The organism is Pseudomonas sp. FP2309 (assembly GCF_030687575.1).
GTDB lineage: Bacteria > Pseudomonadota > Gammaproteobacteria > Pseudomonadales > Pseudomonadaceae > Aquipseudomonas.
The window spans coordinates 5578415-5634623 of the sequence record NZ_CP117439.1 but is presented as its reverse complement, the minus strand read 5'-3'; the positions used below and the strand labels follow the sequence as shown (position 1 = coordinate 5634623).

The 56209-nt window shown below is 62.3% G+C and carries 53 protein-coding genes (2 of these 53 cut by a window edge); 23 read left to right on the top strand and 30 right to left on the bottom strand.

Translation table 11 applies throughout. The features are described 5' to 3' along the window. The 8 genes from PSH59_RS26060 to PSH59_RS26025 all read right to left on the bottom strand — a co-directional run. A protein-coding gene (locus tag PSH59_RS26060; RefSeq protein ID WP_305394000.1) for an alpha-2-macroglobulin crosses the window boundary here: on the bottom strand, positions 1–463 show its start. Its footprint begins 5345 nt before the window's first position; only the first 463 of its 5808 coding nucleotides appear in the window; the start codon lies at positions 461–463; its stop codon lies off the left edge, out of view. Positions 464–556: 93 nt separating this feature from the next. Beyond that, positions 557–757: a DUF3077 domain-containing protein gene (locus tag PSH59_RS26055; protein ID WP_248082021.1), complete on the bottom strand. Its 201-nt coding sequence runs from the start codon at positions 755–757 to the stop codon at positions 557–559. 405 nt (positions 758–1162) lie between these two features. Next, positions 1163–2095, bottom strand: coding sequence for a phosphatidate cytidylyltransferase (locus PSH59_RS26050; protein ID WP_248082019.1), 933 nt, complete (start codon positions 2093–2095; stop codon positions 1163–1165). A 1-nt stretch (position 2096) separates the two neighbouring features. Further along, on the bottom strand, positions 2097–2717 hold the full coding sequence (locus PSH59_RS26045; RefSeq protein WP_248082017.1) for a 1-acyl-sn-glycerol-3-phosphate acyltransferase: 621 nt from the start codon (positions 2715–2717) through the stop codon (positions 2097–2099). 9 nt (positions 2718–2726) lie between these two features. Beyond that, positions 2727–3170, bottom strand: a complete 444-nt coding sequence (locus tag PSH59_RS26040; protein WP_305393999.1) for a hypothetical protein — start codon at positions 3168–3170, stop codon at positions 2727–2729. Then, positions 3160–4458: a phosphatase PAP2/dual specificity phosphatase family protein gene (locus tag PSH59_RS26035; RefSeq protein WP_305393998.1), complete on the bottom strand. Its 1299-nt coding sequence runs from the start codon at positions 4456–4458 to the stop codon at positions 3160–3162. The genes PSH59_RS26040 and PSH59_RS26035 overlap by 11 nt, the downstream gene beginning before the upstream one ends. A gap of 2 nt (positions 4459–4460) precedes the next feature. After that, entirely contained in the window at positions 4461–6215 is a 1755-nt protein-coding gene (locus PSH59_RS26030) for a bifunctional alpha/beta hydrolase/class I SAM-dependent methyltransferase (RefSeq protein ID WP_305393997.1), read from the bottom strand. A gap of 10 nt (positions 6216–6225) precedes the next feature. Beyond that, positions 6226–6843 (bottom strand): CDP-alcohol phosphatidyltransferase family protein, encoded by a 618-nt coding sequence (locus PSH59_RS26025; RefSeq protein ID WP_305393996.1) that lies wholly within the window; start codon positions 6841–6843, stop codon positions 6226–6228. Between the two features lie 185 nt (positions 6844–7028). Here PSH59_RS26025 and hflK (PSH59_RS26020) point away from each other — a divergent pair, with 185 nt between their 5' ends. The 8 genes from hflK (PSH59_RS26020) (at position 7029) to cfaB (ending at position 16197) form a co-directional block, all read left to right on the top strand. Next, positions 7029–8954, top strand: a complete 1926-nt coding sequence (gene hflK / locus PSH59_RS26020; protein WP_305393995.1) for a protease modulator HflK — start codon at positions 7029–7031, stop codon at positions 8952–8954. A 9-nt stretch (positions 8955–8963) separates the two neighbouring features. Continuing rightward, on the top strand, positions 8964–9953 hold the full coding sequence (gene hflC, locus PSH59_RS26015) for a protease modulator HflC (RefSeq protein WP_248082106.1): 990 nt from the start codon (positions 8964–8966) through the stop codon (positions 9951–9953). Further along, positions 9950–10984 carry a protease modulator HflK gene (hflK, locus tag PSH59_RS26010; RefSeq protein WP_305393994.1) on the top strand — a complete coding sequence of 345 codons (1035 nt, stop codon included), beginning with the start codon at positions 9950–9952 and terminating at the stop codon, positions 10982–10984. Before hflC ends, hflK (PSH59_RS26010) begins: the two co-directional genes overlap by 4 nt. Next, positions 10981–12867 carry a cation-translocating P-type ATPase gene (locus PSH59_RS26005; protein WP_305393993.1) on the top strand — a complete coding sequence of 629 codons (1887 nt, stop codon included), beginning with the start codon at positions 10981–10983 and terminating at the stop codon, positions 12865–12867. The genes hflK (PSH59_RS26010) and PSH59_RS26005 overlap by 4 nt, the downstream gene beginning before the upstream one ends. Before the next feature lie 117 nt (positions 12868–12984). Then, a complete protein-coding gene (locus tag PSH59_RS26000) occupies positions 12985–13236 on the top strand; it encodes a hypothetical protein (RefSeq protein WP_248082002.1) in 252 nt (83 codons plus the stop codon). A 64-nt stretch (positions 13237–13300) separates the two neighbouring features. Then, entirely contained in the window at positions 13301–14146 is an 846-nt protein-coding gene (locus PSH59_RS25995; RefSeq protein ID WP_305393992.1) for a DUF692 domain-containing protein, read from the top strand. Continuing rightward, positions 14137–14925 carry a DNA-binding domain-containing protein gene (locus PSH59_RS25990; RefSeq protein WP_248081999.1) on the top strand — a complete coding sequence of 263 codons (789 nt, stop codon included), beginning with the start codon at positions 14137–14139 and terminating at the stop codon, positions 14923–14925. The genes PSH59_RS25995 and PSH59_RS25990 overlap by 10 nt, the downstream gene beginning before the upstream one ends. A gap of 87 nt (positions 14926–15012) precedes the next feature. Next, positions 15013–16197, top strand: a complete 1185-nt coding sequence (gene cfaB, locus PSH59_RS25985) for a C17 cyclopropane fatty acid synthase CfaB (protein WP_305393991.1) — start codon at positions 15013–15015, stop codon at positions 16195–16197. A gap of 60 nt (positions 16198–16257) precedes the next feature. Here cfaB and cls read toward each other — a convergent pair whose 3' ends face one another. Further along, positions 16258–17697 (bottom strand): cardiolipin synthase, encoded by a 1440-nt coding sequence (gene cls / locus PSH59_RS25980; protein ID WP_305393990.1) that lies wholly within the window; start codon positions 17695–17697, stop codon positions 16258–16260. 130 nt (positions 17698–17827) lie between these two features. Between cls and PSH59_RS25975 the strand changes: the two genes are divergently transcribed. Next, positions 17828–18349 carry a DUF3617 domain-containing protein gene (locus tag PSH59_RS25975; protein WP_065886672.1) on the top strand — a complete coding sequence of 174 codons (522 nt, stop codon included), beginning with the start codon at positions 17828–17830 and terminating at the stop codon, positions 18347–18349. On the opposite strand, the gene PSH59_RS25970 is transcribed toward PSH59_RS25975, so the two are convergent. From PSH59_RS25970 to folE2, 7 genes are read right to left on the bottom strand one after another with little or no spacing between them, the layout of a single operon-like run. Next, a complete protein-coding gene (locus tag PSH59_RS25970) occupies positions 18346–19683 on the bottom strand; it encodes a dihydroorotase (RefSeq protein ID WP_305393989.1) in 1338 nt (445 codons plus the stop codon). The genes PSH59_RS25975 and PSH59_RS25970 overlap by 4 nt on opposite strands. Before the next feature lie 3 nt (positions 19684–19686). Then, positions 19687–20247, bottom strand: a complete 561-nt coding sequence (locus tag PSH59_RS25965; RefSeq protein WP_305393988.1) for a carbonate dehydratase — start codon at positions 20245–20247, stop codon at positions 19687–19689. Next, positions 20244–20657, bottom strand: coding sequence for a phosphoribosyl-AMP cyclohydrolase (gene hisI / locus PSH59_RS25960; RefSeq protein WP_305393987.1), 414 nt, complete (start codon positions 20655–20657; stop codon positions 20244–20246). Before hisI ends, PSH59_RS25965 begins: the two co-directional genes overlap by 4 nt. Next, positions 20654–21532 carry a metal ABC transporter substrate-binding protein gene (locus tag PSH59_RS25955; RefSeq protein ID WP_305393986.1) on the bottom strand — a complete coding sequence of 293 codons (879 nt, stop codon included), beginning with the start codon at positions 21530–21532 and terminating at the stop codon, positions 20654–20656. The genes hisI and PSH59_RS25955 overlap by 4 nt, the downstream gene beginning before the upstream one ends. 11 nt (positions 21533–21543) lie before the next feature. Continuing rightward, complete coding sequence (locus PSH59_RS25950; RefSeq protein WP_305393985.1) at positions 21544–22410, bottom strand: metal ABC transporter permease; 867 nt, start codon at positions 22408–22410, stop codon at positions 21544–21546. Further along, positions 22410–23078 (bottom strand): metal ABC transporter ATP-binding protein, encoded by a 669-nt coding sequence (locus PSH59_RS25945; RefSeq protein ID WP_305393984.1) that lies wholly within the window; start codon positions 23076–23078, stop codon positions 22410–22412. The genes PSH59_RS25950 and PSH59_RS25945 overlap by 1 nt, the downstream gene beginning before the upstream one ends. Continuing rightward, positions 23075–23965 carry a GTP cyclohydrolase FolE2 gene (gene folE2 / locus PSH59_RS25940; protein ID WP_248081979.1) on the bottom strand — a complete coding sequence of 297 codons (891 nt, stop codon included), beginning with the start codon at positions 23963–23965 and terminating at the stop codon, positions 23075–23077. The genes PSH59_RS25945 and folE2 overlap by 4 nt, the downstream gene beginning before the upstream one ends. A gap of 129 nt (positions 23966–24094) precedes the next feature. On the opposite strand from folE2, the gene PSH59_RS25935 reads away from it, so the two are divergent. Further along, the gene (locus PSH59_RS25935; protein ID WP_248081977.1) at positions 24095–25306 is read left to right on the top strand and encodes an N-acetylmuramoyl-L-alanine amidase; all 1212 of its coding nucleotides are present in this window, start codon (positions 24095–24097) and stop codon (positions 25304–25306) included. Here the strand turns inward: PSH59_RS25935 and PSH59_RS25930 are convergent. Beyond that, the gene (locus tag PSH59_RS25930) at positions 25303–25671 is read right to left on the bottom strand and encodes a glutamine synthetase (protein ID WP_248081976.1); all 369 of its coding nucleotides are present in this window, start codon (positions 25669–25671) and stop codon (positions 25303–25305) included. The two genes, PSH59_RS25935 and PSH59_RS25930, sit on opposite strands and share 4 nt — an antisense overlap. A 126-nt stretch (positions 25672–25797) precedes the next feature. On the opposite strand from PSH59_RS25930, the gene dksA reads away from it, so the two are divergent. The 4 genes from dksA to PSH59_RS25910 are packed head-to-tail and all read left to right on the top strand — an operon-like array spanning position 25798 to position 29086. Then, the gene (gene dksA, locus PSH59_RS25925) at positions 25798–26202 is read left to right on the top strand and encodes an RNA polymerase-binding protein DksA (RefSeq protein WP_305393983.1); all 405 of its coding nucleotides are present in this window, start codon (positions 25798–25800) and stop codon (positions 26200–26202) included. 27 nt (positions 26203–26229) lie between these two features. Further along, positions 26230–27435, top strand: a complete 1206-nt coding sequence (gene zigA, locus PSH59_RS25920; RefSeq protein WP_248081972.1) for a zinc metallochaperone GTPase ZigA — start codon at positions 26230–26232, stop codon at positions 27433–27435. Beyond that, positions 27435–28079: a DUF1826 domain-containing protein gene (locus tag PSH59_RS25915; RefSeq protein WP_305393982.1), complete on the top strand. Its 645-nt coding sequence runs from the start codon at positions 27435–27437 to the stop codon at positions 28077–28079. The genes zigA and PSH59_RS25915 overlap by 1 nt, the downstream gene beginning before the upstream one ends. Before the next feature lie 44 nt (positions 28080–28123). Beyond that, positions 28124–29086: a GTP-binding protein gene (locus PSH59_RS25910; RefSeq protein ID WP_305393981.1), complete on the top strand. Its 963-nt coding sequence runs from the start codon at positions 28124–28126 to the stop codon at positions 29084–29086. On the opposite strand, the gene PSH59_RS25905 is transcribed toward PSH59_RS25910, so the two are convergent. Further along, positions 29080–29475: a DUF3301 domain-containing protein gene (locus tag PSH59_RS25905; protein WP_248081966.1), complete on the bottom strand. Its 396-nt coding sequence runs from the start codon at positions 29473–29475 to the stop codon at positions 29080–29082. The two genes, PSH59_RS25910 and PSH59_RS25905, sit on opposite strands and share 7 nt — an antisense overlap. Positions 29476–29592: 117 nt before the next feature. Here PSH59_RS25905 and pdxY point away from each other — a divergent pair, with 117 nt between their 5' ends. Then, the gene (gene pdxY, locus PSH59_RS25900) at positions 29593–30465 is read left to right on the top strand and encodes a pyridoxal kinase PdxY (RefSeq protein ID WP_248081964.1); all 873 of its coding nucleotides are present in this window, start codon (positions 29593–29595) and stop codon (positions 30463–30465) included. Between the two features lie 36 nt (positions 30466–30501). Here pdxY and PSH59_RS25895 read toward each other — a convergent pair whose 3' ends face one another. Beyond that, entirely contained in the window at positions 30502–30987 is a 486-nt protein-coding gene (locus PSH59_RS25895; RefSeq protein ID WP_248081962.1) for an acyl-CoA thioesterase, read from the bottom strand. A gap of 290 nt (positions 30988–31277) precedes the next feature. Here PSH59_RS25895 and PSH59_RS25890 point away from each other — a divergent pair, with 290 nt between their 5' ends. Continuing rightward, positions 31278–33041, top strand: a complete 1764-nt coding sequence (locus PSH59_RS25890; RefSeq protein ID WP_305393980.1) for a cation:proton antiporter — start codon at positions 31278–31280, stop codon at positions 33039–33041. Positions 33042–33059: 18 nt separating this feature from the next. Here the strand turns inward: PSH59_RS25890 and PSH59_RS25885 are convergent, their stop codons facing one another. The 3 genes from PSH59_RS25885 to uvrD form a co-directional block, all read right to left on the bottom strand. After that, complete coding sequence (locus PSH59_RS25885) at positions 33060–33467, bottom strand: SMI1/KNR4 family protein (protein ID WP_305393979.1); 408 nt, start codon at positions 33465–33467, stop codon at positions 33060–33062. A gap of 135 nt (positions 33468–33602) precedes the next feature. Further along, positions 33603–34472 carry a Tim44 domain-containing protein gene (locus tag PSH59_RS25880; protein WP_248081956.1) on the bottom strand — a complete coding sequence of 290 codons (870 nt, stop codon included), beginning with the start codon at positions 34470–34472 and terminating at the stop codon, positions 33603–33605. A 189-nt stretch (positions 34473–34661) separates the two neighbouring features. Continuing rightward, on the bottom strand, positions 34662–36845 hold the full coding sequence (uvrD, locus tag PSH59_RS25875) for a DNA helicase II (protein ID WP_305393978.1): 2184 nt from the start codon (positions 36843–36845) through the stop codon (positions 34662–34664). 277 nt (positions 36846–37122) lie between these two features. Between uvrD and PSH59_RS25870 the strand changes: the two genes are divergently transcribed. The 3 genes from PSH59_RS25870 (at position 37123) to PSH59_RS25860 (ending at position 41355) form a co-directional block, all read left to right on the top strand. Then, positions 37123–39996 (top strand): GGDEF domain-containing phosphodiesterase, encoded by a 2874-nt coding sequence (locus PSH59_RS25870; protein ID WP_305393977.1) that lies wholly within the window; start codon positions 37123–37125, stop codon positions 39994–39996. Positions 39997–40158: 162 nt separating this feature from the next. After that, complete coding sequence (hexR, locus tag PSH59_RS25865; RefSeq protein ID WP_003177007.1) at positions 40159–41025, top strand: transcriptional regulator HexR; 867 nt, start codon at positions 40159–40161, stop codon at positions 41023–41025. A 132-nt stretch (positions 41026–41157) separates the two neighbouring features. Continuing rightward, positions 41158–41355: a PA3496 family putative envelope integrity protein gene (locus PSH59_RS25860; RefSeq protein ID WP_305393976.1), complete on the top strand. Its 198-nt coding sequence runs from the start codon at positions 41158–41160 to the stop codon at positions 41353–41355. On the opposite strand, the gene PSH59_RS25855 is transcribed toward PSH59_RS25860, so the two are convergent. Then, positions 41285–42259 carry a LysR family transcriptional regulator gene (locus tag PSH59_RS25855; protein ID WP_305393975.1) on the bottom strand — a complete coding sequence of 325 codons (975 nt, stop codon included), beginning with the start codon at positions 42257–42259 and terminating at the stop codon, positions 41285–41287. The genes PSH59_RS25860 and PSH59_RS25855 overlap by 71 nt on opposite strands. Positions 42260–42455: 196 nt before the next feature. On the opposite strand from PSH59_RS25855, the gene PSH59_RS25850 reads away from it, so the two are divergent. Then, positions 42456–43871 (top strand): acetyl-CoA carboxylase biotin carboxylase subunit, encoded by a 1416-nt coding sequence (locus PSH59_RS25850; RefSeq protein ID WP_010565910.1) that lies wholly within the window; start codon positions 42456–42458, stop codon positions 43869–43871. Positions 43872–43882: 11 nt separating this feature from the next. Further along, entirely contained in the window at positions 43883–45691 is a 1809-nt protein-coding gene (gene oadA, locus PSH59_RS25845) for a sodium-extruding oxaloacetate decarboxylase subunit alpha (RefSeq protein WP_248081937.1), read from the top strand. Positions 45692–45771: 80 nt separating this feature from the next. Here the strand turns inward: oadA and PSH59_RS25840 are convergent, their stop codons facing one another. The 3 genes from PSH59_RS25840 to PSH59_RS25830 form a co-directional block, all read right to left on the bottom strand. Continuing rightward, complete coding sequence (locus tag PSH59_RS25840) at positions 45772–47082, bottom strand: autotransporter domain-containing protein (protein ID WP_305393974.1); 1311 nt, start codon at positions 47080–47082, stop codon at positions 45772–45774. 159 nt (positions 47083–47241) lie between these two features. After that, positions 47242–48012, bottom strand: coding sequence for an amino acid ABC transporter permease (locus PSH59_RS25835; protein WP_248082104.1), 771 nt, complete (start codon positions 48010–48012; stop codon positions 47242–47244). A 32-nt stretch (positions 48013–48044) separates the two neighbouring features. Beyond that, positions 48045–48866 (bottom strand): ABC transporter substrate-binding protein, encoded by an 822-nt coding sequence (locus tag PSH59_RS25830; protein WP_305393973.1) that lies wholly within the window; start codon positions 48864–48866, stop codon positions 48045–48047. Positions 48867–48978: 112 nt separating this feature from the next. Between PSH59_RS25830 and PSH59_RS25825 the strand changes: the two genes are divergently transcribed. Beyond that, a complete protein-coding gene (locus PSH59_RS25825; RefSeq protein ID WP_248081934.1) occupies positions 48979–49875 on the top strand; it encodes a homocysteine S-methyltransferase family protein in 897 nt (298 codons plus the stop codon). A gap of 3 nt (positions 49876–49878) precedes the next feature. Here PSH59_RS25825 and PSH59_RS25820 read toward each other — a convergent pair whose 3' ends face one another. The 3 genes from PSH59_RS25820 to PSH59_RS25810 are packed head-to-tail and all read right to left on the bottom strand — an operon-like array spanning position 49879 to position 51648. Beyond that, entirely contained in the window at positions 49879–50556 is a 678-nt protein-coding gene (locus tag PSH59_RS25820) for a GNAT family N-acetyltransferase (protein WP_248081933.1), read from the bottom strand. 10 nt (positions 50557–50566) lie between these two features. Beyond that, the gene (locus tag PSH59_RS25815; protein WP_305393972.1) at positions 50567–51013 is read right to left on the bottom strand and encodes a GNAT family N-acetyltransferase; all 447 of its coding nucleotides are present in this window, start codon (positions 51011–51013) and stop codon (positions 50567–50569) included. Beyond that, a complete protein-coding gene (locus PSH59_RS25810) occupies positions 51010–51648 on the bottom strand; it encodes an FMN-binding negative transcriptional regulator (RefSeq protein WP_305393971.1) in 639 nt (212 codons plus the stop codon). The genes PSH59_RS25815 and PSH59_RS25810 overlap by 4 nt, the downstream gene beginning before the upstream one ends. A gap of 90 nt (positions 51649–51738) precedes the next feature. Here PSH59_RS25810 and PSH59_RS25805 point away from each other — a divergent pair, with 90 nt between their 5' ends. Further along, positions 51739–53289, top strand: a complete 1551-nt coding sequence (locus tag PSH59_RS25805; RefSeq protein ID WP_305393970.1) for a PLP-dependent aminotransferase family protein — start codon at positions 51739–51741, stop codon at positions 53287–53289. Positions 53290–53304: 15 nt separating this feature from the next. Here PSH59_RS25805 and PSH59_RS25800 read toward each other — a convergent pair whose 3' ends face one another. Beyond that, positions 53305–56209 carry the 3' portion of a hypothetical protein gene (locus PSH59_RS25800; RefSeq protein WP_305393969.1) on the bottom strand. Its footprint extends 1628 nt past the window's final position, so the window shows 2905 of its 4533 coding nt (coding positions 1629–4533); its start codon lies off the right edge, out of view — the gene reads right to left on this strand; it ends in the stop codon at positions 53305–53307.

Below are 56209 nucleotides of genomic sequence, written 5' to 3'. Positions count from 1 at the left end.
GCCAGTCTTTGTCCGGCACGAACAGCAGGCTGCGGTCATCCGCCCAGCGCCAGGTGCCTGCAACCTCGGGTTTGAGAGTGATGCCCTCGGTTACCGGTTTACCGATGGCCGCCAGTGGCGCCACGGATTCGCTGAAACGCACCTGCACGTTATCCACAACCGGCGTTGGCTGGCTGTAGTCGGTCAGGTTGGGTTTATGCAGGGAGTAGCTCGCGGTATGCGGCTGCGGCAGGTTGGAATACCAGTGCCAGCCGTAGACACCCGCACCGGCCAGCAGCGCGAGGCCGAGCACACCGGCTCCGGTCTGACGCGGATAAGCGCGTGCTTTACCCCCCAGGTTCGCCACGCCACGGCCAACGGCACGCAGCCATGACGGCGGCTGCCATTGGCCGAAAACGGCGCCCACCACGGTCAGAAACACGCCGGCAACACGACGGCTGATGGCTTTGAGCGAATCGAACATGGTGAGCATCCCTGGCTAAGTGCGGCGTATCTTACACGCGTCTTTGCTACAAAAGATGTCGTCGATACGCCGCACCGTGGGAGGTTGGCGGGGTTAGTGAGCGCCCATGCATTCCAGTGAACGATCCACCATCACTTTGGCCATTTCCATGAGGTGTCCGGCGGCCTTGGGTGAGTCGCGCAACTGTTCGGCACAGTGGAGCAGGTCTGAGGCGTAGACCAGTGCGTCTTCGAAGCTGATGTCGGGGTGGGGGATGAAAAAGGGCTGGGGTGGACCGGGTTTCACTTTGCTCATTGCGGTAACTCCAATGTCGGTAATTGGAGCTGACAGCCATCGCTGCTAAACAATGGGTGGCAGCTGTACGCAGGTTAGCAGGCCGGAACATTGGGAATCCGGCGCACCCGAAGGTGCCCTGCGCACAGCCACCATAAAGCGTTGGCGAAAAAAAACGCCAGGCTTGCGATGGCGCTTGTGCGCCCAATGTTCAACGTTCGAGCTGCTAAACCCGGTCACTGAATTGGCAGTGACGAACGCAGACTAGCCATCGAAAAGGCAGGGCACAAGCGGCTGGGATTCTCTCGGAAATGTCCTGCGAAAGAAAGGGACGCGGGATGTAGGAGCGGTAGTTTCAGACTTTGCCTCAGCACCAAGGCATCGGCTGTTACTGACTCGCTTCATTGGGTTTTGGGGCGGTGTGGGTCAGGTCCACCAGTACCGCACCAGATGAAAGAAAATCGGTGCCGCAAAACACACCGAATCCAGCCGATCCAGCATGCCGCCGTGCCCTTCGATCATGTGCCCCCAGTCCTTCACGCCCCGGTCGCGCTTGATCGCCGACATCACAATCCCACCGGCAAACCCCAGCAGGTTGATCAACAGCGCAATCAAAAACGACTGCCACGGGTTGAACGGTGTGGTCCACCACAGCGCCGCGCCGATCAACGATGACAGCAAGATCCCGCCGACAAAGCCTTCCACGGTTTTCGACGGCGACAGGTTGGGCGCGATCTTGTGTTTGCCGAACAGTTTGCCGCACACGTACTGCAACACGTCCGACAGCTGCACCACGATCACCAGGTAGGCGATGAGCAGCAGGTTGCGGCCTTCGTAGCCGGGGATGTCCAGGGTCAGCAGCGCGGGGACGAACGACACGCAGAACACCGCGATCATCAAGCCCCATTGCACCTTGGAAGCGCGCTCGAGGAAGTGCGTACTGTCGCCGCCCAGTGAGGCGAGGATCGGCAGCAGCAGGAACACGTACACCGGGATAAAGATCGAGAACAGCCCGTACCAGTCGGCATAGATCAGCACGTATTGCAGCGGCAAGGCCAGGTAGAACGCGGCCACCAGCGCCGGGTAGTCGCTGCGGCGGGTTGGCGTGAGGGTGAGAAATTCACGCAGGGCGTAGAACGACACCGCGTAGAACAGCAGGATCACCGCACCGGTGCCGAGCCAGAACGCAATGCCGATCACCACCACCATGACCCACCAGGCGTTGATGCGCGCGTTGAGGTTGTCGATCACCGCATTCGGCGTGCCACGGGTGCGCAGTTTGAGGATCAGGCCGATCAGCGAGGCCAGTACCAGGATCGCGCCGATCCCGCCGAACAACATCAGGGTTTGGCTATCCATGTCAGAAATGCTCCGGGGCGAGGGCGAGCAGGGCGTCGCGGGTACGGGCGAGGAACAGCGCCTTGTCTTCACCTTCTTCCAACTGCAGCGGTGCGCCGAAGCTGGTGGTGCATAACAAGGGCAACGGCAATACGCGGCCCTTGGGCATCACACGGTTGAGGTTGGCGATCCACACGGGGATCAACTCGGCCTGTGGGTAACTTTTTGCCAAGTGATACAGCCCGCTTTTGAACGGCAGCAAGCCGTCTTCCAGATTGCGCGTGCCTTCGGGGAAGATGATCAGCGAATCGCCACCCTCCAACGCCGCGAGCATGGGCTGCAACGGGTTATCCACAGGCTCTTTGCGTTCGCGGTCGATCAGTACGCCGTTGAACACCCGGTTGATGATGTAGCGGCGCAGCGCACTTTTGTTCCAGTAATCGCTGCCGGCCACCGGGCGCGTGAACTTGCGCAGGTTTTGCGGCAGCGATGCCCACAGCAGGACGAAGTCGCCGTGACTGCTGTGGTTGGCAAAGTAGATGCGTTGCACCGGCACCGGCGCGCACCCCAGCCACAGGCTGCGGGCGCCGGTGACAGTGCGGGCCATGGAGGTAATCAGCGTGGCAACCACGGGTTCGAACATGGGGATTCCTTATCCGGCGAAAGGCAGCCAAGGGCTGGCGAGGATCACGCCCAGGGTCAGCAGCGCTTGCGCGCCCAGCAGCAGGGCTTGTTTGCGCAGCAGTTTAAGAGCGCCGCGACGGCGTTCGGTCCAGGGCCGGCCCGCGCGTTTGGGCGATTGCAGGCCGAGGGACTGCAGGGCCTGGTCCAGGTCTGCGGTGCGCTCGATGTCGCGGGCCAATAAGGCGAACAGGTCGGCGTCGAAGGCCACCCGCAGCGCCCAGTACTTTTGCAGCAGCCCGAGGATAATCATCCACAGGCTGAGCAGCAGGCAGATCGGCGCAATGCTCGGCATCAACAACTGCGCGAGGCCGAACAACACGCCGAGTAACGTCAGGCCTGTGGATAACTGATCCAGCGAGCGACCACGGCGCAGCAGGCTGGCGACCACCTGAAGTTCCATATCAGCGGGCATGGGGCAAACCCTCCAGCGCTTCACAATGAGCAGGATGCAGGACCACATCGGCCCGCGCTGTACGAATAATAGCCAGCGCCTCGTCCACCGTCGCCGCGCGCCCGCTGTGCAACAGCCAGGCGGCCACGGCGGTGGCGCTGCGCGAGTAGCCGAGGGCGCAGCACACCAGCAGTGGACCGTTGGCGCGCAGGCGCTCAATGGCCTCAGCGGCGTGCAGGCATTCGGCGGGCGTGGGGGAGATCAGGTCCAGCACCGGCACGCAGCAATATTTGCGGCCCTGTGGATTAATCGGCAGTTCGGCACACAGATCGACAATGCCCTTGAAGGCACTCTGCTCGCTCGTGGTGGGAAGCCGCCCGAGCCAAACGTTATCCACAATCCGATCCGGCTGGGGATGCGTGCGTGTCCACAACCGCGAATTGACCCATGCCCCCGCCAGATAAGGCGCATACAGCCAGCGTGCGGCGGGCGTCAGCCGGCCATCTGCACGCTTCTGAAAGCCCGCCGCACCGAGTGCGATGTAATTGGCCATGATCAAGCCCAGGGACACCGCCGGCCACAGCAGCCATAACCACCCGCCGCCCAAGCTCAACGCCAGCAGGGCCAGCGCCAGCGCGCCGACGCCGTAGCGCACACCCAACCGCCAGCGCTTGGCGTCTCGTGTAAACCTTGCGCTGAGCAGCGGGCTCGGGTGTTCCAACGGCCACAACCACACGCACAGCCAGCCAGCGAGGGCACCTGTGGGTAAGTCGACAAAGTGATGTTGATAAGTGGTCAGCACCGAAACGCCGATCAACGCGAACCAGCCATGCACCAGCCATCGCCATACGCCCCTGGTATGCCGTTGGTACATGACCCACAGGATCACCAGCAGTGCGATATGCAGCGACGGCGCCTGGTTGAAGGGCTTGTCGAAGCCCGCCAGCACCGCAAACAACCAGCCGAACACGCCATCGAGCTCCGGCCGCTCGAAGGTGAACCGCAGCGGCCAGATCAGAAAGCAGCTCACGGCGATCAACTGGGCGCTCAGCAGGCGCAGCGCATGGCGCTTGAGTTCATGCCGGGTGCCGGGCAGCAACAGCGAGAACCCATAGAGCAGGTCGATGGACCAGTAGGGCACGATGGTCCAGGCCAGGAACGGTATGTGGGTTTCCCAGCCGAACACCAGGGTGCCGACATCGCTGCGCTGACTGGTGACCCAGGTGGCGAAGCCGTAGGTGCCGAAAAACAACGGCGCCAACAGCAGCAGCCACAGCACGGCGGGCTTCAATAAACCGGGTTCGCGCATGGTCAGATCTTCTGCGCCAGGGACACGGTGAAGATGCCCCACTCATCCACACGCTGGGTGATCTTGCGGAAACCCGCGGCTTCCACCAGTTGATCCATTTCCGCCTGGCTGCGACGGCGCATCACCCAGGCTTGGCCCTGGCGATGGCTGGTGAGGGCACGGGCGATCAGCTCCAACTGGGGGTGCCACGGCTGGCCGGTATACACCAGGTACCCGCCGGGTTCGACGGCTTCGGCCAGGCCCGCCAGCGAACCGCCGACCATGCCGTTATCGGCAAACAACTCATACAGCCCCGACACCACCGCCAGCGTCGGCTTGGGCGCGAGCGCGGCCAGGTCGGCGCGGTCAAACGCGTCGGCTTTGACGAATTGCGCAATGTCCCCCAGGCCTTTCTCGCGGATCAGCGCACTGCCGTCGCGCACGTTGATGTCGCTGTAGTCGCGCAGCAGGATCGACTCCGGCAGCGGCGTCACGCCCTGCAAGGCTTCCAGGATGTAACGCCCGTGGCCGGCGGCAATGTCGACGATGCGCACTTCACGCGCATCCGCACGTAACTGGGCCATGGCCAGGCGCAGCAGTTCTTCGACGTTCAGCTTGCGTTGGCGGATGCCGCGCCAGCCGATGGAGTTGAGGTAGTTGGTGTCGATCATCCGGCCCAGCGCGCCTTTGCCGGTCGGGGTGTTGCGGTACACGTAGTCCAGGGTGCTGCCGGAGTCGAAGCCGGTGTCGAAACCCAGTTTCACGCCGGCCGACAGGCTCTTGCCCAGGCCCATGCTGGCGCGGGTCATGCGCCAGTACAGGTCGCGCAGGGAATTGTGCGGCAGCGGCGCGGCAAGGGACTCGGACTCGGCGCAGGTGGCGCCCAGTTTGTCGGCGTCCAGCAAGGAGGCGCGGTCCAGCGGGTGCGCAAAGTTTTGCAGGATAAAGCGCCGGGCGCTGTTCACGGCCACCGCACGGTCGCGCTCGCCAAGGGTGTCGTGGAAGAAGCCGGGAAGAACGTGCAGTTCTTTTTTCAGGCTGCCGAGGCGGTCAAAAAATTGCTGCTGGGGTTTGCGGTGCACCACGAAATCGGAGCCTGAGATCAACAGTTGCGTCGGCACCTGGATCGCCTGGGCATCGGCGACCACGCGGTCGGCGGCTTCGTACAGGCCCAGCAGCACATTCACCGAGATCGCCTTGGTGATCAACGGGTCGCTGTCGTAGGAGGCCACGCGCTCCGGGTCATGGCTGAGGAACTTGGCCTTGACGTAGCTGTTGACGAAAAAATTGCCGCGAAACTTGCGCATCAGCGCCAGGCCGGGGCGGGCGAACGGCACGTACAGCTTGACCTTGAAGGCCGGCGAGGCGAGCACCAGCGCGCGGATTTTCGGCGCGTAATCGTGTACCCAGGTGGCGGCGATCACCGCACCGACGCTTTGGGCGATGACGGCCAGGTTCTGTTCTTCGATGCCGTAGGCGGCGCCGATGTGGTCGCAGAAAGTCTGCACATCGCGGGCGCTGGTGGCGAAGCTTGGGCTGTCACCGCGCGCGCCGGGGGACTGGCCGTGGCCACGGGCGTCCCAAGCGAAAAAGTCGAACTGCGGCAGGTTCAGCTCATCGACCAGGTGGGCGATGCGCCCGGAATGCTCGTGGCCGCGATGGAACAGCACGATGGCTTGGCGCGCTTCGTCGTTCGCCGAGACGGTGGCCGGCCAATGTCGGTAAAAAAGCTCGACGCCGTCATGCGTACTGAAGGTGTGTGCTTGCTGTTCGCGCATCGCAAAATCCTTATGCAGAAGGGGAGGTGGTTTCGTTCAGGCCTTGGCGAACGCGGTTGACCAGGGTGTAAGCGAGCAGGGCGGCGACCAGCCACATTATCGTGTCGACCCAGGCGGCGCCGAGCCAGCCCAGCGCTACGCCGGTGGCCAGCACGCCAAGCACGAAGGCGCGATCACTCTTGCCCATCGGCCCGTCGTAGCGCCGCGAAGCGCCGACCATGGGGCCGAGCACACCGGCGTATTCGCTGAACACCGCGAGCAAGGCCACCAACAGCACCGGCGCCAGGCTGACGCCGGGAATCAGCGCAAACGGCAGGATCAGCGCGCTGTCGGCGATCACGTCGCACAGTTCATTGAGGTAGGCGCCCAGGCGTGACTGCTGGCCGAACTCCCGGGCGAGCATGCCGTCGATGGCGTTGAGGGCCATGCGCACGATCATCCACAGCGGGATCAGCGCAAACACCCACAGGTGTTGGGCAAAGCTGGCGATCAACAGGCCCACCAGCAGGGAAATCATCCCCGCCAGCACGGTGATTTGGTTGGCGGTGGTGCCATTGTCGTAGAGGCGCTGCACGAGGGGGCGCAGCAGGTTTTGAAAACGCGGCTTGAGCTGATAGATCGAAATCATGGGGGTGACGCTTCCTTGTCCGTGAGCCCGCGAAAAACTGCTCTGGAGTGTGCCGATTAATCACGGCCTGCACCAGTGATGGCGCGTGTTTATGGGGGTTTTGTCACGGTGTGGTGCTCTGCGAACAAAAATTTCACGCCGTGTGTTATATCGTAACTAATTGTGTGTGCGCAGGCGTTGAGTCGATGCAAGTGGATCTGGAAGCTGACGGCGCTTCGGTTGAAGGCCTTCCGCGTTTTCAACAGGGTGTGTTCCATGCCCGTCGGCTGCGTCAGGCCGGTATCGGCCTGACGGTGCTGGGTGTGGGCGGTTGGGTGTTGGCGCTGTTTGTCGCTTTGTTTGCGCCGTTGTCGATCTGGCCGGTGGTGTTGATCAACTGCGCGTCGGCATTGCTGGTGCTGGTGGCCGGTCTGCAATCGGCGTGGTGGGTGGCCGATTGGCGTGCCCAGGCGTTGGAAGCGCCGACGGTTGAGTTGCTTGCGCCGCGGGTTGAAGCCACTGGCTGGTATGCGCGCCTGGTCGGGCGGGTGGGCAGCGGCGTGTTGGCGCAGATTGGCACGCCGGTGCTGTGGCTCGCAGGTTGGTCGCTGCTGGCGTTGTTCAGCATTATCGAATTCTGGAACCTGAGGTTGCCGGCTGCGCCTGTAGGCCAATCCGCCAGTATCGGTGCAGCGCTGGCCTTGGCACTGGCCTTTGGTGTCCTGGTGCTCGAACGCCGCCTGGCCCAGGAAACCACTGCACAGTGGCCGGAAGCCTCGCCGTTGGCGCAGTTGAGCCGGGTGGCGATTGCTTGCTTGCTGGTCAGCGCCATTTGCCTGCTGTTTGCCGGCGCCGAATCGGTGTGGCCATTGCGTGTGGCGGTGCTGATGGGCGTGCTGCCGGCCCTGGTGGCGGTGGAGTTTCTGCTCAGGGCCGCGCTGTCGCTGTTCAGCCCCCGCCAGCCGCGGCTCGAACCGCGCCTGATGGCGCAGAGTTTCATCGCCGGGCTGCTGCGTTGGCCGCCACAACCCTTGTTGGCGTTGCAGCACGAATTGCATAACCGCTTCGGCATCGACCTGCGTCAGATCTGGGCATTTACCTACATGCGCCGCGCGTTTTTGCCGGTGCTGCTGGTGGTATTGGCGGTCGGCTGGGCGCTGACCGGCGTGCACGAAGTGCCCCTGCAAGGCCGTGGGATTTATGAGCGCTTTGGCAAACCGGTGCAGGTGTTCGGGCCGGGCCTGCACGCCGGGCTGCCGTGGCCGCTGGGCCGTGTGATCAAGGTGGAAAATGGCGTGGTGCATGAACTTGCCACCAGCGTCAGTGAAGCCGCCACCCTGCAATTGGCCCCCGCCGAAGGCCCGCCGCCCGCCATCGCCAACCGCTTGTGGGACGCCAGCCATGTGAATGACAAGTCGCAGGTGATCGCCAGCAGCAGCGGCGACAAACAGGGCTTCCAAATCGTCAATATGGACGTGCGCTTCGTCTACCGCATCGGCCTGACCGACCACGCCGCGCTGGCCGCCACCTATCACAGTGCGGACGTGCCGAGCCTGATCCGCAGCACCGCCAGCCGTGTCCTGGTGCACGACTTCGCCTCGCGCACCCTCGACGAACTGCTCGGCGAACAACGCACCAGCCTGGCTGACGAGATTGGTCGCAGGGTGCAAGCCGACCTGCACACACTCGACAGTGGCGTGGAGATTCTTGCCACCGTGGTAGAAGCCATCCACCCACCGGCCGGCGCCGCCAATGCCTACCACGGCGTACAAGCCGCACAGATCGGCGCCCAGGCCCTGATTTCCCGCGAGCGCGGCGCCGCCAGCGAGCAAACCAACCAGGCGTTGCTGCAAGCCAGTACCGCCCGCGACCAGGCCATGGCCACCGCGCGTGAGGTGAATGCCGGCGCCCAAGCGGCGAACCTGCGTTTTGTCGCCGAACAAAAGGCCTACGCCAGCGCGGGCCAGGCCTTTGTGCTTGAGCAATACCTCGGTCAATTGAGCCAAGGCCTGGCCCACGCCAAATTGCTGATTCTGGATCATCGCCTGGGTGCCGACGGTGCACCGACGATCGATCTGCGTTCTTTTACCTTGCCGGCCGATCCGTCGATGCCGCGTAAAGCCGTTCAATAAGGAGTCGGTCTGTTGAGCGCTCATTCTCACGATCACGGTCATCACGGCCACCACCATCATCACCACCACGGCGATGCGCACGCGGCCGGCCCCTTCCCGTGGCGGCGTATGGGCTGGGCTGTGTTGCTGGTGCTGTTTGCGGTTGCAGCGGCGAGCCTGGTGCAGGTGCGTTCCGGTGAAGCCACGGTGATTACGCGGTTCGGCAACCCGTCGCGGGTGTTGCTGGAACCGGGCCTGGGCTGGCGTTGGCCGGCACCGTTCGAAGCGGCGATCCCGGTGGACCTGCGCCTGCGCACCACCTCCAGCGGCTTGCAGGACGTGGGCACCCGCGATGGCCTGCGCATCATCGTGCAGGCCTATGTGGCGTGGCAGGTGCAGGGCGATGCCGACAATGTGCAGCGCTTTATGCGCGCCGTGCAGAACCAGCCGGATGAAGCGGCGCGCCAGATTCGCACCTTTGTCGGCTCGGCGCTGGAAACCACGGCGGCCAGTTTCGACCTGTCGAGCCTGATCAACACCGACGCCAGCCAGGTGCGCATCGCCGATTTCGAAGCGCAGTTGCGCCAACAGATCGATCAACAATTGCTCACGACCTACGGCGTGCGCGTGGCCCAAGTGGGCATCGAGCGGCTGACCCTGCCCTCGGTGACCCTCACCGCCACCGTCGACCGTATGCGTGCCGAGCGCGAGACCATTGCCACTGAACGCACCGCCGTGGGCAAGCGCGAAGCGGCGCAGATCCGCTCGGCCGCCGAGCGCGACGCACGCATCGTGCAGGCCGACGCCACGGTCAAAGCGGCCGATATCGAAGCGCAATCGCGGGTCGAGGCGGCGCAGATTTACGGGCGTGCCTACGCCGGCAACCCGCAGCTGTATAACCTGCTGCGTTCGCTGGATACGTTGGGCACGGTGGTGACGCCGGGCACCAAGATCATCCTGCGCACCGACGCCGCACCGTTCCGTGCATTGGTGGACGGGCCCAAGGACATCCAGCCATGACCGAGCGTGACAGCCCGGACAGCCCGTGGATCCAGGCCGGACGCCTGACGTTCATGGCGCTCTACGCGGTGACGGTGTTGGCGGCGCTGGCCTGGGCGCTTTCCAATGTGCGCCAGATCGACCCGCAAAACCGTGCCGTGGTCCTGCATTTTGGCGCCCTGGACCGTATCCAGAACGCCGGGCTGTTAGTGGCCTGGCCGCAACCGTTCGAGCAGGTGGTGCTGCTGCCCGCCGCCGACCGCGTGATCGAGCGTCGGGTGGAGAACCTGCTGCGCTCGGAGGCGGCGGTGCAGGCCGACCGCGTGGCCAGCTTTGCCACGCCCCTGAGCGATGCCCTGGCTGGCTCCGGCTACCTGCTGACGGGCGACGCCGGGGTGGTGCAACTGGATGTGCGGGTGTTTTACAAAGTCACCGAACCCTATTCCTTTGTGTTGCAGGGCGAGCATGTCTTGCCGGCCCTGGATCGCCTGGTGACGCGCAGCGCGGTGGCCCTGACGGCCGCGCGCGACCTGGACACGATCCTGGTGGCGCGGCCCGAGCTGATCGGCCGCGACAACGGCGCCGCTGAACGCCGCGAACGGCTGCGCGGTGACTTGGTGCAGGGCATCAACAAACGCCTGTCGGACCTGACCTCCAGCGGCCTCGGTTTGGGCATCGAAGTCACGCGCGTGGACGTGCAGTCGAGCCTGCCGAGCCCGGCGGTGAATGCGTTCAACGCGGTACTCACCGCCAGCCAGCAGGCCGACAAAGCGGTGGCCAACGCGCGCACCGACGCGGAAAAACTCACCCAGACCGCCACTCAACAGGCCGACCGCCTGGTACAGGTGGCCCACGCCCAGGCCAGCGAACGCCTGGCCAATGCCAGGGCGCAAACTGCCACGGTCGCCAGCCTCGCCCAGGTCAAAGACCCGGGCTTGCTGCTGCGGCTGTACCGCGAGCGCCTGCCGAAGATCCTCGGCCAGGCGGGCTCCGTGACCACGGTCGACCCTAAAGACGACTCCCGTTTGATCATCCAGGGAGCCGAACAATGAGCGCACCCATGCTGACCTCCGTCGAGCAGCGCAGCGCTGCCCGGCAATTGACCCTGGCCATGCTGGCGTTGGGCTTGCTCGTGTTGGGCCTGGTGTGGCGCCGGCTGGCGCCGGACCAGAGTGGTGTCAGCCAGTTGCTGCTGGGTGTGGCGTCGTTGTTGGTGGCCGTGCCGGTGATGCGTTCGGCGTGGTACAGCCTGCGCTTTCCCAGCCTGCATGGCATCACCGACCAACTGATCGCCCTGGCCATGCTTGGCGCCTGGGCGACGGGCGATCTGCTGACCGCCGCGTTGCTGCCGATCATCATGATCTTTGGGCATGTGCTGGAAGAACGCAGCGTGATCGGTTCCCAGGAGGCGATTCACGCTCTGGGCAAACTGACCCGCAGCCACGCGCGCCTGGTTCAGGCCGACGGCAGCGTTGTCGAGGTGGACAACGGCACGCTGAACCCCGGCGATATCGTCGAAGTGCGCGCCGGTGACCGCGTGCCGGCAGATGGCGTGGTGGTGTCGGGCCAGGCGAGCCTGGACACGGCGCCGATCACCGGTGAGTCGGTGCCGTTGGAAGCCAGTGCGGGTGTGCAGGTGTTTGGCGGGGCGATCAACCTCGACGGTCTGCTGCGCCTTGAAGTGACGCGCACCGGCAATGAGTCGACCCTGGGCAAAGTGATTGCCCTGATGCAGAACGCCGAGCGTTCCAAGCCGCCGATCACTCGCCTGCTGGAACGCTACGCGGGCAGTTATATGGTGCTGGTGCTGCTGCTGGCGGCGGTGACCTGGTTTGTGACCAATGACGCCCAGGCGATGCTCGCCGTGCTCGTGGCGGCGTGCCCGTGTGCGTTGGTGTTGTCGGCGCCGGCCACGGCGATTGCCGGGATTGCAGTGGCGGCGCGCCACGGGATTCTGATTCGCAGCTCGGCGTTCCTCGAAGAGCTGGCGGACTTGACCTCGCTGGTGATCGACAAGACCGGCACCCTGACCTTTGGCACCCTGCGTTTGCAGTCCATCGAAACCTCGTCCAGCGATCGCCAGGCGCTGCTCAACCTGGCGGCCAGCCTGGGTTCGGCCAGCAGCCACCCGGTCAGCCGCGCGTTGGCCGGGTTGGCTGCTCAGGAGCAGCGGCCAGCGTTGACCGACATTCGCGAACGCCAGGGCCTGGGCGTGGTGGCGCAGACCGATCAGGGCGAAGCGGCGTTGGGCCGGCCGGAGTTGTTCGAACAGTTGGGCATTGTTACCAGCGCAGTTCCGACCCACGACGGCCCGATTGCCGGGCTGGCGCTGAACGGGCAATTTCTCGCCTGGCTGTTGCTGGCCGACAGCGTCAAACCCGAAGCGCGCCAGGCCCTGCAGGCGCTGCGTGACTTGGGGCTGGGCCGCCAATTGCTGCTGACGGGCGACCGGCAAAGCGTGGCCGACAGCCTGGCCCGGGACGTGGGCATCAGCGATGTCCACGCCCAGGCGTTGCCCGAGGACAAGCTCAACCGCGTGCTGGGGGAAATCGCCAGCGGTTTCCGGCCCATGGTGGTGGGCGACGGGATCAACGACTCGCTGGCGCTCAAGGCCGGTGTGGTAGGCGTGGCCATGGGCGCGGGCGGTGCGGATATCGCCCTGGCGTCGGCGGACGTGGTGTTGATCGGCAGCGATCTGCGTCGCCTGGGCACTTGCGTGCGCTTGAGCCGCCAATGCCGGCACACGTTGCAGGTCAACGTGATTATCGGTTTGGGATGGACGTTGGCGATCGTGGTGTTCGCCGCATTCGGTTGGCTGGGCGCGGCCGGGGCGATGATTGCGGCGGTGTTGCACAACCTTAGTACGTTGTTGGTGCTGGGCAATGCCGGGCGTTTGCTGCGCTTTCAGGAGCCCCTGTCGAAGCTCGACGATTGAATTTCAAAAATAAGTGTTCACGGCTGTAACGCCATGGGCAGGCCTCACTCTAGTGGTGTGTTGAGACTGAGCAATCCGTTCAGAACGACGCCACTACCGATCATGAGGACTACAACAATGAACATTAAATCCGCTGCTGCTGGTGCCGCGCTTGCGATGGCTGCTGCCACGATGTTTGCCGGTGTCGCCACCCAGGTACAGGCCGCTGACGCACAAGTGCATTGCTACGGCGTGACCTCCTGCAAAGGCATGAACGACTGCAAGACCGCTGAAAACGCCTGTAAAGGCCAGGCTGTCTGCAAGGGCCACGGTTTCAAGGCGATGACCAAGGCTGAGTGCGCCAAGGCCGGCGGCACAGTCGGCGAATAACCGGCGAACGAGTGCCACCGCAGCGCGACACCGGCGCTGCGGACACTTTCCCCAGGAGTCAGGCATGTCCGCTTCCCTTCCGAGTCTGGGTTACGGCCTGGGTTTACGCAGCGAGTACTACCCGCAGATCCTCGAACAATCGCCGGCCGTGGATTGGTTCGAAGTGATCTCCGAAAATTATCTGGTGCAGGGCGGTAAAGCCTTGTACTTCCTGGACGCGATCGCCGAGCGCTACCCCTTGGTGATGCACGGCGTGTCCTTGTCCATCGGCGGCCCCCACGCCCTTGATAGGGACTACCTCAAACAGCTCAAACAGCTTGCCGAGCGTATTGCGCCGGCGTGGGTGTCCGACCATCTGTGCTGGAGCCGGGGCAATGCGCACCAGTTGCACGACCTGCTGCCGCTGCCTTACACCGAAGAAAGCCTCTATCACGTCGCCGGCCGGGTTCGTCAGGTGCAGGATGTGTTGCAACGCCCGCTGGTGCTGGAAAACGTCTCCAGCTACGTGCGCGCCAGGGCGGATGAGTTTACCGAGTGGGAGTACCTCAATGCCCTGACCCACCTTACCGGCTGCCAGTTGTTGCTGGACGTGAACAACGTGTATGTCAGCTCGCGCAACCATGGGTTCGATGCCTGGACCTTTATCCGCAACCTGCCACCCGAGAGCATTCGTCAACTGCACCTGGCGGGGCATATGGACTATGGCGACTACGTGGTCGATACCCATGACCAGCCGGTGTGTGACCCGGTGTGGGCGTTGTATCAGCAGACGCTGGAGCACTTGGGCCCGGTCTCGACGCTGCTGGAGCGCGATGACCATTTTCCGCCGTTCCAAGCGCTGCTCACCGAGTTGGACAAGGCCCGCGAACTGGGGGCCGGTGCCCTGGCCAGGAGGACGTCATGCGCCTGACCGATTGGCAATTGGCCTTTGAGCAGCACCTGCTCTGCGAAACGTCGGTTGCCGACAGCCGCTTTGCCGCCAGTTTGCTGGGTGGACCGACACTGGACGTGGACACCGGCCTGGCGATTTATCACAACGCCTACAGGGCACGGTTGCAGGAGGTCTTGCGGCATGACTTCGGCGCGCTGCTGTACTGGCTGGGAGATGACGCGTTCGCCGCGCTGGCCGACGCCTATATACGTCGCTACCCGTCGGCCCACTACAGCTTGCGCTGGCTGGGGCAGCGGTTGCCGGCGTTTATCCTCGAGCATTTCGTGGCACAACACAGTGCGCCGTTGGCCGAGTTGGCGCGCCTGGAATGGGCTTTTACCCTGGCGTTCGACGCTCCCGAGGGCGTGCCACTGACCCTGGATGACATGGCGGCGCTACCACCTGAGGATTGGCCCGGCTTGCAGGTCACGCTGGTGCCGTCGGTGCAGCAATTGCTCTGCCGATTCAACACCCTGGCGATCTGGCGGGCGAGCAAGGCGAAGTCGACTTTCCCCGGCAGCCAGGACCTGGACCCGGCGCAGATCTGTCTGGTCTGGCGCCATCAGCAGGTGTGCAATTACCGCAGCCTGGAACCCGGCGAGGCGTGCGCCATGGCCGGCATGGTGACGACCGGTTGGACCTTCGCAGAACTGTGCGCGCAACTGGCAGTCACTTATGCAGAGGGTGCGCCACTGCAGGCTGTTACGTGGCTCAAGCAGTGGCTCCAGGAGGGCTTGCTGCAGCGGCGGGCGCCATAGTGGCGGGCGATCAAATCGATAGCCTCCTACTTTGTCTGGGGATGGTCTACCCTCTCAGCAGACGTCTGAAACAAGGGGGGACTACTCATGCTCGCGCAACTTCCACCGGCCTTACAGAATCTACAGCTACCGCTGCGTCTACGACTCTGGGACGGCCATGAATTCAACTTGGGCCCCGAGCCCAGTGTGACCATCGTGGTGAAGGACCCCACGGTCGTCTCGCAACTGACCCATCCCACGCTCGATTCACTGGGCGAAGCCTTCGTCGAAGGCAAACTGGAGCTGGAAGGCTCCATCACCGAAGTGATCCGGGTGTGTGATGAGTTGAGTCATGCCCTGGTCGAGGACGATGAAGGCAGTCGCCCGGTGCGTTCGATCCACGACAAAGCCACCGACGCGGCGGCGATTTCCTACCATTACGACCTGTCCAACGCGTTCTACCAGCTGTGGCTGGACCAGGACATGGCCTACTCCTGCGGTTATTTCGAAACCGGCAGCGAATCGATCGACCAGGCGCAACAAGACAAATTTCGACACCTGTGCCGCAAGCTGCGCTTGCAGCCTGGCGAGTATCTGCTGGACGTCGGCTGCGGCTGGGGCGGGTTGGCGCGTTATGCGGCGCGGGAATTCGGGGTGAGAGTATTTGGCATCACCCTGAGCAAGGAGCAATTGGAGCTGGCGAAGGAGCGGGTGAAGGCCGAGGGCCTGGAAGGCCAGGTCGACCTGCAACTGCTCGACTACCGCGACCTGCCCCAGGACGGTCGTTTCGACAAAGTGGTCAGCGTGGGGATGTTCGAACACGTCGGCCACGCCAACCTGGCGCAGTACTGCCAGACCCTGTTTGGCGCCGTGCGTGAAGGCGGCCTGGTGATGAACCACGGGATTACCGCCAAGCACACCGATGGCCGCCCGGTGGGCCGTGGTGCGGGCGAGTTTATCGAGCGTTACGTGTTCCCCAACGGCGAGCTGCCGCATCTGGCGATGATGACCGCCGAGATCAGCGAAGTCGGGCTCGAAGTGGTCGACGTCGAAAGCCTGCGCCTGCATTACGCGCGTACGCTGGACCATTGGAGCGAGCGCCTGGAAGACAATCTGGAGGCTGCGGCGAAGAGGGTGCCGGAGCAGGCGTTGCGGATCTGGCGCCTGTATTTGGCGGGCTGTGCCTACGCGTTTGCGCGGGGCTGGATCAACCTGCACCAGATATTGGCGGTGAAACCGCATGCCGATGGCAGCCATGAACTGCCGTGGACGCGGGAAGACATCTACCGCTGAGGCTGTTTTGCAACACACTGAAGATCACCTGTGGGAGGTGGGCAAGCCCCTCCCACGGTGTCAAAGAATCGGTGAAATCAAACGCGCCACGCGCATGCCCAAGTGTTGCAAACGCCGCGTCTCACGGCTTTCTTCCTGACTGACTTCATGGGCCAGGGCGAAATCGTCCAGCAACATATGCTCGACCTCCTTGGCGAAGGCTTCGTCAACGGTCAGCAGCATCACTTCGAAATTGAGCCGGAACGAGCGGTTGTCCATGTTCGCACTGCCGATGGCGCTGATTTCGCTGTCCACCAGCACCACCTTCTGATGCAGAAAGCCCGGCGTGTAGCGAAACACCCGTACGCCGGCGCGCACCGCTTCGATCGCGTAGAGGCTGGAGGCGGCATACACGATGCGGTGGTCGGGCCGCGACGGCAGCAGCAGGCGCACGTCGACGCCGCGCAGCACCGCCAGACGCAGGGCGGCGAATACCGCTTCATCGGGGATGAAATACGGGCTGGTGATCCACACGCGTTTCGTCGCCGCGTGGATGGCCTCGACAAAAAACAATGAGCAGGTTTCATAGGAGTCGGCGGGGCCGCTGGCGAGCAATTGGCAGAGCACACCGTCCTCGGGGTAGGCGTCCGGCAAAATCAGTGGCGGCAATTGCCGCGCGGCCCAGAACCAGTCTTCGGCAAACGACTCTTGCAGGCACGCCACCACCGGGCCGGTGACTTGCACGTGGGTATCGCGCCACGGCGCCAGCGGCGGTTTTTTACCCAGGTATTCATCGCCCACGTTATGCCCGCCGACAAACCCGGTTATCCCATCCACCACCACGATCTTGCGGTGGTTGCGGAAGTTGACCTGGAACCGGTTGAGCCAGCCGCTGCGCGTGGCGAACGCCTTGATCTGCACCCCGGCGTCGCGCAGCGATTGCACGTAACGATGGGGCAGGGCGTGGCTGCCGATGCGGTCGTAGAGCACGTAGATGCTGACGCCTTGTGCGGCTTTTTCCTTGAGCAGGGCGTGCAGTTGGCGGCCCAGGTCATCGTCGTGAATGATGAAAAACTGGAACAGCACCGCGGTTCTGGCGGCGCGGATGGCCTCGAAAATCGCGCTGAAGGTGGCGTCGCCATTGATCAGCAGGCGTACCTGGTTATTCGCCAGGCAGGGCATGCGCCCCAGTTTGGGCATGGCGCGCAGCGAGGTGTATGCGCTGGAATTGCGTGCGGCCAGGGCCTCTTCGACCCAGGGGCGCCAGTTCAGCTCGGTAATGGCGGTGTGCATTTCCTGGTTGGCCTGACGGCGTGCCTGGATGTAAGCGTCGAACGTGCTGCGGCCGAAGATCAGGTAAGGGATCAGCGTGAGGTAGGGCATGAACATCAGTGACAGCGCCCAGGCGATCGAGCCTTGGGCGGTTCTGACGGTCAGCACCGCGTGAATCGCGGCGAGGGTCCCGAGCACGTGCAGCGTGGCGATGAAGTAGGCGAGCAGGTGCGGGCCAAAGAAATCCATGGACGACGTTACTCCAGACGAACCAATGCCTAACAGACCATGTCTGGCTACGAATGTCGCTATTTTATTTGCCGTGCAACACTGGCGTCTTTGCGGCGTCTAACGGCCACAATTACCCAGGAGTTACCCGATGAATGCTCGTCTGCTCTGTTTATCCATGGTTGTTGGTTTGTCGTTGCCCGTGGCCGCGCAGGCGCAGATGCTGGCGCCGGGGTTGTGGGAGTTGACCACCAGCAATATGAAAGTCGATAACCAGGACTTGCCGGACTTGTCGCTGATCCTGGGTCAGCTCAAGCAACAGATGACCCCCGAACAGCGCGCCATGCTGGAAAAACAGGGCATCACCATGGCCGGCAAGGGCGTACAGGTGTGCCTCACGCCGGCGCAGGTGGCTTCGGACTCGATCCCCCTGACCGACCCGCAATCAGGTTGCAAACAGCAAGTGACCGACAAGACCGGCAACCAGTGGAAATTCCGTTTCAGTTGCCCGAAAGCCCAGGGCACCGGCGTCGCCACCTTCCAGAGCCAGAAAGAGTTCACCACCACCGTCAACGGCACGTTCAATGCGACCGGCATTCAGCAGAAAGGCAGCCTGGACACCCATGCCCAATGGCTGGGCAACGACTGCGGTACAGTCAAACCGCGCGCTTAACGCGCAAACTGCAGCGGCAGGCCCTGGCAGCTTTCGACCACCTGGCCGTTGTGCCACGCCAGGTGGCCCGACACCAGGGTGGTGCTGACGCTATGGCGAAAGCGGCGTTCGGCGAACGGCGTCCAACCGCAGCGGGCCAGGACCGGTTCATCGCACACTGGCTTGCCTTCAGGCTCGGGGTTGATCAGCACAAGATCGGCCCAATAGCCTTCGCGCAGGTAACCGCGGTCCGCGATCGCAAACAGGTCGGCGACACGGTGGCTGGTTTTGGCCACCAGCGTGGTCAGCGGTAAATGCCCGTCCGCCACCAGTTCCAACAGTGCCGGCAGCGCGTGTTGTACCAGCGGTAAACCGGACGGTGCTTCGCGATAGGCCAGCTGTTTTTGCGCCCAGGTATGCGGCGCATGGTCAGTGCCGATCACGTCCAGACGATCACTCAATAACGCCAGGCGCAGCGCGTCGCGGTCGGCGCGTGTCTTGATCGCCGGGTTGCATTTGATCTGGTGGCCCAGGCGGTGATAGTCGCGGTCATCGAACAGCAGGTGGTGCACGCAGACCTCGGCAGTGATGCGTTTTTCGGCCAGGGGTTTGTCGTCGAACAGCGCCAGCTCGCGGGCGCTGGTGAGGTGCAGCACATGCAGGCGCGTGCCGTGACGCTTGGCCAATTCCACCGCGAAAGACGATGATCGATAGCACGCTTCGGCGTCACGGATCAGCGGGTGGGCGACGGCGGGGATCTGGTCGCCAAAGCGCTCGCGCAGACGCGCTTCGTTGGCCTGGATGCTTGGCGTGTGCTCGCAGTGGGCCAGCAGGATGGTCGGCACTTGCGCGAACAGGCGCTCCAGGATGCGTGGGTCGTCCACCAGCATGTTGCCGGTGGAGGCGCCCATGAACACTTTGACTCCGGCCACCTCCCGCGGGTCGAGGGCGGCGACGGTGTCGAGGTTGTCGTTGCTCACCCCGAAGTGAAAACCATAATTGGCCACCGAATGCAGGGCCGCGCGGCGCTTTTTGTCGGCCAGCTCTTGCAGGTTCAGCGTGGCCGGGTGGGTGTTGGGCATGTCCATGAAACTGGTGATCCCGCCCGCCACCGCCGCCCGGGACTCACTGTAGAAGCTGCCTTTTTCCGGTGCGCCGGGCTCGCGAAAGTGCACTTGGTCATCGATCATGCCCGGTAACAGCCACTGGCCTTTGGCATCGATGGACAGCGGGGCGTTACAGCCCTGGATGCTGCTCGCGATCTTCTCGATACGGCCATTGGCGATCAGGACGTCGGCGTCGAACGTCCGGCCTTCGTTGACCAGGCGGGCATTGCGGATCAGCAGGCGACTCATGGCTCAGAACTCGTTTTGCAGGGCTTTGTAACCGCGCACCAGATCGACATTGGTGCGCGCTACGTCTTCGGAAAACTCCGAAGCGCTGACGCTCACCGGCGGGAATTGCGACAGGTCGGTGTTGGGGCCGATGCGGGTGGTGGAGGGCACGTAGAACGCATCCGGCAAGTCGCGGCCGTCGACCACTGAGTTGTGGCGCACCACGCCGCCGTCGCCCACTACGCAGTTGAACAGCACGCTGTTGAACCCGATAAACACACGGTCACCCACGGTGCAGGGGCCGTGGACGATGGAACGGTGGGCGATGGAGGTGAATTCGCCGATGGTCACCGCCGCGCCGGATTTGGAGTGGATGACCACGCCGTCCTGGATATTGGAGTTGGCGCCGATGGTGATGGGGTCCATGGCGCCGCTGGCGTCGACTTCGTCGGCACGGATCACGGCGTAGGGCCCGACGAAAACGTTCTCGCCGATGATGACTTTGCCGCAGATGATGGCGGTCTTGTCGACATAGGCCGATTCGGCAATCACCGGCAGATCGCCGGAAGGGTTCTTGCGGATCATTCAGCAGGCTCCGTAATGATGTGTACGTGGTCGCCGTCGATGGCGTTGTAGAAACAGGTCGGGCGGCCGGTATGACAGGCAGGGCCCAATTGGTTGACGATCAGCAGCACCGCATCACCGTCGCAATCCAGGCGTGCTTCGACCAATTGTTGCCAGTGGCCGGAAGTCTCGCCTTTGCGCCACAGCTGCCGGCGCGAGCGTGACCAATAGCAGACGTGCCCTGTGGCCAGGGTCTCGTTGAGGGCCTGGCGGTTCATCCAGGCCAGCATCAACACCTGGCCGTTGCCATGTTGCTGGGCGATGGCGGCGATCAGGCTATCGCTGTTCCACGGCAGGGCGTCGAGCACGGCGTCGAGTGGAAAGCGGCTGCCGAGGGCAGCGCTTTCCAGGTCGAGCATGCTCAGGTTCATGGCTTGCTCAGGGCGGCGCACAGGGTGTTGAGGTTGTATTCGAACAGGCCGGTAAAGGTGCTGGCCGGGCCTTCGGCGGCGAGGGCATCGGAGTACAGCGTGCCGCCGATCTGCGCGCCGCTTTCATCAGCGATCTGCTTGAGCAGGCGCGAGTCTTTGATGTTTTCCATGAACACGGCCTTGACCTTGTCTTTGCGGATCTGGGTGATCAGCGCGGCGACTTCGGCAGCCGAAGGCTCGCGTTCGGTGGACAGGCCCTGAGGCGCCAGGAACTGAATGCCATAGGCCTGGCCGAGGTAGCCGAAGGCATCATGGGAAGTGACGATTCGACGGTTGCCCGCCGGCAGGGCGCCGAACTTGGCCTTGGCTTCAGCCAGCAGGCGGTAGATTTCTTTGAGGTAGGCCTGGCTGTTGCGCTGGTAGTCGGCAGTGTTGGACGGGTCGGCGGCGATCAGCGCTTTGGTGATGTTGTTCACATAGATTTCGGCGTTGGCCAGATTGTGCCAGGCGTGAGGGTCGGGGATGGTCTCGCCGTCTTCGTCCATGGTGTGGGAGATCACGCCCTTGCTGGCGGTGACCACCGTGGCCTTGGTTTCGGTGCTGGCCACCAGCCGGTCCAGCCATGGTTCGAAGCCGAGGCCGTTTTTGATGATGAGTCGGGCCTTGAGCAGCGCCTTGGCGTCATCCGGCGTGGGCTCGTAGGTATGGGCGTCGGCGTCGGGGCCGACCATGTTGCTGATCTGGATGTGGTCACCACCGATCTGGTGGGTGATGTCATCGAGAATACTGAAGCTGGTGACAACCTGGAGTTTGTCGGCAGCCTGGGCCATCGACAACGGCAGCAGCAGACTGAACAGCACGAGTAGAGCGCGCATCGGGAAACACCTCATTGGGATGACAGTAAGGGCGGGCGGCGCAGCAAACCGTGCACCGGACCGAAGACCACGGACAGCAGGTACCCACCGCCAGCCACCAGCACAATCGCCGGGCCGCTGGGCAGTGAGTAGTAGAACGACAGCAACAGACCCAGCCATACCGACAGGCATCCCAGCACCGCCGAGACTGCGATCAACACCGGCAAGCGCCGGCTCCAGAAGCGTGAAGCGATGGCCGGCAGCATCATCAGCCCCACCACCATCAGCGCGCCGATCGCCTGGAAGCCGATCACCAGGTTCAGCACCACCAGCGTCAGAAACAGCCCGTGGGCCAGCGGACCCAGACGGCTGACGGTTTGCAGGAACAGGGGGTCGAGGGTGTCCAGCAACAGCGGTTTGTAGATCAGCCCCATGGCGATCAGGCTGAAACCCGTAACCCAGAGCATGCCGGTGAGGGTGGTTTCATCGACCGCCAGGGCGGAGCCGAACAGCAGGTGGAGCAGGTCCAGGCGTTTGCCAGCGATGCCGAGTATCAGCACCCCGGCAGCGAGGGAGATGGGGTAGATGGCGGCGAGGCTGGCGTCTTCGCGCAAGCCGGTGCGGCGGGTGATCCACGCCGACAGCCCGGCCATGCTCAGGCCGGCGCCCAGGCCACCGATGGTCAGCGCCGGCAGGCTTAGCCCGGCGAACCAAAAGCCCAGGGCGGCGCCGGGGAGGATGCCATGGGCCACGGCGTCACCGATCAGGCTCATGCGCCGCAGGATCAGGAATACGCCCAGCGGTGCGGTACTGCAGGCGAGCACCAGCCCGCCGATCAGGGCGCGGCGCATAAAAACGAAGTCGACGAAGGGCATCCATAGGTGCGCGGTGAAGTGCATCAAGCCACCTGCATCTGTGGCTGTGGACGGATCAGCGCTTTGCTGGGGCCGAACACGCAGCCATTGCTTTTGACCTGCAGCACTTGCTCGGTGTGCTGGCGCACGGAGGCGAGGTCATGACACACCACCATCAGCGTGCGGCCTTCGGCGTGCCAGGCGTGGATATGTTTCCAGCACAGCGCCTGGCCGTCTTCGTCGAGGGCGGCGTGGGGTTCGTCGAGCAGCAACACGGGCGAATCCGTCAGGCTCATGCGGGCGAGGAGGGCGCGTTGCAATTGCCCGCCGGACAAGGCCATTAATGGGCGCTGTTCCAGGCCGCTGAGGCACCAGTCCTCCAGCACCGCTTGCAGGCGGTGGCTGCGTTGTTGCGGGGTGAACTTGGAGCCCCAGAAACCGGCCGCCACCAACTCTTGCAGGCTGATAGGAAACTGGCGGTCGAGGTGTTGTTGCTGCGGGAGGAAGGCCAGGCCACCACGGCGGGGAACCTCCACGGTGACTTTCCCGGCCAATGGCTTTTGAAGGCCCGCGATGACTTTGAGCAGGCTGCTTTTACCGCAGCCGTTGGGGCCGATCACCCCGGTGAGGCTGCCTTTAGCGAGGGTCAAATCCAGGGCTGGCGTGAGCGGTTGGCCGGGGGCGCCCCAGCGCAAAGTGGTGCAGGTGATCATGCAGAGTGTCTCGTCCAGCGGCTTTCAGCCACGGCATCGTGCGCGTGCAGGCTTTCGGCGTGGATCACTTTGAGGTGGAAGGCTTTGACGGCATCCGAGCGTTTCAAGGCGAGGTTCAGACGGCGGGCGGCGTCTTCGCAGAACATCAGGTTCTGCCCGTTGGCCAGGGCGAAGGCTTGTTCGTCCGCACGTTTCACAGCGGTTTGTACAGCGGTGCCGAGGGCGGCTTCGGCGTCGTTGATCAGGTCGGTAAGTGCCAGGTGATCGCCTTGCAGATGCACATGCAACTGCGCGCTGCTGCGCTGGCTGTGGGGCGTGGCGACAATGCCGTTGGCGCTGCCGAGCCAGTTCAGCACCGCGTCATGCTGCAATGGCTTGTCGCCGAAGTCGTCGAGAAATTGCTGCTGAATCAATTGCCTGGCAAGGGCAGCAGAGCATGGGCAGGTTGATGAATAGGTCACGTCAATTTTTTGTTCCACGTGGAACATCTGGTTTTCAAGACGGGCCTCAATGGTCACTGGGTAGGTTTTCCAGCCCGTCAAAGGACTGACCAACGCCGGACGCTTGAGCAGCAGGTGTGTGTGGATACGCAGGTAGGCGTTCTTAGATAAATCTTCATGACTGTCGAGAAAGCGCTGCAGTACATTGCGCAGAAGTGCAGGTGTGAGGGACTGCTCATCAAGCATTTCCAGCGCCAGGTACAGACGCGACATATGAATGCCACGGGCGCTGCCGTCGTCGAGGCTGACGCCCGCATCTGCGGTGGCGGTCAGGCGCTGCCCATCGATCAGAACAGGCAGGGCAATGCCGCACATGCCCACCCAGTCAAGTGGCAAGGCTTGGCGTGAAGCCTGCGCGGCAATATCCGGCAGAGTCAGCGCATTCATAAGCAGGTCCATCGTTGGAAATAATTCGACATGTTATAGTATAACAATAAGGCCGACGATGAATTTTCTGCTCCAGCCTTTTTTCAGTCATGTCGAGTACGGACGCTCCTTCTCTTCGCGGTATTTGTCATGCACAGACGTCAGCTTCTCAACCTGCTCCTGGCCAGCCCGCTGTTCGCGTTGCCGTTCGCCGCGCACGCCACGCAGATTCGCAATGCCCGCTTGTGGCGCTCGGACGACAAGCTGCGTCTGGTGTTCGACCTCAGCGGACCGGTGCAGTACAAGACGTTTTCCCTGACCGCGCCGGAACGCGTGATCATCGACCTGAGCGGCGCGGGGCTCAGTGGCGACTTTTCTCAGCTTGAGTTGAAAAACAGCGGCATTACCTCGATTCGCTCGGGGCATTTCGGCAAGGCGGATACGCGCATCGTGCTCGATCTGGCCGCGCCGATGCAGCTCAACAGCTTTGTATTGCCGCCTCAGGACGGGCAGGGGCACCGCCTGGTGCTGGACCTGACCAGTGCCACCCACGCGCCGCGTCAAATCGCGGCGGAACCTGCACCCTTAGTGGCGCCGGTGGATAAAACCCACCCCAAGCGCGACATCATTGTGGTGGTCGACCCCGGTCACGGCGGCAAGGATCCAGGCGCGGTCGGGTCCAAGGGCCAGCGCGAGAAAGACGTGGTGCTGTCCATTGCCCAGTTGCTGGCCAAACGCCTGAAACGCGAGAAGGGCTTTGACGTGAAACTGGTGCGCAACGACGACTTTTTCGTGCCGCTGCGCAAGCGCGTGGACATCGCCCGCCAGCACAAAGCCGATATGTTTATCTCGGTGCATGCGGATGCGGCGCCACGGCTCACGGCGTCGGGGGCGTCTGTGTATGCGCTGTCCGAAGGCGGTGCCACCTCGGCCACGGCGCGTTTTATGGCGCAGCGCGAAAACGGCGCCGACCTGTTGGGCGCCACCACGTTGCTCAATCTCAAGGACAAGGACCCGATGTTGGCCGGTGTGATTCTCGACATGTCGATGAACGCCACCATCGCCTCCAGCCTGCAACTGGGCAGCTCGGTATTGGGCAGCCTGCAAAACATCACCAGCCTGCATCAGAAGCGTGTTGAGCAGGCCGGGTTTGCGGTGCTCAAATCACCGGATGTGCCGTCGATCCTGGTGGAAACGGGCTTTATCTCCAATGCCCAGGACGCCCAGCGGCTGGTCACGGCGCGTCACCAACAGGCTGTGGCGGACGGTTTGTTTGAAGGCCTGAAAAAGTACTTCCAGAAGAACCCACCGATGAACAGCTACATGGCCTGGGTGCAGGAACAGAAGAGCGAGCAGGCCTAACAGCCGGTGATGCGGCTGCAGGTGAACTTGGCGCTGGCGCCCCCGGAGCTGGAAAACCGGTTGATCGTGGTCCATCCCACACGCCGCGTATAACCGACCCATGCCTCACCGTCCGACGCCAACCCGGTAAAGAACGTCAGCTGCCCATAGCGGCTGTTGGTCTGGGCCCAGTAGCGTTTGCCGATCACCTCGAAACCGCGCAGATAGGTGGTGCTGCCGAGGGTCGCCACGCTGTAGCTATTGCCCAGCGGGTCGGCACAGGCCAGCACATTGGCGCTGCGCGTGCAGTTGGCCAGCAGGCTCGGCGCCTGGGCGCAGGCAGGTCCTGCGGCTGCCAATAACAGGGCGCACACCAGGTATTTCATAGGGTTTCTCGGGCTGGGGAGGTGTTCAAGCATTGCGCCCTTCGTCGCAGGGAGCAAGGGGGATTGGCTTATTTGTATTGTTATACTATAACATAAAAGAACAGCCTGACCCGTGATCCCGTTGCCATGACCGAACAAGACCTGCTGGCCCAACCGCCTGCCGATTACATGAATGACGCCCAACGAGGGTTCTTTCGTGCGCTGTTGCTGACCCAACGCAATGAGTTGCAAGCGCGCATCGAAGGCGAATTCCTGGTACTGCGCGAGCAGGAACCCAATAGCGACCCGGCCGATGTGGGCAGTGCTGAAGAGCAGCGCCAATGGCAACTGCGCCTGCTGGAGCGGGAAAAGAAGCTCCTGGACAAGATCGATGAGGCCCTCGAGTTGCTCGCCCGTGGTGAGTACGGCTGGTGCCGCGAAACCGGCGAGCCCATTGGTCTGCAACGCCTGCTGCTGCGCCCGACCGCCACCCTGTGTATTGAAGCCAAAGAACGTGAAGAGCTGCGCGAACGCCATAAACGGGCGATTTGACCGGCCACCCCTGATGAGGACTCCCTGATGCCCAACCGTCTACCCGTTACTGTGTTGTCCGGCTTTCTCGGCGCCGGTAAAAGCACGCTGCTCAACTACGTTCTGCGCAATCGCGAAAACCTGCGCGTGGCTGTGATCGTCAACGACATGAGCGAAATCAATATCGATGGCAGCGAGGTGCAACGCGACGTCACCCTCAACCGCGCCGAAGAAAAACTGGTGGAGATGAGCAATGGCTGCATCTGCTGCACCTTGCGTGAAGACCTGCTGGAAGAGGTCGGAAAACTCGCCAAGGAGGGTCGCTTCGATTACCTGCTGATCGAATCCACCGGCATTTCCGAACCCTTGCCGGTGGCCGAAACCTTCACCTTCCGCGATGAAAACGAGCAAAGCCTGGCGGATATCGCGCGCCTGGACACCATGGTCACCGTGGTCGACGGCATGAATTTTTTGCTCGACTACCAGGCCGCCGAAAGCCTGGCCTCACGGGGCGAAACCCTGGGTGAAGAAGACGAGCGTTCCATCACTGACCTGTTGATCGAGCAAATCGAATTCGCCGACGTGATTTTGATCAGCAAGATCGACCTGATCAGCAGCCGCGAGCGCGAAGAGTTGATGGCCATCCTTGAGCGTCTCAATGCCCAGGCGGAAATTATCCCAATGGTCATGGGCGAAGTACCGCTGAACAAAATCCTCAACACCGGGCGCTTCGACTTCGAGCGCGCGGCACAGGCGCCGGGCTGGCTGCAGGAGTTGCGCGGCGAGCATGTGCCGGAAACCGAAGAATACGGCATCGCCTCCACGGCCTATCGCGCACGCCGCCCGTTCCACCCGCAACGTTTTTTCGACTTTATCGACCGGCCCTGGGTTAACGGCAAATTACTGCGTTCCAAGGGTTTTTTCTGGCTGGCCAGCAAGCATCAGGATGCGGGCAGTTGGTCCCAGGCCGGTGGTTTGATGCGCCACGGGTTCGCCGGGCGCTGGTGGCGTTTCGTGCCGAAAAGCCAGTGGCCGCAGGACGAAGAAAGCGTCGCGGCGATCATGGGCAACTGGCAGCTGAGTACCGGCGACTGCCGCCAGGAGCTGGTGTTTATCGGGCAGAACATCGATTTCGCCCAGATGCGCGCTGAGTTGGATGCGTGCTTGCTTACCGATGAAGAAATGGCCCTGGGTGTTGAAGGTTGGCGCCTGTTGGCTGATCCATTTGGTCCCTGGTATGAAGAGGCAGCCTGATGCTGGCACCCGTTATCCCCCTGCGCCCGGTGATTCGCCAGACCCGCGGCGAAACCCCGCTGGCGCTGTCCGACATTCTCGAAGACGGCGTGAACCTGGCGTTGTGGCAGCGCCAATTGCCACTGCACATCGCCGAATTCGGTGCCTTGCTGGTGGCACTCAACGAGCCATTGGCCGATTCGATGGTCATTGAGCTCGACCGCGAAGATGCTGCGCCGAATTTGCGCGGATTGGCGTCCAGTTGTCGCGATCTTGAGGGCTACGAAGGCTTTATCGCCGATGTCGCATGGCTGGTCAGCGCCTTTGCCTGCCTGCTCGGCGCCAAGCGTATCGGCGTGCGCCTGCGGTTGCTGGATAAAGCCATGTGCCCGCGCTTTCACGTCGACCACGTGCCGGTGCGGCTGATTACCACCTATGCCGGGGTCGGCAGCCAGTGGCTGCGTGAAGGGGTGATGGATCGGCGCAAGCTCAGCCAGGCGGAGGCCGAACCCCACGAGCGCATCGAGCAGATCCAGTGTGGTGAAGTGGCGCTGCTCAAGGGCACCAAATGGCACGGCAACGAGGCGCACGGTCTGATCCATCGGTCACCTGCCCTGAAAGCTAATGAGCGCCGATTGATTCTGACGCTGGATTGGCTGGCGTAACCGCGTAGGATCAAATGCTCTACATGGCCTGAATGATGCCCCTGATGCTGCAGAACATTCCCACCCACGTGATTGCCGGGCCCCTGGGTGCCGGCAAGACCAGCCTGATCAAGCACCTGCTCGCCCAACGGCCGGCCAACGAGCGCTGGGCGGTGTTGATCAACGAGTTCGGCCAGATCGGCCTGGATGCGGCGCTGCTGACACAGGACGATGACGGTATTGCCCTCGGCGAAGTCGCGGGTGGCTGCCTGTGCTGTGTGAATGGCGCGCCGTTCCAGGTCGGCCTGGGTCGCCTGTTGCGTAAGGCCACGCCCGATCGATTATTTATCGAACCGTCAGGGCTGGGCCATCCCGCGCAATTGCTCAAACAGTTGCGTGAAGCACCATGGCAGACGGTGTTGGCGGTGCAGCCTTGTGTATTGGTGTTGGACGTCCAGGCCCTGGCGGCGGGCAAACCCTTGCCGCCTGCACAGCAGCAGGCCCTGGCGAGCGCCGGCCTTTTGGTGTTGAACAAGGATGAGGCGCTGGACACGGCGCAGCGCCAGGCGATCGAACAGCAGTTACCCGACTGCCCGCGCTATTGGACCCACCAGGCGCAGTTGCCGTTGGCACAGCTGCCGGGCCTGTATGCCAAAGCGGGTGCGGCTGTGGATAACGTCTACATGCCCAAAGGCTTGGCGCAGATGCCGGCGGTCTGGAGCGATCCCGCGTTGCCCATCTGCTTGAGCCAATCCCAGGAGGACGGTTGGAGCATTGGTTGGCGCTGGCACCCCAGCCAGTCGTTCGATCCCGAGCGTCTGGCGCAATGGCTCACGCACCTTGAGTGGCGCCGCGCTAAGCTGGTTATCCACAGCCGGGACGCATGGGTGTCCGCCAACGCTGTGGATAACAGCCCGTTCACCTGGCTGCCCAGCGAATGGCGTCGCGATACCCGGATTGAATTGATCTTCAGCGCACCACAGGACGTGGCTGCGCTGCAGGCCGAGCTGGCAGCCTGCCGCTACTGACGGTTCTTGGCCGCGTGGTCCTGGCGCCACTGGCTCAGCTCGATCACTTCGGCGCTGGGCAGCGCTTCCTTGGCCTCGAACGGGTAGGGCGCCAGTTCGATCTGCGCGCTATGGGCGCCGAATTGGGTGATGGTGCCACTGTGCCGGGACTCGCCCGTGACAGTGAATTCAAAGTTGTAGACCCGCGCCAGACGCCGGCGCCCGTTGGCATCCTTCACAAAACCAATGCGCTTGAGCGCAACTGCACCGTCGAGCAACTCGATATCGAGCTTGGCGCAATGCTGCTTGACCCGCGCCAGCGCCCGCTCGCGCAGGCCGTGGTTGTGCCATACCCAGGCGGCACCGGTCGCCAGCAGCATCAACACGAAGATGTTTCCCAGGGTCAGCATGTGAAAAACTCCAACAAAGTGAGCGCAGCTTAACTGTGTCGCCGGCCTGTCGTACAGGCTGCGTTTAGTCGCATACTGCGCGGCCAGAATTTCAATGGCTTTACGGAAATCCCCTGCATGAAACGCACCCCTCATCTGCTTGCGATCCAGTCTCATGTGGTCTTCGGCCACGCCGGAAACAGTGCCGCCGTGTTCCCCATGCAGCGGGTGGGGGTGAACGTTTGGCCACTGAACACGGTGCAGTTCTCCAACCACACCCAGTATGGTCAGTGGGCGGGCGAGGTGCTGGCGCCGCAGCAGATTCCTGCGTTGGTGGAAGGCATTGCCGCCATCGGAGAGCTGGGCAATTGTGACGCGGTGCTGTCCGGCTACCTGGGCAGTGCGGACCAGGGACGGGCGATACTTACCGGTGTGGCGCGGATCAAGGCCATCAACCCCAAGGTCCTTTACCTGTGCGACCCGGTGATGGGGCATCCGGAAAAGGGCTGCATCGTGCCGCAGGAAGTCAGCGATTTCCTGCTCGACGAAGCCGCCGCCATGGCCGACTTCCTGTGCCCCAACCAGCTGGAACTGGACAGCTTTGCCGGGCGCAAGCCGCAGTCACTGTTCGATTGCCTGGCCATGGCCAAGGCCTTGCTGGCCCGCGGGCCGAAGGCCGTGCTGGTCAAACATTTGGATTACCCCGGCAAGCTGCCGGATGGCTTCGAGATGCTGCTGGTCACCGCCAACGGCAGCTGGCACCTGCGTCGGCCGCTGCTGGCGTTCCCGCGCCAGCCGGTGGGCGTGGGCGACCTGACCTCCGGGCTGTTTCTGGCGCGGGTGTTGTTGGGCGACAGCCTGCTGGCGGCATTTGAGTTCACCGCCGCCGCCGTGCATGAAGTACTGCTGGAAACCCAGGCTTGTGCCAGTTATGAACTGGAACTGGTGCGGGCGCAGGATCGGATTGCCCATCCGCGTGTGCGGTTCGAAGCGACGCCGATCGGCCTCTAAGTACGCAGGACCCAATGTGGGTCTGCAGCGTGGAAATTAAAGCGCGTCCGCCTTGATCTCCTGATAGCGCTTCTCCAGCTCCTGGCGGATCTGCCGGCGTTGCTGGGCCTGTACGAACCGGCGCTTGTCTTCGCTGTTACGGGGTTGCAGCGGTGGCACGGCGGCCGGTTTGCGCTGGTCGTCCACGGCCACCATGGTGAAAAAGCAGCTGTTGGTATGACGCACCGAGCGCTCGCGGATGTTCTCGGTCACTACCTTGATCCCCACTTCCATCGAGGTATTGCCGGTGTAGTTGACCGACGCCAGGAACGTCACCAACTCGCCGACATGGATCGGCTCGCGAAAAATCACTTGGTCCACCGACAACGTCACCACATAGCGACCGGCATAACGGCTCGCGCAGGCGTAGGCCACTTCGTCGAGGTACTTGAGCAGGGTGCCGCCGTGGACATTGCCAGAGAAGTTGGCCATATCAGGGGTCATCAATACCGTCATCGACAGCTGGGCGTTTCCGGGTTCCATAGCACACTCACGGGTTGTAGGCATTGGTTGGGGGGCACCTCTGCGGGTGCTGGAGTCGTTGCAGCGCGACCCTTTACGGGACGCCGGCGGGCGGCTTGCCGTCACGCGCCGGCCGATCTGTTTCCATATATTGCACCGGCTTTTCGGTGGAAGTCGCGGTGTTAACCTTCAAAAGCCCATCCCAGGGCATTTCTTACGATTAAGGCAGACTTTTCCTTCCGTATTTTGCGACTTTTCATATGCGCGAGCGGAAGTGGAAAAGCGCCAGCACCCTCAAGGAGCCCCTCGCCATGCACGCCATCAGCTTTATCCAGGACTTGGCCGTGATCATGTTGGTGGCAGGGGTGGTCACCGTGCTGTTTCACCGCCTCAAGCAGCCGGTGGTGCTGGGTTACATCGTCGCCGGTTTTATCATTGGGCCCCACACGCCGCCGTTCGGCCTGATCCACGACGAAGACACCATCAAGACCCTGGCCGAGTTGGGGGTGATCTTCCTGATGTTCTGTCTGGGCCTGGAGTTCAGTCTGCGCAAGCTGTTCAAGGTGGGCGCCACGGCGTTTATCGCGGCCTTCCTGGAAATCATCCTGATGATCTGGATCGGCTACGAAATCGGCCGCTGGTTCGACTGGAACACCATGGACTCGCTGTTCCTCGGCGCCATCCTGGCGATCTCCTCGACCACCATCATCGTCAAGGCGCTCAACGACCTGAAGATGAAAGACCAGCGCTTCGCCCAGCTGATTTTCGGCGTGTTGATTGTCGAAGACATCCTGGGGATCGGCCTCATTGCCTTGCTGTCGAGCATCGCCGTGAGCGGGACGGTGAGCTCCGGCGAGGTGTTTTCCACCGTCGGCAAACTCTCGCTGTTTATGATCGTGGCATTGGTCATCGGTATTCTGCTGGTACCGCGGCTGTTGGCCTACGTGGCCAAGTTCGACAGCAACGAGATGCTGCTGATCACGGTACTGGGCCTGTGCTTCGGTTTCTGCCTGTTGGTGGTCAAGCTGGAATACAGCATGGTGCTGGGGGCGTTCCTGATCGGCGCGATCATGGCCGAGTCCCGTCAGTTGATTAAGATCGAGCGTTTGATCGAGCCGGTTCGCGATATGTTCAGTGCGATCTTCTTTGTGGCGATCGGTTTGATGATCGACCCGCAGATTCTGCTGCAGTACGCCTGGCCGATTGCGGTGATCACCGTGGCGGTGGTTCTGGGCAAAATGTTGTCCTGCGGATTGGGGGCGTTTATCGCAGGTAATGACGGCCGTACCTCACTGCGGGTGGGCATGGGGCTGTCACAGATTGGCGAATTTTCTTTCATCATCGCCGCGTTGGGCATGACCTTGCAGGTGACCAGCGACTTTCTTTATCCGGTGGCGGTCGCGGTGTCGGCGATTACCACGCTGCTCACGCCTTACTTGATTCGCGGTGCCGACCCATTGTCATTGAAGCTTGCCGCCGTGATGCCCCAGCGCATGAGCCGGGTATTCGGTATGTATGGTGAGTGGCTGCGCAGCATTCAGCCCCAGGGCGAGGGCGCGATGCTGGCGTCAATGATCCGCAAGATCATCCTGCAAGTGGGGGTCAATCTGGCGCTGGTGATCGCGATCTTCTTCGCCGGCAGCTTTTTTGCGGCGCGCATCGGTGGGTATCTGGAAGGTTGGATCAGCGACCCCAGCTGGCAGAAGGCGTTGATCTGGGGTGGGGCGTTGTTGCTGTCGCTGCCGTTCTTGATCGCGGCCTACCGCAAGCTCAAGGCGCTGTCGATGTTGCTGGCTGAGATGAGCGTGAAGCCGGAGATGGCTGGGCGGCATACGCAGCGGGTGCGACGGGTGATTGCGGAGCTGATCCCCATTTTGTCGTTGCTGGTGATCTTCCTGCTATTGGCAGCCTTGTCGGCCAGTATCTTGCCGACCAACAAGTTGCTGGTGCTGATCGCCGTGGTCGCGGCGGCGGTAGCGGCGGTGCTCTGGCGCTGGTTCATCCGCGTGCATACGCGGATGCAGGTCGCCTTGCTGGAGACCCTGGCTAACCACAAGGATACGCCGGAGCACTAGGGGGACTGGGTGCAGGACTCAGCTTTCCAACCACACGTCCCGCGCCCAGTGCCACACCGATTCCCAGGTTTCTTCCTGGACGAGTTCTTCTTCGCCGGACCACAGCACCACAGTGCCGTCTTCTTCGACGCAGTAGTAGTCGTCGCCGTCCTGGCAGATCGGGATCATGCTGCGATCTACACCGGCATCCCAGGCATTGGCGGCCACGTCGGGCAGGTAGGTGTGGGATTGCGGGTCGGTGACGGTCACCGGTTCGAGGCTGCCGTACACCACGTCGCTGACGGTCAGCAGGAATTCGCGGAACACAAACGGGATGTCGATGAACAGCTGTTCTTCGATCTCTACGATTTGGTCTTCGTCAGGCAGTTCCAGAGGAACCGGGACCGGTTCGTTGGCTTCACGCAATTGTTCGATGATTTCTTCCACGGCCGGGATCCTCTTGCTGATGGCGCGGTTTATAGGGGCGTTTTATACAGTAGCTCGCTATAAGTGCAACCGTGAAATAGAAAACCCCGGACAGGTCCGGGGTTTTTTGTTACGACTTGCTCAAGCGTGCAGGGATCAGCCGTTCTGGCGGATACCGGCAACCAGCCATGGCTGGTTGTCGCCTTGGGCACGTTCCATATTCCAGCTTTCGCTGAACACTTCGCCCTGGTCGAAACGCGAAGTCTTCGACACGCCGCTGAAGGTCAGGGTGGCGATGGTCTTGTCAGCGCGATCATCCACACCTTCCAGTTGGACGCGCAGGTCGTCGATGAAGGTCGACTGGAAGCCGTCGCCCAGGTCGGCGCGTTCACGCTTGAGGAACTCCAGCAGTTGTGGGGTCACGAACTCGGAGATCTTATCCATTTCGTTGGCGTCCCAGTGTTGCTGCAGGGACTGGAAGTGGCTGCGCGCCGCTTCGACGAAACGCTCTTCGTTGAACCAGGCCGGTGCGTTGATCACCGGACGGGCAGCGGCAGGTGCCGCCGAACCACCGAAGATCGAACCCATGGCAGGTTTTTGCTCGAACACTTCACGCTGCATCGGCGCACCGGCTGGAGCCATTTGCTCCTGCTGCTTGCGGCGACGGGCGGCGATAAAGCGGAAGACCAGGAAGGCAATGACGCCCATGATCAGGATGTCGAAGATCTGCATACCCTCGAAGCCACCGCCCATGAACATGGAGGCGAGCAGGCCACCGGCCGCGATACCGGCCAGAGGGCCCAACCAGCGCGAAGCACCGCCAGCCTTGGCAGCGGCGCCAGCAGCACCGGCTGCGCCTGCGGTAGCCGCAGCACCACCCGCACCGGCGGCTGGAGCCATTTGGCTGGTCTGGTGGGTCGGTGCCGCGCCCGAGCTTTTGCCGCCACCGAAGCGTTTGGCGTTGGCGTCGAGGCTCATCGTCAGGCCGATGCACAACGCCATGGCGATGCTAAGAAAACGTTTCATAAAGGGAATTCCCATTTGTGGATTGCACGCGCGCCATGTTGCACAGGTGTAGTGGCAGTGGCTAGCGGCATAATGTTTCGGGCTTTTGCGTAAGACCGATTCCGAAGGGTCTGTAGGACTAATTACAGATATTGGCCCGCGCTTCTTAAATACAAGGGCGGGCCAATAACCTTCATGTAGGCAAATGTTTCAGACGGCTTCGAGTTTCGCGTAACCCATCATCAGCCACTTGCTGCCTTCGGCGAAGTTCACCTGCACGCGCGCCTGGGCACCGGCGCCTTCGAAGTTGAGGATCACCCCTTCGCCGAAGATTGCATGCTTGACCTGTTGGCCAAGGCTGAACGGGGTTTCCGGAATCTCGGAGCCGGCGAACATGCTGCTGGAGTTCTGCTGCTGGCCGCCACCGAAAGGCCGGCTGACGCTGTTGGACAGGCGTACTTCCTGGATCAGGCCCTTCGGCACTTCGCGTACGAAGCGCGACACCTTGTTGTAGGTCTCGCTGCCATACAGGCGTCGGGTTTCGGCGTAGGTCATCACCAGGTTCTGCATGGCGCGGGTAATGCCTACGTAGGCCAGGCGGCGTTCTTCCTCAAGACGGCCAGGCTCTTCCAGGCTCATCTTGTGGGGGAACAGGCCTTCCTCCATGCCCACCAGGAACACATACGGAAATTCCAGGCCCTTGGCGCTGTGCAGTGTCATCAGTTGGATGCTGTCTTCATGCTCATCAGCCTGGGTATCGCCGGCTTCCAGCGAGGCATGACCCAGGAAGGCGGCAAGCGGCGTCAGTTCTTCATCTTCCTCGGTGTTTTCGAACGCCCGGGCAGCGCTGACCAGTTCTTCAAGGTTTTCTACCCGGGCCTGGCCTTTCTCGCCTTTTTCCGCTTCGTGATAGGCGATCAGCCCGGACTGCTCGATCACGGTCTGGGTCATCAAGTGCAGGGGCATTTCCGCGCATTTGGCGGCGAGGTTCTCGATCAGCTCGACAAACACACCCAGAGCGCCCGCCGCACGACCGGTCAGGCCTTTATTGGCGATGAGCAGGCGCATGGCTTCCCACATCGACACATCGGCATGGCGCGCATGGTCGCGAATCGCCTCAACGGTTTTCTCACCGATGCCACGGGCGGGGATATTGATCACCCGTTCCAGCGCCGCATCGTTGCCCCGGCCTTCCAGCAACCGCAGGTAAGCCATAGCGTTCTTGATTTCCGCACGCTCGAAGAAGCGCTGGCCGCCGTAGATGCGGTAAGGGATGCGCTCGCGCAGCAAGGCTTCTTCCAGTACCCGCGACTGGGCGTTGGAACGGTACAAAATCGCGATGTCGCTGCGCGCCAGGCCGGTCTTCAGCGCGCTTTCGATGGTTTCCACCACGTAACGCGCTTCATCGTGCTCGTTGAACGCGGCGTACAGGTTGATGGCTTCGCCTTCGCCGCCGTCGGTCCACAACTCTTTGCCCAGGCGCCCGGTGTTATTGGCGATCAAGGCGTTGGCGGCCTTGAGGATGCCGGCGGTGGAGCGGTAGTTCTGCTCCAGGCGGATGGTGATCGCGTCCGGGAAGTCTTCGGAGTACTGGTAGATATTCTCGATTTTCGCGCCACGCCAGCCGTAGATCGACTGGTCGTCGTCGCCCACCACCATCAGGCTGTCGCCGCCCTTGGCCAGCAGGCGCAACCAGGCGTACTGCACGGCGTTGGTGTCCTGGAACTCGTCCACCAGGATGTGGCGGAAGCGTTTCTGGTAGTGAGCCAGCAAGCCTGGGTTATCACGCCACAGGTCGAGGGCGCGCAGCAGCAGCTCGGAGAAGTCGATCACACCGGCGCGCGCGCAGGCGGCCTCGTAGGCTTCATAAATACTGCGCATGGTAGCCAGGAACAAATCGCCGCTGGCCTGGATATGTTGCGGGCGCAGGCCTTCGTCTTTCTGACCGTTGATAAACCACTGGGCCTGACGCGCCGGCCAGCGTTGTTCATCGAGGCCCAGTTCGCGGATCACGCGTTTGACCAGGCGTTGCTGGTCATCGCTGTCGAGGATCTGGAAGGTCTGGGCCAGGCCCGCTTCCTGCCAATGGGCCCGCAAAAGGCGGTGCGCCAGGCCGTGGAAGGTGCCCACCCACATGCCGGCCGGGCTGATGCCCATCAACTGTTCGATGCGGTGGCGCATCTCGGCAGCGGCCTTGTTGGTGAAGGTCACCGACAGGATGGAGTGCGGGGAGGCGTTTTCGACCTGGATCAACCAGGCGATACGGTGCACCAGCACTCGGGTTTTACCGGAGCCAGCACCGGCCAGGACCAACTGACGGCCAACGGGGGCCGCTACGGCCTGGCGTTGGGCATCGTTGAGGGAGTTCAGCAAAAGAGAGAGATCATCGCGCATCGGCGCATTCTAGGGTGCTGGGGGGTGTCGGGCAAATCCCAATGCCGGGTGGTCGATGCAAAAGGTCCGGGACGCTCTGACCCGCGTTGACATTGCGTCAGGCTGATGACCGGTCGGTCAATGGTCGCAGGCCGCGCAGGCTCTCGCTCAAGCCGTCTGGCCTCGCGCTTTGCGCCGGGTGACCGCGCAGTTTTATGACGTGGAGCAGTTTGGCCCGAGCGCTTGCTTGTGTATGCTCCGTCGACGTTTCGGGCTCACCATTATAAGAACACTGCCTATGACCCTCAGTACCGACCTGCTTGGCCCCTCGATGGCGCCCGCGCAGGTTATCCGTAAACACTACGCCACTGAGATGGCGGTCGAGCGTACGCGCCTGCTGTATCAAGGCTCGCTGCTGCCGACCCTATTGATGTTGGTGAACGGTCTGGTCTGCGCCTGGCTGCTGTGGAACCCCAAGCAATATCTGTTGGACAGCATCTGGTTGGTGTGGCTGCTGGCGCTGGTGGCCCTGCGCGTGATCCAAGTGGCGGCCTTTGATTCAGCCATGCCCAGCCGCCAGGCCCAGCCGGTGTGGCGACGCATGTTCATGTTGGGGTCGGCGGTCAGCGGTTTGACCCTGGCGACCGCGGCCATCGCCCTGGCCCCGGTCAATAGCTTCATGCAGCAAGCCTGGGTGTTTGGTCTGATCGGCGCGGCGACGTTATCAGCCAGTGTGGCCTACGCCGTCAGCCTGCCGGCGTTTCTATCCTTTGCCGTACCGTGCCTGGTGCCGTCCATTGTCTACCTGCTGTGGGCGGGCAGCCCGCAGCAACAAGGCTGGGGCGTGCTTGGCCTGATCCTGCTGCTGTCGCTGAACCTGGTGGCCTGGCAGGTTAACCGCTTGATCCAGCGCGAACTCTTGCGTCGTTTCCAGAACCAGGCGTTGATCGAGCATCTACAACAGGCACAGCAGCGCAGCGAACAGTTAAACCAGGACCTTACGCGCGAAGTGGAGCAGCGGCGTCAGGTCGAGGAGGAGCTGCGTGAAGCGCAGATCGGCCTGCAAGACCGCATGGCTCAACGCAGCCAGGAGCTGGACGCCACCAGCCTGGCCTTGAATAAGAGCGAAGCGCGCCTGGCCATGGCCCTGCAAGCCAGCGAACTCGGGCTGTGGGATTGGAACCTGCAAACCGACGAAGTCCACCACACCCAACTCAAAGAACTTTTCGGCCTGGAGCCGGAGTACGTCACGGCGATGCTTGGCCACCTCAAGCCGCGCCTGCACCCCGACGACCTGCCGCTGCTCAAGCGCGCGCTGGTGGAGCATCTGAAGGGGCGCACTGAGGATTATCAGGTGGAATACCGCGTGCGCCATGGCGATGGGCACTGGGTATGGATCGAAGACCGTGGCCGTGCCGTGGAGCGTGCGCCGAATGGCCGTGTGATTCGAATGCTCGGTACCCGCCGTGACATCAGTGCGGGCAAGGCCCTTGAAGAACAGCAGCGGCTGGCCTCGACCGTCTTCGAAGCCGCCAGCGAAGGCATCGTGATCCTCGACCCGGACTACGCGTTGATTGCCGTCAACCAGGCGTTCAGCCGTGTCACCGGCTTTGATATCGACGACATGCTCGGCCGCAACGTGGTGGAACTGCCCAGCAGCCGCGATGCCCGGCGCCACTTCCCGGTGATCCGCCAGGCCTTGCTCAGCCATGGCACCTGGCAAGGTGAGCTGGTGGAAACCCGCAAAAACGGCGAGCTCTACCCGCAGTGGCTGCAGCTGAACGTGGTGCGTGATGTTCGCGGAAACGTCAGCCATATCGTGGGCTTCTTCGCCGATTTGTCGGCCAGGCGCGAATCCGAGGAGCGCATGCGCTACCTCACCCACTATGACGAGCTGACCGGCCTGGCCAACCGCTCACTCTTCCGCGAACGGCTGCGCGAAGCCCATCAGCGTGTGCGCCTGGGAGGGCGTAGCCTGGCGTTGCTGCACATCAATCTCGACCGTTTCAAACTGCTCAACGACAGCCTGGGCCATGAAGTGGCGGACCAGTTGCTGCAGAAAATGGCGCGGCGCCTGATCAACGCCTTGCCGGAGGCGGACACCATTGCGCGCCTGTCCGGCGATGAGTTTGCCGTACTGTTCGATGCTTACGGCAACCTGTCGAGCCTGGCGCGGGTGGCCACGCGCTTGCTGGCCAAGCTGCGGGTGCCCGTGACAGTGGAGGGGCACGAACTGGTGGTCAGCGCCTCGATGGGCGTGAGTTTGCTGCCGGATAATGCGCGGGAAATTTCCGCGCTGGTCAGTCAATCGAACATGGCCATGCAACACGCCAAGCACCTGGGCGGAAACAACTTCCAGTTCTACACCGACAGTTTGCAGGCCAGCACCCTTGAGCGTCTGCAGCTGGAGAACCACCTGCGCAAAGCCATCGAAGAGCGCCAGCTCACCGTGTTCTACCAGCCAAAATTGTGCCTGGCGACCGGCAAGCTCAATGCCGTCGAAGCGCTGATTCGTTGGGAGCATCCACAATGGGGCATGGTGCCACCGGCCGACTTTATCGGCCTGGCTGAAGAAACCGGTCTGATCGTACCGCTGGGCGAATTTGTTCTGCGTGAAGCCTGTTGGCAGGCCTGTGAATGGCAGCGCCAGGGGCTGGCGCCGATCCGCGTGTCGGTGAACCTGTCGGTGCATCAACTGCGTCAGGGCAAGCTGGTCAGCCTGGTGCGCCAGGTGCTGGAGGAAACCGGCCTGGATCCGCAATACCTTGAGCTGGAACTGACCGAAAGTCAGTTGCTCGACAGTGTGGAGCACATCATCGTCACCTTTGAGCAACTGCGGAATCTGGGGGTCAAGCTGGCCATCGACGACTTTGGCACCGGCTATTCCTCCCTCAGCTACCTCAAGCGCATTCCCGTGGATTACGTGAAAATCGATCAGACCTTTATCCGGGGTCTGGGGCAGGGGCGCGAAGACGCTGCCATCACCCGCGCGATCATCGCCATGGCGCATGGCCTGGCGCTCAAAGTCGTTGCCGAAGGGGTGGAAGATCAGCAGCAGTTGGATTTTCTGCGTGCGGAGCGTTGTGACGAAGTGCAGGGCTATCTGATCAGCCGGCCGATGCAGGCGGACGGGTTGGCAGATTTGTTACGGAAAAATGCAGATTTTCCTTAGGTGGGCCACGACCGCCTTTGTGGCTACAAAGCGCGTGCCCTTTGAATCAGAGGGCAGCAGGGCGATTTAGTGACGCGTCGGACGGGCAAAACAGCAATTCTTGTAGTATAACTACAAGCTTGCTACATCCCCTGGCCCTGCCAATAACAAGAGTCCTGCCCTTTGAACCTGTTGCAACATATCGCCCAGTCGCGCCACCTGTTACGCAAATCGGAACTCAAGGTTGCCGATCACGTGCTGCTTGACCCTGCGGCTGTGATGCACAGTTCCATGGCCGACCTGGCCCACAGCGTGGGTATCAGCGAGCCGACCATCGTGCGCTTCTGCCGCGCCATCGGTTGCTCCGGGTTCCAGGATTTGAAACTCAAATTGGCGCAGAGCCTGGCTGCCGGCGCCAGCTTCGGGCAGTTCGCAATTCACGAAGACGACTCCGTCGCTGACTACAGCCTGAAAATCTTCGACACCACCCTGCACACCCTTATGGAAGTGCGCGAGAAGCTCGACCCGGTGGAGCTGCAAAAGGCCGTGACGGCCATGTCCCAGGCCCAGCGTGTCGAGTTCTACGGCTTCGGTGCGTCCGGCGCGGTGGCGGCGGATGCCCAGCACAAATTTTTCCGCTTGCTGCTTACGGCGGCGGCCTACAGCGACCCCCACATGCAGGCGATGTCGGCGGTGACGCTCAAGCCCACCGACGTGGCCATTTGCATTTCCCAGTCGGGCCGCTCCAAAGACCTGCTGATCACCGCCAACCTGGTGCGGGAAAGCGGTGCATCGTTGATTACCTTGTGCCCGAGCCAGACGCCCTTGGCGGAACTGTCCACGGTCAACCTGGCGATCGACGTGCACGAAGACACCGAGATCTACACTCCGTTGACCTCGCGCATCGCCCACCTGGTGGTGATCGATGTGCTGGCGATGGGCGTAGCCATGGCGCGCGGGCCGAGCCTGGTCAACCACCTCAAGAGTGTGAAGCGCAGCTTGCGCAGCCTGCGGCTGTCGCCCAAATCGGTCAAAGCCCTCGACGACTGACAGGTTGTACGCGCAGCCGCATCGTCACCGGCGTCGACTTCAGAAGATTCATCGTCCTGTAACGCTTGCGCCGCCAAACCGTCATCCCTCAGGGCCATCCTGAACTCCCGTACTCGCATTGGGAGACTCCAAATGGCCCGTCCCTACGAAGACTGCAACAGCGCCGTAAAGACCCGTCGTCAGCAGGAAGACCAGCGCCGCATGGCGTTCCGTCGCGCCATCGAAGACCGCTGTCAGGAGCGCCAGTTGCTCCAGAGCATCAGTGACTACCCGGAACTGCACTGGCAGGCACCCGCGGCCGGCCAGCGAAGCGCTCAGCCAGCGCGCTGATCTGCACTCGCTCGCTGCGGATAAAGCCCAGGAACGCATGGGCCACCGGTGACAGGCGCTTGGCTTTGGCCTGCACCAGACACCAACTGCGGTAGAGCGGCAGTTCTTCCACCGGCAGCTCTATGAGCCCGCCGGTGGCCAGTTCCATGTTGACCGCATGGCGCGTCAACAGGGCCACACCCAGCCCGGCGCAGACACACTCACGCTGTGCCTCCGCCGAGGCCACTTCCACCGTTTGGGTGAAGTGCACGCGTTTGTCCTTGAAATACTCCTCGCAGGCCATTCGCGTGCCGGAGCCCGGTTCGCGGGTGAGCAGGGTGTAGGGTTCCAGATCCTGCAGGCGCAACGGTCCTTGCAGGCTCAAGGGATGATCCGGCAGGGCCACGGCCACAATCGGGTTGTTGAGAAACGGCAGGAACTCCAGGCCCATGTCCTGGGGCACCATGGACATGATCACCAGGTCGTCACGGTTGTCGGAGAGGCGCCGGATCACTTGGGCGCGATTGACTACCGTCAGGTGCAGTTGCACGTCAGGGTGCTGGCGCTTGAAAGCGGCAAATAAGTGCGGCACGAAGTACTTGGCGCTGGACTCAATCGCGAGTTTCAACTGGCCCTGCAACGAACCCTGCATGTCCGACAGCTGCATATCCAGGTTTTCCAGGCGCCCGAAGATGTCGCGGCTGGCCCGTTGCAGGGCTTCGGCGGCCTCGGTCATGTAGAGTTTTTTGCCGACATAATCGAACAGCGGCTGGCCGATCAGCTCTTCCAGCTGACGAATTTGCAGGCTCACGGCCGGCTGGGTGAGGGACATTTCTTCGGCCGCGCGGCTGTAAGAGCGCAAATCGCACACTTCATTGAAGATCTGCAATTGACGTAATGTCATACGCATCAATGACTTACGCATTACTCGTTTGCTCCCGCCCCAGGCTGACCGGCCAACTATAAGTCTTTACTTATGCCCAACCCAATAATTATTGATTTTTGTTAATCCCTCTGCAGGCTTAGTGTGTGTCTCGCGACTGTCATGAAACATTTAGTCACGCGTCGACCCGGGTTCAGTGGGTCGAAGCACGCAGCAATCGGCTCAAGGGAATTTCCAAGTGATAAAAAAGATCCTGATCGCCAACCGTGGTGAGATTGCCGTACGAATCGTGCGTGCCTGCGCCGAGATGGGCATCCGCTCGGTCGCGGTGTATTCCGACGCCGACCGTCACGCGTTGCACGTTAAACGTGCCGACGAAGCCCACAGCATTGGTGCCGAGCCCCTGGCCGGTTACCTGAACCCGCGCAAGCTGGTGAACCTGGCGGTGGAAACCGGTTGCGATGCGCTGCACCCCGGTTACGGTTTCTTATCGGAAAACGCCGAACTGGCAGACATCTGTGCCGAACGCGGGATCAAATTCATCGGCCCGGCTGCTGAAGTGATCCGCCGCATGGGCGACAAGACCGAAGCGCGTCGCAGCATGATCAAGGCTGGCGTTCCGGTGACCCCCGGCACCGAAGGCAACGTCGCCGACATCGCCGAAGCCCTGACCGAAGGCGACCGTATCGGTTACCCGGTCATGCTCAAGGCCACCTCCGGTGGCGGCGGTCGCGGTATTCGTCGTTGCAACAGTCGCGAAGAACTCGAGCAAGCTTTCCCCCGCGTCATCTCAGAAGCCACCAAGGCCTTCGGTTCGGCGGAAGTGTTCCTGGAAAAATGCATCGTCAATCCCAAACACATCGAAGCGCAGATCCTCGGTGACAGCTTTGGCAATGTGGTGCACCTGTTCGAGCGCGACTGCTCGATCCAGCGCCGTAACCAGAAGCTCATCGAAATCGCCCCCAGCCCGCAACTGACCCCTGAACAGCGCGCCTACATCGGCGACCTGTCGGTGCGCGCCGCCAAGGCTGTGGGCTACGAAAACGCCGGCACCGTGGAGTTCCTGCTCGCCGAGGGCGAGGTGTACTTCATGGAGATGAACACCCGCGTGCAGGTGGAACACACCATCACCGAAGAAATCACCGGTATCGACATCGTTCGCGAGCAGATCCGCATCGCCTCCGGCCTGCCGTTGTCGGTGAAACAGGAAGACATCCAGCACCGTGGCTTTGCGTTGCAATTTCGTATCAACGCCGAAGACCCGAAGAACAACTTCCTGCCCAGCTTCGGCAAGATCACCCGTTATTACGCCCCCGGCGGCCCCGGCGTGCGGACCGACACGGCGATCTACACCGGCTACACCATCCCGCCGTTCTACGACTCCATGTGCCTGAAACTGGTGGTGTGGGCGTTGACCTGGGAGGAAGCCATGGATCGCGGCCTGCGTGCCCTGGACGACATGCGCCTGCAAGGCGTGAAGACCACCGCCGCCTACTACCAGGAAATCCTGCGCAATCCGGAATTCCGCAGCGGCCAGTTCAACACCAGTTTTGTGGAAAGCCACCCTGAACTGACCAACTACTCGATCAAGCGCAAACCCGAAGAGCTGGCCCTGGCCATCGCCGCCGCCATCGCCGCCCACGCAGGCCTGTGAGGAATATAAGAATGAGCAAGAAGATCTTCGTAACCGACACCATCCTGCGCGACGCTCACCAATCGTTGCTGGCCACCCGCATGCGCACCGACGACATGCTGCCGATCTGCGACAAGCTCGACAAAGTGGGCTACTGGTCGCTGGAAGTCTGGGGCGGCGCGACCTTCGACGCCTGTGTGCGCTTCCTTAAGGAAGACCCGTGGGAGCGCCTGCGCCAACTGCGCGCCGCATTGCCCAACACGCGCCTGCAAATGCTGCTGCGTGGCCAGAACCTGCTGGGCTACCGCCATTACAGCGACGATGTGGTCAAAGCCTTCGTTGCCAAGGCCGCCGTCAACGGTATCGACGTGTTCCGTATCTTCGATGCGATGAATGACGTGCGTAACCTGCGCGTGGCCATCGAAGCGGTCAAAGCCGCGGGCAAGCATGCCCAGGGCACCATCGCTTACACCACCAGCCCGGTGCACACCGTCGAGGCCTTCGTGGCGCAGGCCAAGCAACTGGAATCCATGGGTTGCGACTCCATCGCGATCAAGGACATGGCCGGCCTGCTGACCCCGTACGCCACCGGTGAGCTGGTCAAGGCGCTGAAGGCCGAGCAGAGCCTGCCGATCTTTATCCACTCCCACGACACCGCGGGCCTGGCTGCGATGTGCCAACTCAAGGCCATCGAAAACGGCGCCGACCACATCGACACCGCGATCTCCAGCTTTGCCTGGGGCACCAGCCACCCGGGGACCGAGTCGATGGTCGCCGCCCTTAAAGGCAGTGAGTTCGACACCGGCCTGGACCTGGAACTGCTGCAGGAGATCGGCCTGTACTTCTACGCCGTGCGCAAGAAGTACCACCAGTTCGAAAGCGAGTTCACTGCGGTCGACACCCGTGTGCAAGTCAACCAGGTGCCGGGCGGGATGATCTCCAACCTGGCCAACCAGCTTAAAGAGCAGGGCGCCCTCAACCGCATGAGCGAAGTGCTCGCCGAAATCCCACGGGTGCGTGAAGACCTCGGCTTCCCGCCGCTGGTGACGCCAACGTCGCAGATCGTCGGCACCCAGGCCTTCTTCAACGTGCTGGCCGGTGAGCGCTACAAGACCATCACCAACGAAGTGAAGCTGTACCTGCAAGGCGGTTACGGCAAGGCGCCGGGCACGGTGAACGAGAAGCTGCGTCGTCAGGCCATCGGCAGCATCGATGCGATCGACGTACGCCCAGCCGATCTGCTCAAACCGGAAATGACCAAGCTGCGCGGTGAAATCGGTGCGTTGGCCAAGTCCGAAGAAGACGTGCTGACCTATGCCATGTTCCCGGATATCGGCCGCAAGTTCCTCGAAGAACGCGACGCCGGCACCCTGACGCCTGAAGTGCTCCTGCCCATCCCTGAAGCGGGCGGCGTTGCCCGTGCCGCTGGTGAAGGCGTGCCGACCGAGTTCGTGATCGACGTGCACGGCGAGAGCTACCGCGTGGATATCACCGGCGTCGGCGTGAAGGCTGAAGGCAAGCGTCACTTCTACCTGTCCATCGACGGCATGCCCGAAGAAGTGGTGTTCGAACCGCTCAACGAATTTGTCGGCGGCGGCAGCAGCAAGCGCAAGCAGGCCAGCGAGCCGGGCCACGTCAGCACCGCGATGCCGGGCAATATCGTCGATGTATTGGTCAAGGAAGGCGACATGGTCAAAGCCGGCCAGGCCGTGCTGATTACCGAAGCCATGAAGATGGAAACCGAAGTGCCGGCAGCGATTGCCGGCAAGGTGACCGTTGTGCACGTGGCCAAGGGCGACCGGGTGAACCCTGGCGAAATCCTGATTGAAATCGAAGGCTGATACTCAGCCTTCGACACTACCGCTTAAACCTCGGGGGGCATGTGCCCCCTTTTTTTGTCTGCGAATCAGGCCGCTTCAGGTCAGAACGCCATCGCCCACTGCCCCACCAAACCCTGATTGCGACTTTGGCTGCCGAACTCGGCGGTGTAGGTCAGGCCCACGCTGTGTTCGGCCGACAACGCCAGGTCCAGGCCGGTGCGCAGTGCCAGGCTATTACGGTCCAGGGAGGTACCTTCGATGGTGAAGTCGCTGTTGAAGTCTGCGCGCCTTTCCCACGCAGAGGACTGGCGCACGCGGCTGGTGACATCGCCGTACAGGTGTTTCCAGTCGGCGCTCAGGTGCGGTTTGAGGCTCATCCGATTGTCCAGGGCAAAGGCGTGGGCCACGCGAAGACCGAACGTGCTGCTGAGGTTCTGCTGACGTTGTGCACCGACGTTCAAAGCGCTGTAGCCGCCTTTCTCCTGGAAACGATCGCGCTGGTAACGCTGCACGCCAACACCGGCATAGGGCTCCAGGTGCAAGCCGGCGGTGCCCAATTGATAACCCAGTTCGGCGAAAGCGTTTTGGCTCTGGGCGGTGTACTTGCCTGTGAGGTTTTCGCGGTGGTCGATGAAATCGAAATCGACCGTGCGCCTGTTTTTCCCGGCATGGCTGCTGTAGAGCGCGCCCAGGCGTAACGCCAGTGGTCCGTCCAGACGCGCGGCGTAAGCGCCCAGGTGCCAGCTGTCCAGTTCACCCTTGAAACCTTTAGCGTTCAGCGCGCTGCTGGATTTGCCGCCGACCACACCGGCCCGCCAGGCGTGGTCGAGCGACCAATCGGCACCCAGCAACAGGCCTTGGCTGCGTTGGTTCAAGCCGGCACTGCCGTGTTGCGCGTCGAGTCTGCCGCTGTTGCCCAAGCCCTGGAACCACACGCGGCCCGTGTCAGCGGTGTCCTTGTCCAACTGACGTATGGCCGACAACAGGCTGGCGTTCAATGGCTTCATGCTGTTTTGGGTGGCGCTGCCCAGGTTGGCGTTCTGGCTGCCGGCCAATTGCTCCAGCACGGCGCCTATCCGGCCTGGCTCCAGGGTGCTCAGGTACAGGCCATAACGGTCAAGTCTGTCTTTGTCCCATTCGCTCAGATCGTCCGAGGCCATGAGTGCGTCCACCGCCGAGTCCAGCATGCGGGCAATGCTCCGGCCGTTGCGACTGGTGGCATGGTCGCTGAAGTAGAAGTCTTCAGGGGTTGGAATGGCCGGTTCGAACTCACTTTTGCCACTGTTCACCGGCACCCGCTCAAGCCATTCGCTGTCGGGATCACTGTCGGCCCGTGCCTGTGCGTATTGCGCGCCGATAAGCCCCAATGCCAGGGTGATGGCCAGTGCGAGTTGTTTGTGTATGAGCGGCATGTAAACCCACCTCTTGATGTATGAGGTGGGGAATTTAGCGGCGTATCGGGGGGATAAATGTCAGGCCCCGGGCCGCTCGTTTGCGGGAGATGTCGCTTGTCGGCAGCGATTAAAAACGCTGGTGGATAGGGCAAACGGCAGTTGTCAGTGTGCTGCCCGTTACCCGCGCCTGACATACCCCTTGCCATAGTGACGTTCCATCCGCGCCTGGATCAGCTCCAGCCCCAGGGACATCACCCAGTAAATGATTGCGGCTGTGGTGAGCATCTCGATATAGCGGTAGCTCGAGCGACCGTAGGACTGCGCCAGGAACATCACTTCCCACACGCCCATCACCGAGATCAGCGACGAGTCCTTGAGCATGGAGATGAACTGGTTGGTAGCGGGCGGAACAATGGTGCGCATGGCCTGGGGCAGGGTGACGTGCCAGAAGATCGCACTGTCGCGCATGCCAAGGGCCAGGGCGGCCTCGCGTTGGCCGTGGGGCACGCCAAGGATACCGGCGCGGAAGATTTCGCTCAGGTACGCGCCATAGTTCAGCGACAGCGCGATGATGCCGGCTACGATCGCCCCCGGCACCAGGCCCAGTTGCGGCAGGCCCAGGTAGATCAGCAGGATCTGTATCAGCAGCGGCGTGCCGCGAAAGAACGAGGCGTAGAAGCTGGCAACCCCAAACGCCACGGCACTTTTCGACAGGCGCCCCAACGCGGTGATAAAGCCCAGCACCGACGAGGCCAGCATCGAGCACAGGCACAAGAACACCGTCAATGCCGCACCTTGCAGGAAGCCATTGGGCGCCAGGTGCAGGCCGACGAGGTTGGGCAGCTTGTCGAGGATAATCGAGAGCTTCAGGTCAAAGCTCAGGAAGAAGCTGGCAAACAGGGCGAACAGGGCCGCCCAGGTCAGGTACAGCCGCGCACGAAAGCCCAGCAGGCGTTGCAGCAAAGGGGGTCTGGACGGTGTCATCGGCTGATATCGGCGCCGATCCATTTTTGCGACAGTTTGCTCAAGGTGCCGTCCTGTTTGAGTTGAGCAAATACCTCACGCACTTTGCTGTCCCACGCCGCGTCGCCTTTTTCGATGGCCACCGAGTTGGGTTCCGAGTACAGCGGCTCGCCGGCGAGCTTGAAGCGCTTATCTTCTTTCAGGCGCGGTTGCGCGGTCACCAAGTTGGTGAGGATCGCGTCCAGGCGTACGCCGGCACCCAGGCCGAGGTCTTGGAACGCTACGTTATCGGTGTCGTAGGGGGCGATCTGCACGTCCTCGAACGGGTACTGCAGCTGCGTGTCTTCGGCGCCTTCGATCACCAGGTTCTTGTTCAGGTAACTTTCATAGCTGGAGGCGCTGGTGAGCCCGACTTTCTTGCCGCTCAGGTCCTTTGCGCTGTGGATACGGTCGTCCTTGGCGTTGACCACGATCACGGCAGGTGAGGCGTAATACTCCACGGGGAAGTCGAACACTTCGGCGCGGGCCTTGCTCGGGGTCATCGAGCAGATGCAGATGTCGTAGCGTCCGCTCCAGCGGCCGGCGGCGATCACGTCCCAGGACGGCGTTTCCAGGCGCAACTTGACCCCCAGCTTTTGCGCCACGGCTTTGGCCACGTCGACGTCGAAGCCGTCGAGCTGGTTCTGGTCGTTGAGGAACGAGAACGGCGGGTAGCTTTCCATCAGCACGCCCACCAACTCTTTTTTCTGTTCGATGCGCTCCAGTGTCGTGCCGCCGAAGGCCTGGGTGGAAGCAGCCAGTGTCATCAGGCCCAAGGCCAGCAGGGGTTTAAATTTCACGAAGGACACCTTTAGAAAAAAGAGTTGTTATGTGCGGAATTGAACGTATTAAATAGTTATAAGAACGACTCTCATAGTGAGTTATTTTCATAAGCTTATGAGTAAAAAGCATATGGGCGCAGAAACAGTAATTCTTGATGGCGGCATGGGCCGTGAACTGCAACGCCGTGGCGCGCCGTTTCGCCAGCCGGAATGGTCGGCCTTGGCCTTGAGCGAGGCGCCGCAGGCGGTGGAGGCGGTGCACGCGGCCTATATCGACAGCGGTGCCGATGTGATCACCAGCAACAGTTACGCAGTGGTGCCGTTTCATATCGGTGAGGCGCGGTTTGCGGCCGAAGGCCAGGCCCTGGCGGCGTTGGCGGGGGAGTTGGCGCGTCGTGCGGTGACAGCCTCAGGCAAACACGTACGGGTGGCCGGCTCATTGCCGCCGTTGTTTGGCTCTTATCGTCCGGATCTGTTTGAAGCGCAACGCGTATCTGAGCTGCTCACCCCGCTGGTGCAAGGCCTCGCGCCCTATGTTGACCTGTGGCTCGCCGAAACCCAGAGTTCGATCGTTGAAGCGCAAGCGATCAAGGCCGGCCTGCCTCAGGATGGCAAGCCGTTCTGGCTGTCGTTTACCTTGAAAGACGAAGACACCGACGACGTCCCGCGCCTGCGCTCCGGCGAGCCGGTGGCGGACGCGGCCGAGGCCGCAGCACAGTTGGGCGTGCAGGTGCTGCTGTTCAACTGCAGCCAGCCGGAAGTGATTGGCGCTGCCATTGATGCCGCGCGCCAAACCTTCGAGCGACTGGGTGTTGCAATCCAGATCGGCGCCTACGCCAACGCGTTCCCGCCGCAACCGAAGGAGGCCACGGCCAACGATGGCCTGGACCCGCTGCGCGAAGACCTCGACCCGCCCGGCTACCTGCACTGGGCGGCCGATTGGCACAAGCGCGGCGCCAGCCATTTGGGCGGCTGCTGCGGGATCGGGCCGGAGCATATCGCGGTGCTGGCCCAGACGCTGAGCTGACCCTCAAAGCGCCTGGCGGCACTCCGCCAGGCTCTTGAGCTGCCCCGAAGCCGTCTGATTCGCCTCCGATAGCCACTGCTCGAAAGCCGCGCCTACCTGCGGCCATTCCCCGTCCAAAATCGAATACCACGCCGTGTCGCGGTTCTGCCCCTTGACCACCATGTGCTGGCGGAACACCCCCTCAAAACTGAACCCCAACCGCTCGGCCGCGTATTTGGAACGGGCGTTGCCGTTGTTGCACTTCCATTCCAGGCGGCGGTAGCCCTGATCGAACGCGTACTTGGCCAGCAGGTACACCGCTTCAGTGCTTTTTGGCGAACGCTGCATCGGCGCGCCGAAGGTAACGTGGCCGATTTCGATACGGCCTTGTGCCGGCACGATCGACATCAGGCTGAGAATGCCCTGCACCTGGCCGCTGGCGCGGTCGACCACGCTGAAGAAATACGGGTCGCTGTTGGCCGCGTGGTTGTTTAACCAGGCATCGAACGCCGCGCGTTCGGCAAACGGCCCGTAGGGTAAATAATCCCAGAGCTTGGGGTCGGCACCGGGGCCTTCGAGGGCCTGCCACAGTTGATCGGCGTGGCGGGCCGGATCGAGTTTTTCCAGGCGAATGAAACGCCCTTCGAGCACCTGGGCACTGGGTGCCGGGGCACCTTTCCAGTCGGCGGGGGAGGTGGACATGCTGCGCTCCTTAAAGACCTTTGCGAAATTGGATGAAGCCTGGGCGTTCGGCAATGCGTTCGTACAACTGGATCGCGGTGGCATTGGTTTCGTGGGTCAGCCAATGGACCTTGCAGCAACCGTCCGCCTTGGCGGTGGCGTAAACGAATTCGATCAGTTTGCGGCCCACGCCGGTGCCACGTTGGGCGGGATCCACCAACAGGTCCTGCAGGTAACAGGAGTTCTCGATGCTCCAATTGGAGCGATGGTAGATGAAGTTGACCATACCCACGGCCTTGCCGTCCTGCCAGGCCAGGGCCGAGTGAGTTGGCTCGTTGGCGTCGATCAGGCGTTGCCAGGTGCTTCGGCTCACCGCCTCCGGCAGTTCGGTGTTGTAGAACGTCAAATACGCCTGCCACAGGGGCAGCCAGGCGGCGTGGTCGGCGGCGGTGACCGGGCGGATGTCGAGCTGGCTCATGCTGAATCTCCTCTGGGAATAAAGCGCGCCAGGGTCTGGTCGCGCACGTCGGTGCTGGCGGCCAGGCCCTCGCGCACACCGGCCATATCCGCCGCGCTGCGGTTCTGGCTGAGTTTGCGTTTGCCAATCACACGATCAATGGGCAAGGCAAAGCCGACAATGGCCTTGAGCATGCCGTCGATGTAGTCCGCCGGTGCGTCGCTGACGGCCCAGGGCTGGGCGCGACCGGCTTCGTGGCGGTCGGTCAGGGCGCTGACCAGCCTGAGCAAACGCTCGGCATCGGTGAACACCTCGGCTTTGCCGTAGGCGTGGACGGCGATGTAGTTCCAGGTTGGCACGACTTTGCCGTGCTCCGTCTTGGCCGGATAAAACGCCGGGCTGATATAGGCCTCGGCCCCTGCGAAAATCACCAGCGCATCGCTGCCGTTTTGCAGGTCGCGCCACTGCGGGTTGGCCTTGGCCAGGTGTCCGTAGAGCGTGCCATAGGGGCCTTCGTCGGGGTTGAGCAGCAGCGGCAAATGGCTGGCCTGCAAGCCTTGCTCACCGAAGGTCACCACCTGCGCCAAGCGCGTGTGCTGGATCAGTTGCTGGATTTCAGGCAGATCGTCGAGGGCAAAAGCGCGAGGTGTGTACATAAAGATTTTCCTTGGCGAATGCCTGCATCGTAGGCACGCTAATGGTTCGTTGTAAGAGCCATCTAACGCTCATTTTATAGGTCCAATTTCATGGCCCCCGCCCAACCTCCGTTGTCATTCAACCCCGCCGGCATTGAGCTGGATCGCCGTCTGGGGCTCGCGCGCCAGCTGTACCAGGCGTTGCGCCAAAGGGTGTTGGACGGGCGTCTGGTCGGTGGCACGCGGTTGCCGGCCAGTCGCGATCTGGCGGCGGCGTTGGCGATTTCCCGTAACAGCGTGGTGCGGGCCTACGATCAACTCTATGCCGAGGGCTTTATCGAGGGGCGGGTCGGTGATGGTACTTACGTGGCTAATTTGCCCACGGCCGGCACCGCGGCAAAAAAACTATCCACAAAAGTATCCACAGGGTTTTCAACAGGCTTATCCCCAGGTTTATCCACAAAACGCTCATTTTTAGCTGAAGATTGCGCGCCGGAAGTTATCCACAGTGCGGCCGTCGGCCGTCTGGAAAGCAATCATTTGCCCGTGCCGCCCAGTGGTCCGCCACGGGCTTTCAGGGTGGGCGTACCGGCCTTCGATCTGTTCCCGTTCGAGGTGTGGGCCAAGCTGAATGCGGCTTTCTGGCGTAAGCCGGACTTGCAACAGCTGTGCTACGGCGACCCGGCAGGGGATGAGCGTTTACGTGGCTTGATCGCCGCCTATTTGCGCAGTTCCAGGGGTATGCAGTGCACCGCTGAGCAAATAGTGATCACCAGCGGCGCTCAGCAAGCGATTAGCCTTTGTGCACAGCTGCTGGTGGCACCGGGAGACACAGTGGCTGTGGAAAACCCTGGCTATCGAGCGGCCGGGCATGCGTTCGCGATTGCTGGCGCGCAACTGCAGGGGGTTGCGGTGGACCACGACGGCATCGACTGCGCGGCCCTCAATGGGCTCAATGATTGCCGCCTGGCCTATGTGACACCGTCGCACCAGTACCCCACCGGTGTGGTCATGAGCCTGGCGCGGCGCCTGGAGTTGCTGGCGTGGGCTGAACGCACGGGCGGCTGGATCATTGAAGACGACTACGACGGCGAGTATCGCTACAGCGGCGCGCCTCTGGCGCCGTTGGCCGCCCTGGACCGCAGTGGGCGGGTGTTGTACGTCGGCACCTTCGGCAAGGTCGCCTTTCCGGCGCTGCGCCTGGGCTATCTGGTGTTGCCTGCGGGCTGCGTCGAAGCTTTCACCCGGCGCCGCGCCGTGGATGTCAGGCACTCAGAGGTCAGTACTCAGGTGGTGATGGCGGAATTTATGGCGGCGGGGCATTTCCAGCGCCACATCCGGCGTATGCGCCGCGCTGCGTTGAACCGGCGTAACACGTTGCTTGCCGGTTGGCCCGTGGACGTTCCCGGTGTGGGTTGCTTGCCGAATGTTGCGGCGGGGCTGCACCTCACGGTGAGGGTGGACAGTATGGCCCGCGAGCAACAGCTGCTGGCCCAGGCCCGCGCGGTCGACGTCGAGATCAATGGCTTGAGCAGCTATTGGTTGCCGGGCTCGGCCACTGTGCCGGATCAGCGCGCCGGTCTGGTGCTGGGGTTCGCGGCCGTGCCGGAGGCGACTATCGGTGAGGCCTTGGCGCGCCTGCGCCTGGCCTGGCAGGTCTGAGCCCGCCGCGCCGGATCACGACGTGGTCGGCTCCAGTTTCAAACATTCGGCCTGCAGCAGTGGGTCAGTGAGCTTGCGCAGGTGGTTGTCCCAGGGCGTACGCGTGGACAGCGCTTGCCTGGTCTCGTCGGAGAACTGCTGCAAGTGTTGCTCGGCGATTTTCAGGTGTGCAGCGCTAAACCGCGAGGCCGGCGTGGTGAGCGTCGGATAGTGAAAATGCGCGAGCCATAAGGGTTGATCATGGTTGGCCGTGTCGAGAATCTGGTACTCCTGGAAATAGTCCTGGTATTGGCGGGTCTTGATCCGACCGACAGCGTTGCGCACCAGCCGAACCTGGCCGTGCTCGAGCAACCATTGAAAATCCGCCTGACGCGGCTTGCGCGCCTTGAGCAGCTTGGCGCGCAGGGCGATGCCCGCGCGGCGCATACGGGTGGCGCCGTCACGCAATTCAGTCGGCAATAACGCGATCGGCAGCCGCTTGTTTTGCCGTTGAGCGTCGGCGTCCAGTCGGTCGATGATGTCGGCGGCTTGCTCCAGTCGCGTGGCTTGCTGCTCCAGAATGTCCTGCATGTCCGCCGGAACCCGCTTGGGCCTCAGCGCGTCCTGCTGAGTTCGCTGGATAAACCCATTAATGTCCATGCTCAGCTCGAGCGCCACGCCCACTGCCTCGGTGTAGTCATTGCCGGGTATCACTGGGCGCGCGGTTCGCGGCTGGATCACGCCCAAGGGTTCCTGCACGGGGACGTCGCTGGGCTTGACCGGCAAGTCGCGCGGTCGGGTTTTGCTGATGCTGATCCTGGGGCGTGACCGCGACGGCCCCGCCACCCCTGGTTTTTCGGCTTTGCTGATCGGTTGCTCGGTTTCAGCCAGCAACTGCGTGAGTGTCGTCTGCGCCAAACCCTGGAACTCGCCCACCAGGGTTTTGAGGTGCAGCAGTTGGTCGGGGACGACCAGTTCGGGAAAATCTCCAGGCAGCTCATCGATACGCTGACTGACGCTGACGTACTCATCGACGATAGTGAGCAAGCGCTCGCCACGTTCTTCGGGGGCCGTCCGTACCGGGGTTTCACGCACCATCAACGCCAATTCCTTGCTGACCTGCGCCGCGCGTTCCACCACAAAACCCACGGCGTCCCGTGCCTTTTCCATGTCGGCTGCGGCTTGTTCCTGCACACAGAACTCGAACATCGTCGATATCTCGTTGGTCTTGAAATCCCACTGAGTGAAGCGCGGTCCCAGGGCGCTCAACCGCTCGGCCGCAATGATGCCTGCCGCACCCACTGCCGGGAGAAGCTCAAGTGACTGGCTCAAGCCTGAGAGCCGGGGCGTTATGGTGTTGCCCAGTTCGGTCATGCGCGTGATGTCGGCCAGCAGCGCCGGCCGCTCCACCGATTCGTCATTCAGGCTGAGCCTGACCTGATTCATGGCCGCTACATAGCGATTGCGCTGGACTGCCAGCCACAGGTTGAGGTGCTTGTGGTGTTCGGCGCTCAGGCGGAACAGTTCCTGGGCATAGCCCAACGTCCCGCCGGCTTCGCGCCATGCCTGCAATTGACTCAGCGATTGCTGGTAAAGCGTCGTCAGTACATCGAGCTGGTCCATGTAGCGGTGTTCGGATGAGGGGTCTTGTCCGGAGGTGAATTGCTCGCGTGCGCTGTTTAACACCTGCTGCGCGGCGGCTTCCTGTTCGCGCAGGGTCTTGAGTTGGTCTTCCAGCACCTGTCGACGTTGCGTCTTGGCCAAGCGTGACGCCCGCAGTTGGCTTTTCAGGCTACGGCCACTGCCCAGCAAACGCAGTTCGGTATTGATATGCCACGCCTGGTTGTCGTGGTGAACCAGCCGCGGGCCGCTGCGTGCCGGGTGTTGAGGGTTGCGGATCAGGATATGTTCATCGGCGTCCTCTAGCACCTCGAACCAGCGCTGCCCGACCTGGGCGAAGGCTTTATCGTGCAACTGATACAGCGGCGGAATGTTCGACGAGGCGACGGCGCTGAGTTGCGGATCGTCCAGCGTCGGTGGCGTGACTTTCAGGGTGTCGAGGAAACGTTCGAGTTGCTCGGGCGTACGCCGCGGCACCGAGCCGTCGATGGCGATGGTCGCGTACTCACTGTGAGGCAGCGAGCCTGCTGCGCTAACGGTGGACAACACCGTCAGCGCAGGCTTGGCGGGTGGCGGGGCGGGTTCGAGGGCGATGAGCGTCTCGGTGGAGGTCCCGGTCTGGCGGCGCTGGTTGGCGTGATGAATCAGGAGCATCGACAGGGCCATCAGCACATCCCCCACCCGCGTCCATTCCACCAGCGTATTGCCGTGCTGGTGGGCGTCGAGGCCCTGCTGGATTTCATTGATGGTTTGCCAGACCCAGACCGCCGCGCCGGCATAGCCATTCAAAAAACCGGACGCGGCATTAAAAACCGCCCATCCGCTGTCTTCGAGCAGCGCCCAGCGTCGCTCGGCATTCGACAGCGATTGGCGGTCCGCCAGTTCGATCATGGCTTGGGTATTGGCGTCATAGAAGGCGGCGAATACATCGCCGGTCAGTTCCGTGGTCAACAGATACACCGGCCCCGACCACTCCAACAGGTTCAACGGCTCCGACAGGTTTTGCACGGCCAGCCACGGAGACGGCAAGCCGACCGGGAAGACGTATTGAGAGTAGTTGAAGCTCAAGGCTCTGTTCGGTAGCCAGGCGAGGACAGAGTCGCGCAGCTCGCCAGGCTGATGCAGGGCATACAGCAGGTTCTGGAACGATTGGAACTGCAACAGCGGCCGTTCCATCAGGGGGCGGTAGAGCAGGCATGGGCCGTCATCCGGGCTCCTTGGGCCAATCACGAACATATTGAGCACGCTGTCGTTGGCGCTGCTCATGCGGTGTTGGGGGTACAGCGTCAACGGTCTGACCACAATGGGGCGTCGACTGTCC

What these genes read in the sequence shown, in the direction of transcription:
- PSH59_RS26055 (WP_248082021.1), bottom strand. Translation starts at nt 757, where the DNA reads ATGAGCAAAGTGAAACCCGGTCCACCCCAGCCCTTTTTCATCCCCCAC.
- PSH59_RS26050 (WP_248082019.1), bottom strand. Translation starts at nt 2,095, where the DNA reads ATGGATAGCCAAACCCTGATGTTGTTCGGCGGGATCGGCGCGATCCTG.
- PSH59_RS26045 (WP_248082017.1), bottom strand. Translation starts at nt 2,717, where the DNA reads ATGTTCGAACCCGTGGTTGCCACGCTGATTACCTCCATGGCCCGCACT.
- PSH59_RS26040 (WP_305393999.1), bottom strand. Translation starts at nt 3,170, where the DNA reads ATGCCCGCTGATATGGAACTTCAGGTGGTCGCCAGCCTGCTGCGCCGT.
- PSH59_RS26035 (WP_305393998.1), bottom strand. Translation starts at nt 4,458, where the DNA reads ATGCGCGAACCCGGTTTATTGAAGCCCGCCGTGCTGTGGCTGCTGCTG.
- PSH59_RS26030 (WP_305393997.1), bottom strand. Translation starts at nt 6,215, where the DNA reads ATGCGCGAACAGCAAGCACACACCTTCAGTACGCATGACGGCGTCGAG.
- PSH59_RS26025 (WP_305393996.1), bottom strand. Translation starts at nt 6,843, where the DNA reads ATGATTTCGATCTATCAGCTCAAGCCGCGTTTTCAAAACCTGCTGCGC.
- hflK (WP_305393995.1), top strand. Translation starts at nt 7,029, where the DNA reads ATGCAAGTGGATCTGGAAGCTGACGGCGCTTCGGTTGAAGGCCTTCCG.
- hflK (WP_305393994.1), top strand. Translation starts at nt 9,950, where the DNA reads ATGACCGAGCGTGACAGCCCGGACAGCCCGTGGATCCAGGCCGGACGC.
- PSH59_RS26005 (WP_305393993.1), top strand. Translation starts at nt 10,981, where the DNA reads ATGAGCGCACCCATGCTGACCTCCGTCGAGCAGCGCAGCGCTGCCCGG.
- PSH59_RS26000 (WP_248082002.1), top strand. Translation starts at nt 12,985, where the DNA reads ATGAACATTAAATCCGCTGCTGCTGGTGCCGCGCTTGCGATGGCTGCT.
- PSH59_RS25995 (WP_305393992.1), top strand. Translation starts at nt 13,301, where the DNA reads ATGTCCGCTTCCCTTCCGAGTCTGGGTTACGGCCTGGGTTTACGCAGC.
- PSH59_RS25990 (WP_248081999.1), top strand. Translation starts at nt 14,137, where the DNA reads ATGCGCCTGACCGATTGGCAATTGGCCTTTGAGCAGCACCTGCTCTGC.
- cfaB (WP_305393991.1), top strand. Translation starts at nt 15,013, where the DNA reads ATGCTCGCGCAACTTCCACCGGCCTTACAGAATCTACAGCTACCGCTG.
- cls (WP_305393990.1), bottom strand. Translation starts at nt 17,697, where the DNA reads ATGGATTTCTTTGGCCCGCACCTGCTCGCCTACTTCATCGCCACGCTG.
- PSH59_RS25975 (WP_065886672.1), top strand. Translation starts at nt 17,828, where the DNA reads ATGAATGCTCGTCTGCTCTGTTTATCCATGGTTGTTGGTTTGTCGTTG.
- PSH59_RS25970 (WP_305393989.1), bottom strand. Translation starts at nt 19,683, where the DNA reads ATGAGTCGCCTGCTGATCCGCAATGCCCGCCTGGTCAACGAAGGCCGG.
- PSH59_RS25965 (WP_305393988.1), bottom strand. Translation starts at nt 20,247, where the DNA reads ATGATCCGCAAGAACCCTTCCGGCGATCTGCCGGTGATTGCCGAATCG.
- hisI (WP_305393987.1), bottom strand. Translation starts at nt 20,657, where the DNA reads ATGAACCTGAGCATGCTCGACCTGGAAAGCGCTGCCCTCGGCAGCCGC.
- PSH59_RS25955 (WP_305393986.1), bottom strand. Translation starts at nt 21,532, where the DNA reads ATGCGCGCTCTACTCGTGCTGTTCAGTCTGCTGCTGCCGTTGTCGATG.
- PSH59_RS25950 (WP_305393985.1), bottom strand. Translation starts at nt 22,410, where the DNA reads ATGCACTTCACCGCGCACCTATGGATGCCCTTCGTCGACTTCGTTTTT.
- PSH59_RS25945 (WP_305393984.1), bottom strand. Translation starts at nt 23,078, where the DNA reads ATGATCACCTGCACCACTTTGCGCTGGGGCGCCCCCGGCCAACCGCTC.
- folE2 (WP_248081979.1), bottom strand. Translation starts at nt 23,965, where the DNA reads ATGAATGCGCTGACTCTGCCGGATATTGCCGCGCAGGCTTCACGCCAA.
- PSH59_RS25935 (WP_248081977.1), top strand. Translation starts at nt 24,095, where the DNA reads ATGCACAGACGTCAGCTTCTCAACCTGCTCCTGGCCAGCCCGCTGTTC.
- PSH59_RS25930 (WP_248081976.1), bottom strand. Translation starts at nt 25,671, where the DNA reads ATGAAATACCTGGTGTGCGCCCTGTTATTGGCAGCCGCAGGACCTGCC.
- dksA (WP_305393983.1), top strand. Translation starts at nt 25,798, where the DNA reads ATGACCGAACAAGACCTGCTGGCCCAACCGCCTGCCGATTACATGAAT.
- zigA (WP_248081972.1), top strand. Translation starts at nt 26,230, where the DNA reads ATGCCCAACCGTCTACCCGTTACTGTGTTGTCCGGCTTTCTCGGCGCC.
- PSH59_RS25915 (WP_305393982.1), top strand. Translation starts at nt 27,435, where the DNA reads ATGCTGGCACCCGTTATCCCCCTGCGCCCGGTGATTCGCCAGACCCGC.
- PSH59_RS25910 (WP_305393981.1), top strand. Translation starts at nt 28,124, where the DNA reads ATGCTGCAGAACATTCCCACCCACGTGATTGCCGGGCCCCTGGGTGCC.
- PSH59_RS25905 (WP_248081966.1), bottom strand. Translation starts at nt 29,475, where the DNA reads ATGCTGACCCTGGGAAACATCTTCGTGTTGATGCTGCTGGCGACCGGT.
- pdxY (WP_248081964.1), top strand. Translation starts at nt 29,593, where the DNA reads ATGAAACGCACCCCTCATCTGCTTGCGATCCAGTCTCATGTGGTCTTC.
- PSH59_RS25895 (WP_248081962.1), bottom strand. Translation starts at nt 30,987, where the DNA reads ATGGAACCCGGAAACGCCCAGCTGTCGATGACGGTATTGATGACCCCT.
- PSH59_RS25890 (WP_305393980.1), top strand. Translation starts at nt 31,278, where the DNA reads ATGCACGCCATCAGCTTTATCCAGGACTTGGCCGTGATCATGTTGGTG.
- PSH59_RS25880 (WP_248081956.1), bottom strand. Translation starts at nt 34,472, where the DNA reads ATGAAACGTTTTCTTAGCATCGCCATGGCGTTGTGCATCGGCCTGACG.
- uvrD (WP_305393978.1), bottom strand. Translation starts at nt 36,845, where the DNA reads ATGCGCGATGATCTCTCTCTTTTGCTGAACTCCCTCAACGATGCCCAA.
- PSH59_RS25870 (WP_305393977.1), top strand. Translation starts at nt 37,123, where the DNA reads ATGACCCTCAGTACCGACCTGCTTGGCCCCTCGATGGCGCCCGCGCAG.
- PSH59_RS25860 (WP_305393976.1), top strand. Translation starts at nt 41,158, where the DNA reads ATGGCCCGTCCCTACGAAGACTGCAACAGCGCCGTAAAGACCCGTCGT.
- PSH59_RS25855 (WP_305393975.1), bottom strand. Translation starts at nt 42,259, where the DNA reads ATGCGTAAGTCATTGATGCGTATGACATTACGTCAATTGCAGATCTTC.
- oadA (WP_248081937.1), top strand. Translation starts at nt 43,883, where the DNA reads ATGAGCAAGAAGATCTTCGTAACCGACACCATCCTGCGCGACGCTCAC.
- PSH59_RS25840 (WP_305393974.1), bottom strand. Translation starts at nt 47,082, where the DNA reads ATGCCGCTCATACACAAACAACTCGCACTGGCCATCACCCTGGCATTG.
- PSH59_RS25825 (WP_248081934.1), top strand. Translation starts at nt 48,979, where the DNA reads ATGGGCGCAGAAACAGTAATTCTTGATGGCGGCATGGGCCGTGAACTG.
- PSH59_RS25820 (WP_248081933.1), bottom strand. Translation starts at nt 50,556, where the DNA reads ATGTCCACCTCCCCCGCCGACTGGAAAGGTGCCCCGGCACCCAGTGCC.
- PSH59_RS25815 (WP_305393972.1), bottom strand. Translation starts at nt 51,013, where the DNA reads ATGAGCCAGCTCGACATCCGCCCGGTCACCGCCGCCGACCACGCCGCC.
- PSH59_RS25810 (WP_305393971.1), bottom strand. Translation starts at nt 51,648, where the DNA reads ATGTACACACCTCGCGCTTTTGCCCTCGACGATCTGCCTGAAATCCAG.
- PSH59_RS25805 (WP_305393970.1), top strand. Translation starts at nt 51,739, where the DNA reads ATGGCCCCCGCCCAACCTCCGTTGTCATTCAACCCCGCCGGCATTGAG.